Raw genomic sequence first — 57,671 nt, 5'->3', positions numbered from 1 at the left:
CCCGCAGGATCCGAACGGCCGGTCGCGACGACTGACGGTGTTGCCCTCGGACGGCTCGGGTCGGTGTCAGCGCAGAACGACGTCGCCACCGACCCGGAGTGAGGGGCACCCTCGGTCGATCCACCGGTGTCGGGGTGCCCCTGAGTCCGCTACGGGGCGGGCCTGTACTCCACCAACTCGAACGACTCGCGTACCACGGCCCGCATCTCTGCCAACCCGCCCGTGATCTCCCCGGCCGCCCGCGCCTGCACCAGGACGTTTCCCAGCGCGGACCCTTCGACCGGACCCGCGACGACGGGCAGACCGGTGGCATCGGCAGTCAGCTGACACAGCAGCGCGTTCTGCGACCCGCCTCCGACGATGTGCACCACCTCGACGTCGATGCCCGCCAACTCGCCTGCGGTGCGGACGGATCGGGCGTAGGCGGCGGCGAGGCTGTCCATGATGCACCGGATTGTCTCGGCGGGCGTCGACGGCACCGGCACCCCCGCCGATGCGCATTCGGCTGAGATGCGCGACGGCATGTCACCGGGCGGTAGGAACACCGGCAGGTCCGGATCGATCACCGAAGTCCCGGCCAACGACGACGCTTCGGTCAACAACTCGGTCAGCGACAGTGAGAGTCCTTCGCGTTCCCACTGCCGCAAGGACTCCTGCACCAACCACATCCCCATGACGTTGCGCAGAAGGCGGACCGTGCCGTCGACGCCCGCCTCGTTGGTGAACCCGCCGTCGCGGGCCTGCTCCGTGACGACGGGTTCCTGCGTCTCGACGCCCACCAACGACCATGTCCCCGAGGCGATGTAGGCGAATCGGGGTGTCGACGCCGGCACCGCGACGATCGCCGACGCCGTGTCGTGCGTGCCCACTGCCACGACGGACGACCTCGAGCCCACCAGCTCTGCAACGTCCGGTGTCAGCGCGCCGACAACTGTGCCGGGAGAGACCAGAGAGGGAAACACGTCGGAGGGTAGACCCAGTGACGAGATGGACTCACGGTCCCACGTCCTCGTCACTGGATCGAGCAGACCCGTCGTCGACGCGTTGGTCACCTCGCCCACCTGAACACCGGTCAGCCAGTACGCCAACAAGTCCGGGATCATCAGCAGGCGAGCCGCTACACCCAACACGTCGGGACGCTCGGTCTGCAGTTGAAACACCGTATTGAACGGTAAAGCAGCAATCCCGTTGCGCGGGAACAGGTCCTCGTGGTCACCGTCGGTACGCGAGTCGCGGTAGTGGAACGGCACCCCGAGCATCCGGCCATCCGCGTCGAGCAGCGCGTAGTCCACTGCCCACGTGTCGATCCCAACGGACGTCAGGGGCTCGTCCACAGAGTCGACCAGTGACCGCAACCCGTCCAGCACTCTCTGGTACAGGTCGAGGATGTTCCAATGCAGCGACCCGTTCAACCGCACAGGCCGGTTCTCGAACCGCGCCATCTCGATCAGCTCGATACGGCCGTCGACGATGCGGCCCAACATCACTCGCCCACTCGACGCCCCCAGATCGACCGCCGCGTACGCACTCACCTGAGGAACGCGGCCGCGACACCCGCATCCACCGGAATGTGCAGCCCGGTCGTGTGCGTCAGCTCGCCACCCGTCAAGGCGAACACGGCGTTGGCCACGTGCTCCGGAAGCACCTCGCGCTTGAGAAGCGTGCGCTGGGCGTAGTACTCACCCAACTTCTCCTCCTCGACGCCGTAAACGGCGGCGCGCTTGGCGCCCCAACCGCCGGCGAAGATGCCGGACCCGCGGACCACACCGTCGGGATTGATGCCGTTGACGCGGATGCCGTGGTCGCCGAGCTCGGCTGCCAGGAGCCGAACCTGATGCGCCTGATCCGCCTTCGTAGCCGAGTACGCAATGTTGTTGGGACCGGCGAACACCGAGTTCTTCGACGAGATGTAGACGATGTCGCCGCCCATGCCCTGCTCGATCATGATGCGCGCGGCCTCGCGCGAGACGAGGAACGAGCCGCGGGCCATGACATTGTGCTGGAGATCCCAGTCCTGAAGGGTGGTGTCCAGCAGCGGCTTCGAGATGGAGAGACCGGCGTTGTTGACCACGAGGTCGACGCCGCCGAACGCCAACACGGCCTCGGCGAAACCGGCGGCGATCTGACCTTCGTCGGTGACGTCGGCCGCGATGCCGACGGCGACGTCGGACCCACCGATCTCGGCAGCGGCCGCAGCCGCCTTCTCGACATCGAGATCGGCGATGACCACGCACGCCCCCTCGGCCGCGAGCCGTGTGACGATGGCCTTGCCGATGCCCGACGCCGCCCCGGTGACCAGCGCGACGCGGGTGGCGAGCGGCTTCGGTGCGGGCATCCGCGCGAGCTTGGCCTCCTCGAGTGCCCAGTACTCGATGCGGAACTTCTCCCGCTCGTCGATCGGGGCGTAGCTGGAGACCGACTCGGCGCCACGCATCACGTTGATCGCGTTGATGTAGAACTCTCCGGCCACGCGGGCGGTCTGCTTGTTCGCCCCGAAGGAGAACATGCCGACACCGGGGACGAGCACAATCGCGGGGTCGGCGCCGCGCATGGCGGGGCTGTCGGCGTCGGCGTGCTCGGTGTAGTAGCGGGCGTAGTCCTCTCTATACGCGGTGTGCAATTCGCGTAGCCTCGACACCACGTCGGAAAGAGGCGCAGAAGGAGGCAGATCCAGCACCATCGGGCGCACCTTGGTCCGCAGGAAGTGATCGGGGCACGACGTCCCCAACGCCGCCAGCCGGGGATGCTCCGACGACGCGAGGAAGTCGAGAACGACGTCGCTGTCGTCGAAGTGGCCCACCTGCGGCCGGTCCGTCGACGCCAGTCCGCGAATCAGGGGGAACAGGGCGGCGGCGCGGGTGCGGCGGTCCTCCACCGGGCCGAAGCCGTCGAGCGGGGGACCGAAGGGGTCCGAGCGGCCGTTGTCCGCCAGGAACTGTTCGGCGGTGCGGATGATCTCCAGTGAGCGCGCTTCGCTCTCCTCACTGGTGTCACCCCACGCGGTGATGCCGTGCCCACCGAGGATGCAGCCGATGGCCTGCGGGTTCTGCTCGGCTATCGACGCAATGTCCAGCCCCAGCTGAAATCCCGGTCGGCGCCAGGGGACCCAGACGACACGATCACCGAAGCACTTGCGTGTCAGTGCGTCCCCGTCCGCGGCGGTCGCGAGTGCGATGCCGGAGTCCGGGTGCAGATGGTCGACGTGGGGAGCCTCGACCAGCCCGTGCATGGCGGTGTCGATCGACGGTGCCGCGCCGCCTTTGCCGTGCAGGCAGTAGTCGAAGGCGGCGACCATCTCGTCTTCGCGGTCGACTCCGGGGTAAACGCCCTTCAGTGCGCGGACGCGGTCGAGACGCAGCGCAGCCAGACCGGCCGGCTTGAGGGTCCCGAGGTCACCGCCGGAACCCTTGACCCAGAGCAATTCCACGTCCTCACCGGTGACCGGATCGGTCTCGGTGCCCTTGGCGGAGGTGTTGCCCCCGGCGTAGTTGGTGTTGCGCGGATCGGCGCCGAGTCGGTTGGACCGGGCGATGAGATCGTCGATCGTGCTCACTGAGACAGCTCCTGATTAGACGTGTGTGTACGAAATGCCGAGCAACTCTGCTGCGGCCTTGATGTCCTTGGCGCGATGGCCGGTGCAGAGCGCCCAGTGGTGCCCGGTTCCGGTGGCGCTCCAGTCGTCCGTCCACTCGCCGGGATCGCGACCGAAGTCGACGCGGGAGGTGGTGTTGCCGATCTGCAGCAGCGGTCCCGGAACGACGGTCCCCTCGGAGGTGATGAAGCTGAACGAGCCGTCCCGGTTCTGGCCGACGGCGAACGTCGTCACCGGGCCGGGTTGGACGTCGAACTCGACGCTGATGCCGTTGCCACGTTTACCGTGGTAGACGCCCAGCCCGCGTAGAAGTGGTTCGGCAGAGGAGATTTGAAGATGGGCCGGTCCGTCGTGGCCCATCTCGACGACGCCGTCCCGGAAGTTCAGAGCCTGCAGCTCGGTGAACGATCCACCGGCACCGAGACGGTCGGCGATGAGCATCGCGACGGCGGTGCGAATGTCGTATTCGCCCGCCAGCGGAACGCCCCGAGCGGTCAGTAGCGAGGCGCCCAGAATCATTCCGGCGCCCAGGCGTTCGTGCAGTTCCCCGTCGAGTCCGCGGTGGTAGTAGGCCATGGCGTCGAGACCGAAGTCGTCGACCAACCGGTCGAGCCCGACGGAGACCTTGGCTCCCCAGGCGAAATCATCGTCCACCACCGAGTCGTCGATGTGAAAGACGCTGCGCGCCAACTCAACTCGTTCTCCCACCTGAGTATCGGTGACGTCCTGCACGCGAACACGGAGGTCATCGAACTCCAGCACTTCGACGTGTGCACCGAACTGCGACGAGAGCAGCGTCATGTCGGTGGAGATGTCGAGCATGCCGGGGTAGAGGTGGCCCATCAGGCCGAGTCGTGCGTGCCGGAGTGCTGCGCGGGCCGACGCGGCGCGGACCCACGCGTCGATCCGTGACCAGGCGTTCTCGTCGTGCAGATAGCCCGAGACGGAACGGAAGTCGATACCGCTGCGACGGAAGACGTTGGCCACCTCGGGGAGTGGGCACTGACCGCAGTAGGCGAGCCACTCCCCGGTCCCCGTGGTGGCGTGGTCCATCGCCTCGGTGGGTTGGAGGTCGATCAGCAGAACCGGGGCGTCGACGCGTTGGGCGATGGGTAGCACCATCGAGGAGGTGAGGTAGGTCGTGAGGAAGATGACCACGAGGTCGCAGTCGGCAACCCGCAGCGTCTCCGCGGCCGCGCCGGATTCCACCGCGTCGGAGACGAATCCGGCATCGATCACCGTTGCTTCTTGCTTCTCGAAGCGCTCGGTGACGTACTGCGCGGACTGCTGCAGCGTTTCGAGGAGTCCGGGGAACTGCGGCCAGTAGGCGCCCAGTCCGCCGGCGACCAACCCGATCCGAGTTCTGCGGGGCGCGATGCGTTCGAGCATCACGCTCCCCACCCGGCCTGCTGCCCGCCGACTCGGTCCGTCTCGACGCGTTCCATGTACCCGGATCGGGCGAACGCCGCGACCGGATCCCGATCCAGTCCCTGCGATTCGCGCAGATCGCCGAGGGGCCCACGGACGTCGGTGTTATACGCGTCCATGAGGACCGCGTGGGCGCCGAGGATGTCACCGTCGATCTGCGCCTTCTCCAACGCGGAGGCGTCGACGAGCAACGCCTTGGCGGTAGCCTCCTGCACGTTCATGATCGAGCGGATCTGGCCAGGGATCTTCGGTTCGATGTTGTGGCACTGGTCGAGCATGAAGTTGATGCCCGACTCGGGCAGATGCGCACGGACGGAGACGATCTCGTGCATGATGCGGAACAGCTGGAACGGGTCCGCAGCACCGACGATCAGATCGTCGTCCGCGTAGTTGCGCGAGTTGAAGTCGAACGCGCCCAGCTTGTTGTGTCGAATCAGCTGCGCCACGATGAACTCGATGTTGGTGCCCGGCGCGTGATGGCCGGTGTCGAGCACCACTTTCGCTTGGTCGCCGAGAGCGAGGCAGTGCAGCAGCGACGTGCCCCAGTCGGGGATGTCGGTGTGGTAGAAGAACGGCTCGAAGAACTTGTACTCGATCAGCAACGTGTGGTCCGCGTCGAGGCCGGCGTAGATCTGTTGCAGCGACTCCGCGAGACGGTCCTGCCGAGCCCGAATCGAGTCCTGCCCTGCGTAGTTGGTGCCGTCGGGCAGCCACAGCTTGAGGGTCTTCGATCCGGTGGCGCGCATGACGTCGATGCACTCGAGGTGGTGCGCCACGGCCTTCGCGCGAATACGTGTGTCGGCGTTGGTGAGTGAGCCGAGCTTGTAGTCGTCGTCCTGGAAGACGTTGGAGTTGACCGCACCGAGTGCGACGCCGTGGTCAGCGGCAAACGAGGCCAAAGAGGAGAAGTCGTCGACCTTGTCCCACGGAATGTGCAGGGAGACGCGAGGAGCGGCGCCGGTGACGCGGTGGACCTCGGCGGCGTCGGCGACCTTCTCGAACGGGGTGCGGGGGACGCCGGGGGTGGCGAAGACCTTGAATCGAGTGCCCGAGTTGCCGTAAGCCCAGCTCGGGACCTCGATGCCGAAATCGGCGAGCGCCGAGATGTCCTGTACAGCAGCGGTGGTCATGACACGTCACTTTCAAGTTGAGTCTCGAGGTGGAAGAGCTCGCGCAGCAACGTGAACCCCTCGTCGGGGGTGGCAGACCCGAGGCCCGTGAAGAACGGAGCCATCTGGGCCTGCCACCGTGCGTTGACGTCGGTACTGCTCATCGCTGCCTGCGCTGCGTCGAGGTTCTCGCTCTCGACGTATCCGACGATCAGGCCGTCGTCACGGATGTGCAGGGAATAGTTGTTCCAGCCGTTGGCTTTCAGCGCCTGGAGCATCTCCGGCCACACCGAGGCATGACGCATCGAGTACTCCGGAACCGATTCCGGTCTGAGCTGCAGCGTGAAGCAGTACCGGTTCATCTCTAGAAGTTGTACTGGTCGATGTTGGCGGCGTCGAAGACGGTGGGCGGCCCGAGGACCAGTTCGCCGTCGACGCCGATCGTGTACTCGCCGAGTTCACCGGCGGTGAACTTCTCACCTTCGGCGCCGGTGATCTGACCGGAGGCCAGGGCTGCGCCGGCGTAGGCCGCGAGGTAACCGATGTCGGTGGGATCCCAGAGCGCGAACTGCTTGACCGTGCCGTCCTTGACGTACTCCCGCATCTGATTCGGGGTGCCGAGGCCGGTCAGGACAATCTTGTCCTTGTACGACGATCCCGAGATGTAGCGTGCCGCCGCAGCAATGCCGACGGTGGTCGGGGAGACGATGGCCTTCAGATCGGGGTAGGTCTGCAGCAGACCCTGCGTTTCCTGGAACGACTTCTGGTCGTCGTCGTTGCCGTAGACGGTGGTGACGAGCTCGATGCCGGAGTAATCGGGGTTCGAGGCGAGTTCGTTCTTCAGCACCTCGATCCAGGCATTCTGGTTGGTGGCGTTGGGGGTTGCCGAGAGGATGGCGATCTTGCCGGAGCCACCTATCTGGTCGCTGGTCATCTTGGCGAGGGACTCGCCGACGCCTTCCGTGGTGGCCTGGTTGATGAACAGGTCGCGGCAGTCCTTCGACGCGTCGGAGTCGAAGGTGACCACCTTGATGCCGGCGTCGCGCGCCTGGTTCAGCGACGGGCACACCGCGTTCGGATCGTTGGCCGCGATCGCGATCACGTTCTGCTGCTGTTGAATCAGGGTGTTGATGTAGGAGACCTGCGAGGACGCGCTAGCGTCGTTGGGGCCGACGAGCTTGTACTCGCCACCGAACTCTCCGGTCGCCTTCTCGCCGCCGGCGACCTCGATGTCGGAGTACGGGTTGTTCAGCTGCTTGGGCAGGAAGCCGAACTTGAGGCCGCTCTGAATCTGTGCGTCCGGGTTGGCGGTCCCGGTGACGCGGCTGGCGCTGTCGGACGACTCCGTTGCCGAGTCCTGAGTGGTGCCGCCACAGGCGGTGAGGGCGAGTGACAGGACTGCGAGCCCTGCCATCGGAGCCAGGATCAGGCGCCGAGAAGTTCGGAACATGAGGAACCTTTCGTAGTGAATTCAGGGACGAGACAGTGACGTACGGACTTTGGTGATGATGTTGGGAAGCAGCACCGCGACGATGAGTAGAACTCCGGTGACGACCGTCAACGCCTCGTTCGAGATGTCCTCGAGGCGGAGCGCGTTCTGCAGTGCCGCGAGGAGCACCACGGCGGCCAGGACACCGACGAGTCGACCCTTGCCTCCGAAGATGGAGACGCCGCCGAGCAATACCGCTGCCACGACGGACAATTCGAGCCCAGACCCGTTGTCGGCGCGAGCGCTCGAGTACCGCAGGCTCCACAGCACTCCGGCGAGCGCCGCGACCGCACCGGCCACGACGTAGAGCCAGAACTTGATGCGGTTGCCGTTGATGCCGGCGAACTTCGCCGCCGTGGCGCTGGCGCCGGTGGCGTAGATGTTGCGGCCCAGCGACGTGAACTGCAGCACCGCACCGAACACGACGGCCAGGATCACCAGCGGGATGGCGAGGTTCGGTATCGGGGTGTCGCCGATCGTTCCGGTGACCCACGAGGTGTAGACGCGCGGAAAGTTCGACACGGCCGTGTCGCCCAACAGGACGAAGGCGAGTCCGCGGAAGAGTGCGAGCGTACCGATCGTGACTGCGAGAGAGGGTAATCCGAGCGTTGCCACCAGGAAACCGTTGAGGGCCCCGAGGAGTGCGCCGAGCAGGATGCACATCGGGATGATCGCTTCGATGGTGAAGCCGTTGTTCCACATCCATCCCATCGCAGCACCGCTGAGGCCCAGGGTGCTGGCGACGGACAGGTCGATCTCACCGGTGACGATGATGAGCGTCATCGGCAGGGCGATGAGGAAGATCGGGGCGAGGTCGAGCACCAGGAACGTGAAGTTGGTGGTGCTCCCGAAGTCCGGGTTCATCACCGACGCGCCGAGCACGACGACGATGGTCAGGAAGATGATCGCGGTGTCCCAGCTGCCCAACAATTCTCGGACACGGCTGGTCTTGACTACCGGAGCCTCGGGGCGGGTGGCGAGATCACTCGACATGAGCGCTCCTCTTCCGAAGTTGCTGAGCGGCACGCACTGCCGCGATACGGTCTGCCGCGATGGCGACGAGAATGAGTGCTCCCACGATGGCCTGCTGCCAGAACTGATCGATCTGCAGCACCGGGAGCGAGCTGTTGATGGTGGTGAGCAGCAGGGCGCCGAGCGCGGCTCCCCAGACGGTCCCCACCCCGCCGACCACGGCGACGCCGCCAACGACACACGCGGCGATGACGTTGAGTTCGTACCCGGTTCCGGCGGCTGCGTCGACGGTGCCGAAGCGCGCGGCGAACATGACGCCCGCGACACCGGCCATGGCGCCGGAGAACGCGAACGCGCCGAGAGTGCGCTTGCCGACGGAGATTCCGGCGAGCTCGGCGGCGTGACCGTTGGAGCCGATGGCGTAGAGGTCGCGTCCACTGCGGTAGCGGGCAAGGTAGATGCCGGCCGCGATCAGGGCCACGATGGCGACGAGCACCAGCACCGGTACACCCAGGATGTCGGCAGTACCGAGATCAAGGAACGAGCCGGGCATCTCGTCGGCGGTGATCTGTTCGCCGCCGGCCCAGAAGAACGCGATACCGCGGAAGATGTACATGGTGCCGAGCGTGACCACCAGTGCGGGAACCCCGCCGTAGCGGACGAGTAGCGCGTTGAAGACACCGCACACCGTTCCGACGACGATTCCGGCCAGGATGCCGAGAACGATGGGCGCCCCACCCTTCATCACCGAGCCGGCCGCGAAGGCGGAGAGCCCGAGTACGGATCCGACGGACAGGTCGATGTTCTTGGTGATCATGACGACGGTCTGTCCGACGGCCAGCACGCCGATGATCGAGGCGGCGAGCAGGAGGTCGCGCACACTCTGACCGGAGAGGAACGAGGTGTTCGTGGCCGCGGTGACGGCGATCAGGGCGACGAGGGCGGCGAGGATGCCGAGCGAACGCATCCGCAGGACCTTCTCCACCAGGGAGCCGCCGTCTCGGATGACGGGCTTGAGTGGTTCGGCGGCCGGTGCCGTCGGGGTGGTGGTGCTCATGCTGCGGACTCCGTTCCCATGGCCGCGAACATGACCGACTCTTCGGTGGCATGGGCCCGGTCGATCTCGGCGGCGATGCGGCCTTCACGCATGACGAGAACGCGGTCGGCCATGCCGAGAACTTCCGGCAGTTCGGAGGAGATCATCACGACGGCCACGCCTTCGCTGGCGAGCGTCGAAATAATCTTGTGGACTTCGGCTTTGGTGCCGACGTCGATACCGCGGGTCGGCTCGTCGACAATCAGGACGATCGGGTCGGTGGCCAACCACTTGGCCAGCACCACTTTCTGCTGGTTGCCACCGGAGAGGGTGCCGACGGGGTCGGTGATGCGGGCGAACTTGGTCTGGAGCTTGCGGGTCCAGTCGTACGCCGAGCGCCGTTCGGCGCCGCCGACGAGGAAACCGAAGCGCGCCAACGCAGCCGAGCGAGTCAGCGTCGCGTTGCGCTCGATCGACATCTCCGGAATCAAGCCCTGCTGACGACGGTCCTCCGGAACCAGGGCGATGCCGGCGCGCATGGCAGCCTTGGGGTTCGACGCTTTCAATTCTTTGCCGCGAACCTTCACGACACCGGAATCGCGGGGGTCGACGCCGAACACGGACTGCATCACTTCGGAGCGGCCGGCGCCGACGAGTCCGGCGAGCGCGACGATCTCGCCTGCCCGAACGTCGAAGCTGATGTTGGAGAACACCCCTGCGCGGGAGAGGTTCTGGACTTCGAGGATCACCGCGCCGGGTTCGACGTCGATTTTGGGGTACAGGGCGCCGAGTTCGCGGCCGACCATCTGCTTGATCAAGTCGTCGACGGTCATGCCGTCGAGCGGGGAGGTGGAGATGTGGCGGCCGTCGCGCATCACGGTGACGCGCTGGCACAGCTCGAAGATTTCCTCGAAGCGGTGCGAGATGAACAGGACTGCGGCGCCGTCGGCGCAGAGGGATCGGGCGACGCTGAACAGCCGCGCGACTTCGTTGCCGGAGAGGGCGGCGGTGGGCTCGTCCATCACGATCACCGACGCTTGGGTGGACAGGGCTTTGGCGATCTCGACCAGTTGCTGATCGGCGATGGAGAGGCCGCTGGCGAGACGATCGGGGTCCAGGGGGACACCGAGGCGGGTGAAGAGGGCGTCGGCGGCGGCGTTCATCGCGCTGCGGTCGATCATGCGTCCGTGGGTGGTGGGCTGCGCGCCGATGTAGATGTTCTCGGCGATCGTCAGGTCCGGGAAGAGCGTCGGTTCCTGGTAGATGACGGCGATGCCCTGCGCTTTCGCCTCGGCGGGGGAGCCGAGGGTGATCTCGGTGCTTCCCGAGAGGAGCGTGCCGGAGTCCGGCTTGTGGACACCGGCCAGCATTTTCACGATGGTCGACTTCCCGGCGCCGTTCTCGCCGACGAGTGCGTGGGCCTCCCCGCCGTAGAGGGGAAACGAGACACCGGAGACAGCGGCGACGCTTCCGAACGACTTGGTGACGTCACGGACTTCGAGCAGGGGAACAGCGGTGGGCGTCGTCGTGCTGGGGACGCTCATGCAAGCAACCTCCGTTGATCTGAACGCGTCTGATTGAAACGGTTCATTGAGTGGTTAGAAGCTAGAAGTGATGAGGGCCACGCGTCAACCCCGTGACCCCGATCACTCATCTCTGTGACTGAATAGTTATAACTGCTGATCGACGCGCATGACCGTCGGCGGAGGCCGACACGAACTCACGCAGGGTGTCCACGCTTGCGCAACTACCGGTAAACCGTTTCAATGACCCCAACGCAGGAGAAAGGGGGTGAGACGTGGCAGCCAGCATGCGCGAGGTCGCAGCCCTCGCTGGTGTCTCCATGGGAACCATCTCCAACGTGCTGAACAAGCCCGACATGGTCTCCGCCCCCACCCGCGAACGCGTCGAAGCGGCGATCGCTCAGCTCGGCTTCGTGCGCAACGACGCTGCCCGCCAACTCCGCGCCGGCCAGTCCCGCATGCTCGCCGTCGTCGTGCTCGACGCCCGAAACCCCTTCTTTCTCGACGTCGCGGCAGGCGCCGAATCCGTCGCCGATCGAAGCGATTTGCTGACGGTCATCGTCGGCAGCGGTGAGTCGGAGGAACGCGAGAATCGCCAGCTGCGTCTGCTCATGGAGCAACGCGTGCAAGGGATTCTGCTCAGCCCGGTCGGTGAGAACATTCCGATGCTCGACAAACTCGACCGCCAAGGCACCCCCGTCGTCCTGCTCGATCGCGGCTCTCGTGCACCGGGCAGGTCCTCGGTCGCTGTCGACGACGTCCATGGCGGGCGCCTCGCCGCGCGGCACCTGATGGACCTCGGACACCGCACCCTCGTCTACGTCGGCGGTCCGGAAAGCATTCGGCAAGTACGTGATCGACGATCCGGAGCCCTCGACGCCGTCGCCGAATCGGCCAGCACCCGCATGTCGACGCTGTGGGCGCCGTCGCTGTCCATCGAGGCGGGCGCCAAAGCTGCCGCCCAAATCCTCGACGCGACGGACCGGCCCACCGCGGTCGTGTGCGCCAACGACCTTCTCGCTCTCGGTGTGCTGCAGGAATGCGTGCAGCGCGGAGTGCGTGTCCCGGAGGAATTGGCCATCGTCGGGTACGACGACATCGACTACGCAGCCGGAGCGGCGGTTCCGTTGACTTCCATCGCGCAGCCTCGCGCCGAATTGGGCCGCGCTGCAGCCGAACTGCTGTTGCAGCAGGTCGCCGCGCCGGAGGGTCACGAGTTTCAACAGCTCACGTTCAGCCCGTCACTGGTGGTGCGCGGCAGCACCGATCCCGGCTGGCGCGCACTGTAAACGGGCGATGACGTCAGAGCGAACGGGTATGCCCGCGCCCATTGCGTGCTGACGCGCAGTGCGGAAGATTCGACCCCGGCCGCAGGCACAGAATCCGGGAAAGGCATCCGATGTCACGAGAGCACTTCGACGTCAGCGGTCAGGTCGCTGTCGTCACCGGATCGAGTCGTGGGATCGGCCTCGAGCTGGCCACCGGATTGTCCCGCGCTGGCGCGACAGTGGTGCTCAACGGCCGCGACGCCGACGCGCTCGAGCGTGCCCGCGCGCAGATCGCGTCGGAGACCGGCTCACCCGTGCATGCCTACCCGTTCGACGTGACCGACTCGTCCGCAGTCGCGCAGGCGGCGCGCGCCATCGAATCCGAGGTCGGTCGGGTGGAGATCGTTGTGAACAACACCGGCGTTCAACACCGCGCACCACTTCTCGACTTTTCCGACGACGACTTTCGACGCGTTCTCGACACCAACCTCACCAGTGCGTTCTTCGTCGGGCGAGAGTTCGCGCGGGCAATGGTGGACCGCGGGCACGGCAAGATCGTCAACATCTGCTCGGTGCAGAGTGAGCTCGGTCGAGCCGGAATCACCCCCTATGCGGCCAGCAAGGGCGGTCTGAAGATGCTGACCCGAGGCATGTGCGCCGACCTCGCACCTCACGGCATCCAGGTGAACGCGTTGGCGCCCGGCTACTTCGAGACCGAACTGACCCGAGCTCTCGTGGACGACGCAGATTTCAGTGCGTGGCTGAAGGCCCGCACACCCGCCGGACGCTGGGGTCGCACCGAGGAGCTGGTCGGCGCGCTCATCTTCTTGGCCTCTCCCGGAGCGGGTTTCGTCAACGGTCAGATCCTGTACGTCGACGGCGGCATGACAGCCGTCGTATGAGAAACGAGAACGCATGACTACCCGCATTCACCTCGCCGGCTCCGACGACGCAGTGGCGCATGCCATCACCGCGGAGGGCGCGGACCTCGTATCCGCCGACGACGCCGAGGCGTGGGTGTGGATGTCGGGGCCCGAGACGTTCCCGCGCACGGTTCCCGACTCGGTGCGGTGGGTGCAGCTTCCCTCGGCCGGGGTCGAGTCGTGGCTCGACGCGGGGATCATCGACGACCGACGCATGTGGACGTCGGCGGCCGGCGCCTACTCGCGCACCGTCGCACAGCACGCGATCATGCTGCTTCTGGCCGGAGTGCGGCACCTACCCGAACAGCTCGACGCGACGTCGTGGCGCAAGGACGAATTCGATTCGCGGGTAGGCACACTGGACGGTGCGACCGTGGCGATCGTCGGCTGCGGCGGCATCGGCCGGGCGCTGATCCCGTTCCTGCACGCGTCGGGGGCGTCGGTCCTGGCCGTGACTCGCTCCGGCACCCCCGTCGACGGAGCCGTCGACACTCTTCCCGCGGTTCGAGTCGCCGAGGTGTGGCCCCGCGCCGACCATGTGGTGCTGGCCGCACCGGCGACGGGTGCGACCGCGCACCTCGTCGATGCCGCAGTGTTAGAAACACTTCCGTCGCACGCGTGGGTGGTCAACGTCGCCCGCGGATCGCTGATCGACACCGACGCCGCCGTGCGGGCGCTGCAGGACGGCTCCATCGGAGGCGTGGCGCTCGACGTCACCGACCCCGAGCCGCTTCCCGACGGTCATGCCCTGTGGACGCTGCCCAATGCGATCGTCACCCCGCACGTCGCCAACCCGAATTCGGGTGCGGCAGCGGCACTGGCGGCGCATGTCGGCCGCAATGTACGGAAGTTCATGGCGGGCACCACGTTGAACGCTGTGATCGATCCGACCCGCGGCTACTGAGGGCTACTGGACGAAACGGCGTAGTCGGCCAACACTGTGCGCAGTACTTCCCGCACCGCCTCCGCGGGGGCCGAGAGCGGTTGACTCGCAGGCACTCCCAGGGACACCCGCACCTCGATCGACGGTTCTATTCGCCGTAGCTCCAAACCCTGCACGTTCATCATGCGGCGGGCGACAGACAGTGGAATCACCGTGGCGCCCAGCCCGCTTCGCACCGCCTGCGCCATGAGGGTGACCGACTCGACTTCGGCGACGATCTTCGGCGGCGTCATCGAGTTCTCGAACGCCGCTTCCACCACCTTGCGGATCGTGTGCATGCGTCCGGGAAGGAGCAGATCGACCTCTTCGAGATCGCCCAGGGTGACAGCGCTTCCCGTCTCACCCGGTAGGCCCGTGCCCGCCGGCGCGACCACCATCAATTCCTCGGTGAGCAGGCGTTCGAATGTGACGCCCTTGATCGGGCCGGCGTCGTAGAGCAGCGCCATGTCCATGCGGCCGGTCATCATGGCTTCGCTCAGTACACCGCCGAAGTTCTCGTTGATGTGCAGCAGGATGCTCGGGTATCGCGCGCGCACCGCTTCGAGCAACGGCAGCGCGATCGCCGCGACCGTGCTGTACGGGGCCAGCCCCACCGATACACCGCCGGCGAGTTCCCGCCCGACCACCTTGACCTCTGCCTGAGCGCTTTCCACCTGCCGCAGGATCACCTGCGCGTGGCGGTAGAGCGCCCGGCCGGCGTCGGTCGGCTCGACGCCCTGCTTGCTCCGCACCAACAACTGCTGTCCGAACTGAGTTTCGAGCGCGGCCATCTGCTGGCTGAGAGCGGGCTGGGCGACGTGCAGGATGTCAGCCGCACGGGTGATACTGCCGGCGTCGACGATCTTGACGAACGAATAGAGGCGTCGAGTGTCCATCTGCTGTTCGAACTCCTCTCGCCGTCTACACACCGATGTTTCCGCACCGTTTCACGCGGGATACGGCGTTGTCAGAGTTTAGGCGAACCGTGGTGACGGTCTACCTAAAACTGCTGGTCAGAGGCCATAGCGCTTTTGTATCACACCACCCACAACGCATATTAACGCTGCTGGATACATCGTGCGTAGCGTCCTTTTCACCAGCCGAGAACGCATCGACGTCACCTTCTCGACACGTCCGATTCACCTAACGAAGGAGCGAGAACCATGACCGTCTCAGTCGATCTCGTCGCCGATATGGGCGAAAGTTTCGGTGCGTGGACCATGGGCGACGACGACGCTCTGCTGGACCTGCTCACCTCCGCCAACATCGCGTGCGGCTTCCACGCCGGTGACCCCCGCACCATGGACCGGACGGTGCGCCTGTGCGCCGAACGCGGCATCGGCGTCGGCGCTCACCCCAGTTTTCCGGACTTGGTCGGATTCGGCCGTCGCGCACTCGATCTGACGGCCGACGAGGTGCGCACGGACGTGCTCTATCAGGTCGGCGCGCTGCAGGCCTTCGCCGCCGCTCATGGAACTCGCGTGGATCACGTTGCGCCGCACGGCCGCCTCGGCAACCTCGTCGCGACGCGGCAGGATTACGCCGACGCCGTGGTCGACGCCGTGCGCTCGGTGGACCCGACCCTGATCGTGCTCGCGCAGGACGGCTGCTTGGCCGACGCCGCACGCGCCGCAGGTCTGACCGTCGCTATCGTCGGTATCGCCGATCGGGCTTATCGGCCCGACGGCACGTTGGTCCCGCGCAGCGAACCGGGAGCGGTCATCGACGACGTCGACGAGCTCGTCGACCGCACGGTCCGCCTGGTCACCGAGCGCCGCCTTCTTGCCGTCGACGGCACGTCGCTGCCCATCGACGCCGACACGATCCTGCTGCACGGCGACAACGCCCACGCCGTCGAGAGCGCGCGTGCCGTGCGCCGAGGACTCGTCGACGCCGGCGTCACCATCGCCCCGCTGCGCGCCGTTCTCGGGGAGCGGTGTCCCGCATGAGCGCCCCGACCGTCACCGCATGCGGCGACTCCTGTGTGCGCATCGTCTCCACCGAGTCGTCCGCGCAGGACCGCTGGTTGCAGGTGCAGCGCGTCGCCGCCGAACTCGACCGCGCGAACATGCTCGGCATTCGTGACGTCATCACCACCTACGACGCAGCGCTGGTCGAATTCGATTGCGCGACGGTCACTCACGCCGACGTCTACGCCGTCGTCAACGGCCTCGACGCCAACTCGGTCGCCACCCTCCGTGAACCCCGCGAGTTCGAGATCCCCGTCGTCTACGGCGGCGAACACGGTCCGGATCTGGCGTTCGTCGCCTCGCACCTCGGCGTGAGCGAAGCCGATGTCGTTGCTCTGCACAGCGCGACGCCGTTGACCATGCGCTGCTTCGGATCTCCCGGCGGCGCCCCGATGCTCGACGGCCCGGCGTTCGGAATGCCGATCCCGCGTCTGGGCAGCCCGCGATCTCACGTTCCTGCCGGCGCCATCGCCGTCGCCGGCACGCAGGCCGTCATCTCTGCCCGGCCCGCCCCCGGTGGGTGGCAGGTACTCGGCCGCACCCCGGTGACCCTGGTCGACACCACGCGAGAGCCGTTGTCTCCCTTCGCTCCCGGCGACGTTTTCCGCTTCGTCCCGATCGACGTCGCCGACTGGGATCGCTACGTGGGTGATCTCCGTGGCTGACGCGATCACGATCGTCGGAGCGGGCCTGTCCGTTCTGCAGGACCTCGGCCGCCGCGGCGGCGGACGCGTCGGGCAGATGGTGGGCGGCGCGCTCGATCAGTACAGCGCGCAGGCCGCGAACACCCTCGTCTCGAGCAATTCCGATGCCCCGCTGCTGGAACTGACCGCACTGGACTTCGCCGCCGTCGCCGGTACGGACATGATCGTCGCCGTCACTGGAGCCCCGGCCGACGTCCACATCGACGGTCATCGAGTTCCCACCTGGGAACCCGTCGTGTGGCGGGCGCAGTCGACGCTGTCGGTCTCGCGTATCCGACACGGCATGCGCGTGTACATCGCGGTGCACGGCTCCATCGCGGCGCCGACCCTGCAGGGCAGCTGCGCCCCGGACACGGTGCTCGGCTTCGGACGGTTCCTGCGCCCCGGCGACGTTCTCGACGTCCACCTCGACGCCCCGTCGGTGCGCAACCCGCACTTCGACATTCCGTTCTTCGCGCTGGGCGCCGACCGTCCGGCCTTCGGTACTCGGTGGACCGTCCCGGTCACCGACGGTCCCGACGTCGACGACTTCGGCGACACCGCGGCTCGGTTGCTGGGCACCGACTTCACCGTCGCCGACGCGAGCAACCACATCGGCCTGCGCCTCCGACCGGCGGCCGGATCGCCGCTGCCACGCCGAATTGCGCAGTCCGAGATGCTTTCTCGCGGTGTTCCCATCGGCGCCGTCGAAGTACCGGCCGGTGACGAGCTCCTCGTGCTGCACCGAGGCCGCGGCGTCACCGCCGGCTATCCCGTTCTCGCCGTCGTCACCACCACGGGGCTCGACAGCCTCGGCCAAGCGCGCCCCGGCGACACCGTTCGTTTCACCCGGGTCGACATCGACAGTGCTGTCGATGCGCACCGTGCCCGCCAACGCAGTCTCGACCGACTGCGCGAGCGTGTCACCACCGTTTTCACTGCACTCGACATCCCCGATCACACCCGCGTACCCACCCCGAGATCTGCACTCACACTGGAGTCGGCATGACCACATCACTCAATCCGGACAGCACCACCCCTGCGCCGCCCGAGACGACCAAGATTCGCAAGGTCATCCTCGCCGGATGCGTCGGCATCTTCGTCGAGCTCTACGACAACGGCATCTTCGCCTTCATGGCGACGGCACTGGCGATCGTCTTCTTCGATGTCTCGAAGTCGTCCGATGCGCTGATGCTCGTCTTCGCCGGCTATGCGATCTCCTTCTTCGTGCGCCCCCTGGGAGCCGTCGTCTGCGGCATTCTCGGTGACCGCATCGGTCGACAGAAGATGCTCGTGTTCGTCATCCTGCTGATCTCGGTCGCCACGGCCGGCATCGGCGTGCTGCCGACGTACGCGGCCATCGGCGTCGCGGCACCGGCACTGCTGATCTTCCTGCGCATCCTGCAGGGATTCTCGGTCGGCGGTGAGGCAGCGGGCGCCATGACGTTCCTCGCCGAGCACGCACCGGCCCACAAGCGCGGCCAGATCACCAGCTACGCCCAGATCGCGTCCTTCCTCGCTCTGCTCACCGGCACCCTGGTGGCGTTCGCAATGTCGCCGTGGCTCAACGAAACCGCGATCGACGGCGGTGGCCTCGCCAGCTGGGCGTGGCGCGTGCCGTTCCTCGTCGCTATCCCGATGGGCATCATCGGCTGGTACATCCGCAAGGCGATCAGCGACACCCCCAACTTCGAGAAGCTCAAGGCCGAGGGCGGCCTCTCGCGTAACCCGCTCAAGGAAGCGTTCTCCTCGCCGGAGCACCGCAAGGCCATGCTGCTCGCTCTGTTCATCCCGCTGATGAACGGCTCCGGCTACTACGTCCTGTTCTCGTACATGCCCACGTTCCTCAAGGGCGACAAGATCGGATTCTCCACCGGCACAGCGTTGATGGTGACTGCGACGTCACTGGTGGCCATCTGTATTGCCATCCCGTTCATGGGTGCGCTGTCGGACCGCGTCGGCCGCAAGAAGGTCATCGCCGGCGCCGCCATCGCCATGGCCATCGCGGGCATCCCCTGCTACGCCCTCATCGCCACCGGCAGCGTTCCGCTCGCCATCCTGGGCGCCTGCATCATGGCCGTCATCTTCGCCGGCCACACCGCCGTGATCCACATCCTCATCGTCGAGCTGTTCCCGACCCGAGTTCGATACTCCGCCTACGGGTTGGGCTACAACATCTCCTCGGCACTCTTCGGTGGCACGGCCCCGCTGCTCATGACGTGGCTGATCCCGCAGTTCGGCATCTACGTCCCCGCGTTCTACGCCGTCATCACCGCGCTGGGCACCCTCGCCGCCGTCAGCACCATCACCGACCGTGCGCACCAACCCCTGCGCGACACTCTCTGAGAGACCACACCATGCCATTCACCGATTACCGAACAGCTCTCGTCACCGGTGCAAACACCGGAATGGGCGCTCACGCCACACAATTGCTTACCAAGCGCGGGCTCACCGTCTACGGCGTCGCTCGCAACGCGGACAAGCTGAAGGACGTCGCCGACCGCACCGGCATGATTCCGCTGGCCGTCGACGTGGCGGACACCGCCGCTCTCACCGCGGCCGTCGCCGGACTCAAGATCGACGTCCTGGTCAACAACGCCGGAGTGTCCGCGACCGGAAACATCCTCGATGCCACCGAAGAATCGGTCGACGCGATGGTCGACGTGAATCTGCGTGCGGTGCTGCACCTGTGCAGGTTGCTGGTGCCCGGCATGGTCGAGCGCGACCTCGGCCACGTCGTGAACATCAGCTCCATCGCTGGCCTGTACAACTTCTACGGCCACACCGCGTACCACGCGACCAAGGCTGCGGTGCACCAGCTCTCGCGTCAGCTGCGCAACGACACCAAGGGCAAGCGCATCCGCGTCACCGAAATCTGCCCCGGCCGCGTCGAGACCGAGATCTTCGGCCGGAACATGGGCGGCACACCCGAAGCGATGCAGGAAGCCTGGGACACCTACTACGAGGGCTTCGAATCGGTCACCACCACCGACATCGCCGACGCCATCGAGTTCGCCATCGAGGCGCCCCGCCACGTCAACATCGGCCTCCTCGAAATCATGCCGACCTTCCAGGTTCCGGGCGGGCTCGACTTCGTACGACGCAATGACTGACAGGACCACCCTCGGCGTCGTCGCCCACGCGGCGAACGATCTCCGCGTGGAGGAGGTACCCATCCCCGACGCCGAGCCCGACGAGGCGGAGATCGCCGTCGCCTTCGGCGGTGTGTGTGGATCGGACCTGCACTACTGGAAGCACGGCGCCGCAGGTGAATCCATCCTGAAAGCGCCGATGCTTCTGGGCCACGAGGTGGTGGGACGCGTCGTGCGTCAGGCCGCGGACGGCTCCGGTCCGGCCGTCGGCACCGCCATCGCGGTGCACCCGGCGACACCGAAGGCGGGGGAGGCGCGTCACCCGGCGGATCGCCCCAACCTGTCTTCGGCCTGCACCTACCTCGGCAGTGCGGCGCACGTCCCGCACACCGAGGGAGCCTTCGCCGCGGTGTCGGTGCTGCCGACCCGCATGCTGCGTCCTCTTCCCGACGAGCTCGATCTGCGCACAGCGGCTATCGCGGAACCCGCTGCCGTTGCCTGGCATGCGGTCTCGCGAGCCGGAGACGTGGCGGGTAGGCGGGCCCTGGTGATCGGTTGCGGTCCGATCGGAGCCTTGGTGGTGGCGGTACTGAAACGCGCCGGCGCCGAACACATCACGGCCGTCGACGTGCACCCGTTTCCACGCGAGATCGCGGCGAGCGTCGGCGCCGACACCACCCTGGACGCCACCGACATCGACGCGATTGCCGCCACCGACGCCGACGTGGTGATCGAGTGCTCCGGCAACCGCTTCGGGCTCGACTCGGCCATTCGCGGCGCGACCCGCGGCGGGCGAGTAGTCCTGCTGGGGCTGCTTCCCACCGGCCTGCAACCGGCGCCGCTGTCGTTGGTCATTACGCGCGAACTCGACCTGGTGGGCTCGTTCCGCTTCAACGACGAGATCGACGACGTGCTGCTCGCTCTCGCCGACGGGTCGCTGGACGCCGGCCCCGTGATCACCCATTCCTTTCCCGTCACCGATGCCCTCGACGCGTTCGCCGTAGCCGCGGACTCCGCGTCGTCGGGCAAGGTCCTGCTCGAATTCTGACAGCCAATTTCGGAGGAGACATCATGGCGACAGTTCCGCTCGCCTCCCGCGTCACCGCACTACGTGAGTCACCCAGTGTTGCTGCTGCACAACGTGTTCGTGAACTCAAGACCGAGGGTCGTGAGATCCTCGACCTGACCGTGGGGGAGCCCGATTTCGACACCCCCGACCACATCAAGGCCGCCGCCGTGGCAGCGATGAATGCCGGCGCCACCAAGTACACCCCGGTCAACGGCGTTCCCGAATTGCGGTCGGCCATCACCGCCTCGATGCTGTCGAAGACCGGGCTCGAGTACGATTCGTCTCGCATCACCATCGGCGGCGGCGCCAAGCAGGTCATCTTCCTCGCCCTCATGGCGACGGTCGAGGAGGGCGTGGAAGTGATTGTCCCCGCTCCCTACTGGGTCTCGTACCCGGACATGGTGGCGGCACACGGCGGCACCCCCGTGATCGTGCACTGCCCCGAGGCCGACGGATTCCTCCTCACCCCGGAGCGTCTGGAAGCCGCCATCACACCGGCAACCCGGTGGGTGGTGCTCAACACCCCGTCCAACCCGACCGGTGCGATCTACAGCGCTGCTCAGCTCGGGGCCCTCGCCGAGGTGCTCGATCGTCATCCGCACGTGCACGTGCTCTCAGACGAAATCTACGACGCCATCAGCTATCTCGACGAACCGGCACCCACCCTGGTGGCCGTCGCCCCGCATCTGCGCGATCGAGTGTTCGTCACCAACGGCGTCTCCAAGTCGTACGCGATGACCGGCTGGCGGTTGGGTTTCGGCGTGGGTGACCCAGTACTGGTGGCCGCGATCAACAAGCTGCAGTCGCAGTCGTCGTCGTGCCCGTCGTCGATCAGTCAGTACGCGGCCGCGGAGGCACTGACGGGGGACCAGTCGTTCGTCACCACGTCGGTTGCCTCGTACCGGCAGCGCCGCGACATCGCGTTCGAGCTGCTGACCGACATCGACGGCCTCACTCCCGTACTGCCGCAGGGTGCGTTCTACCTGTTCGTGGGCTGCTCCGACCTGATCGGCTCGCACACCCCCGAGGGCACCCAACTCGAGACCGACCAGGACGTGGTGCTGTACCTGCTGGACCACGCTTCCGTCGCCACCATTCAGGGCTCGGCGTACGGGGCCGACGGGTACTTCCGCATCTCCTTCGCCACCTCCGAGAACGTTCTCCGCTCCGCCGCGGAGAACATCGCCAAAGCCGTTGCCGCACTGACCCGATAGGACTTCGACATGCATCACGTCACCACCAAGATCGACCGCGCGGACTCCGAGCTGATCGCCGAACTCGGAGCCTTCTCCGCCGCCACCATCCACGAGGCGCAGGGACGCTCCGGCGCCTTCGACGACGCCATCAAGCCGCTGGACCGCGACATGTCCTTCTGCGGCTCCGCTTTCACCGTCGTGTGCCACCCGCGCGACAACATCATGCTGCAGGTCGCCATCAGCTACGCCCAGCCCGGCGACGTCCTGATCGTCTCGTCCGGTGATCAGCCGGCCGGGCAGTTCGGCGACGTTCTCGCCAATGCCTGTGTGGCACGTGGTATCGCCGCGCTCGTCACCGACGGCGGCGTGCGCGACTCACGGGAGATTCGCGAGCTGGGATTCCCGGTGTTCAGCAAGTACCTCTGCATTCAGGGAACGGTGAAGGAATCGCTGGGACCGATCAACCAACCGCTCGTGTTCGGTGGGCAGCTGGTGCGGCCGGGCGACGTCATCAAGGGCGACTGCGACGGCGTGGTCCTCACCCGCCGGGAAGAGGTGCGCAGCGCCATCGACGCATGCCGCGCACGCGACGCCGCCGAGGCCGACTTCATCGAGCGGTACAAGCGAGGCGAGACACCCATCCAGGTCAGCGGACTCGGGCCCGTGCTCGAGGCGAAGGGCTTGACCGTCGACTCCTGAGCTTCAGTCGAGTCGCATCAACGCGTAGAAACCTTCGATGTGCTCGCGCGCCAGAGTGGCGGCCTTCGCGCCGTGACCGCGGCGCAGCGCATCGACGATGCCACGGTGTTCGCAGCGGAGAGTCACCGCCACGGCGGACCAATCGTCCAGCATCGGAACGGCATCCATGACGTACCCGTGAATGGAGTCGCGGAGCGAGGTCATCATGGCCTCGATCAGCACGTTGCCCGCCAGCCCGGCGAACCGCACGTGCAGCTCGGCGTCGAGTCGGTGGAACTGATCGGGTTCGAGGCTCTGATCGTCCATCCGGTCGAGCAGCGCGTCGATGGCAGTGAGGTCGGGCGTGCGGTCCGCGGCTTCGCGGAGCGCCCACGACTCGAGCAGTACCCGAGTCTGCACCACGTCGGCGATCGGCAGGAACTGCGTCGCCATGTGCAGGCGCAGCGCCGAGCCGATGGAGGTGGCCGGGTCCGCGACCACGATCGCTCCCGCGTCGGGCCCGGACCCGACCGAGGTCTTGACGACGCCCATAGCCTCCAGCACCCGGATGGCTTCCCGAACGGAACTGCGGCCGACGCCCAGTTCTTCCGCCAGCGCGCGTTCGGCCGGCAACCGGTCACCGACGCGGAGCCGGGCCGCCGCCAGGTCCTGCTCGATGCGGTGGAGAACCACCTCGTGTGCGCGCATGTTCGCAGAATAGCTGGTGTGGTCAGACCACAGGGGTTACTGTGGTCAGACCACACGTTCTGGAGGCTCCATGCGCATCGCTCTGTTCGCCACGTGTCTGGCGGACGCCCTGTTCCCCGAATCGGCCAAAGCGACGGTCTCGCTGCTCGAACGGCTCGGCCACAACGTCGTCTTCCCGGCCGATCAGACGTGCTGCGGGCAGATGCACGTCAACACCGGATACCTCAAAGAGGCTGCGCCACTGGTCCGTCACCACGTCGAGGTCTTCGAGCATGCGACGTGGGATGTGGCGGTGGCCCCGTCGGGTTCGTGCGTCGGTTCCGTTCGACACCAACACGCGATGGTCGCGAGGCGGGCCGGTGACGAGGACCTGGCCGTCCGAGCGGAAGCCGTCGCTGCCAAGACATACGAGCTGTCCGAGCTGCTGGTCGACGTCCTCGGTGTCACCGACGTGGGCGCCTACTTTCCCCACCGCGTCACCTACCACCCCACCTGCCATTCGCTGCGCATGCTGCGGGTCGGCGACAAGCCCCTCGAACTGCTGCGCAACGTGCGAGGGATGACGCTCGTCGAACTGCCCGAAGCCGAATCCTGTTGCGGCTTCGGCGGAACGTTCGCGCTGAAGAACTCCGAGACATCGACGGCCATGCTCTCGGACAAGATGTCGAACGTGCTCTCCACCGGCGCCGAAGTGTGCAGCGCGGGCGACTCCTCGTGCCTCATGCACATCGGAGGCGGACTGTCGCGCATGCGGACCGGAGTCAAGACCGTGCACCTTGCCGAAATTCTCGCGTCGACGGAGGCAGTGTGACCACCTTCTTGGGATCCCCCGGTATCGGAAACATTCGGGGCGACGAAAGCTTTCCGAAAGCGGCGAAACGCGCCCTGCAGGACACCCAGATGCGCCACAACGTCGGCGCCGCCACCAAGACCATCCGCGAGAAGCGACTCAATGCTGTTGCTGAATGCGACGACTGGGAGGAGCTGCGACTCGCCGGCAGCGCCATCAAGACCGACGTGATGTCGCGCCTGCCAGAGTTGCTCGAACAACTCGAAGCGAACGTGACCGCCCGCGGGGGAGTGGTGCACTGGGCGCGCGACGCCGACGAGGCCAACCACATCATCACCGACCTGGTGAAGGCCACGGGCAGCGACGAGGTGGTCAAGGTCAAGTCCATGGCCACCCAGGAGACCGGGCTGAACGAGTACCTCGAAGCGGAGGGCATCGCCGCGATCGAGACCGACCTCGCCGAGCTCATCGTCCAACTGGGCGACGACAAGCCGAGCCACATCCTCGTCCCCGCTATTCACCGCAACCGCGCGGAGATTCGCGAGATCTTCCTGCGCCGCATGCCCGGCGTCTACTCCTCGATCACCGACGAACCGCGCGAGCTGGCAATGGCAGCGCGTGAGCACCTGCGTCGTAAGTTCCTCTCCGCGAAAGTGGCGATCAGCGGCGCGAACTTCGGTGTCGCCGAGACCGGAACCCTCGCCGTGGTCGAGTCCGAAGGCAACGGCCGCATGTGCCTGACGCTGCCCGATACCCTCATCACGCTGATGGGCATCGAGAAGCTGGTGCCGACGTTCGCCGACCTCGAAGTGTTCATGCAGCTGCTGCCGCGCTCGTCCACCGCCGAGCGCATGAATCCGTACACCTCGATGTGGACTGGGGTGCACGAGGGCGACGGGCCGCAGAACTTCCACCTGGTGCTGATGGACAACGGGCGGACGAACGTGCTGGCCGACGAGGTGGGTCGTGCTGCGCTGCATTGCATTCGGTGCAGTGCGTGCCTCAACGTGTGCCCAGTGTACGAGCGGACGGGTGGGCACGCCTACGGCTCGGTGTATCCGGGTCCGATCGGCGCCATCCTCTCACCGCAGCTGACGGGGACCACCGGTCACGACGACCCGAATGCGTCGCTGCCGTACGCGTCGTCGCTGTGTGGGGCGTGTTTCGACGCGTGCCCGGTGCGCATCAACATCCCCGATATTCTGGTGCATCTGCGGGCCGAGCAGGTCGACTCCGAGCGCGGCGGCATCCCCGGTGGCCAGGAGATCGCTATGCGCGCCGCGGGGTGGGCGATGAACTCGCCCAAGCGCTTCGGGATGGCGGAAAAGGCGGCCGGTGTCGGGCGGCTGTTGGCGGGGAAGAAGGGGCATATCGAGTCCCTTCCGTTCCCGGGGTCGTTGTGGACGACGAGCCGGGACATGCCCGCGCCCCCGAAGGAGACGTTCCGTGAGTGGTGGGCGCGTACCCATGAGCAGTAAAGATGTGATCTTCGAGCGGATCCGATCGGCGACGGCGGGAGGTGTTGTCGGCGCCGAGGTTCCGCGGGACTACGACCGTGCACCGCTGGTAGGACCGGGCGACGTGGACCGCTTCGCCGAGACTGTCGACGACTACCGCGCGCAGGTGTTTCGGGTGTCGGAGTCGGAGATCGGGTCGACGGTTCGGAGCTTGCTGGGCGAGGGTGCGCGGGTGGTGGTGCCGGTCGACCTACCTTCTGCGTGGGTCGAGGGTGTATCGACGGTGCCGGACACCGGACTGTTGGTCGACGAACTCGACAGTGTCGACGCGGTGGTCACAGGTTGCCGAATAGGGATTGCTGCGACGGGGACGATCGTTCTCGACGCCGGCGTCGCGCAGGGCCGGCGGGCGTTGACGCTGGTGCCCGATCACCACATCTGCATCGTGAGGGCGGAGCAGGTGGTCGACACCGTTCCGCAGGCGTTTGCTGTGTTGGATGCGACCCGGCCGTTGACGTTCGTGAGTGGGCCGAGTGCGACGAGTGACATCGAGTTGAACCGGGTTGAGGGTGTCCATGGGCCGAGGCGGTTGGATGTGGTGATTGTGGAAGCCACTACTAGGAGTTGAAAATGCAAGCCGTTCCGAACGGCGTCGGAAGCGTGGGTCCACGACGCCGTCGAAGCGAACCAGGCCGGCGACGTCGACCTAATCACCCCGCTATCCTCCACGTCGTACGAGGCAATGCGATCACGTCGGCGACCGTCCGTGAGTTTCTACGGGTCGTAGTAAACTACGAATACCTGCAGGAGATCGCCAAAGGCCGCCGCTAGGATTATCAAAATGACTTCGAGACCTAATGCGTCGCCGTAGTCTTCGACGACGGTGGACGTATCGAGACGTTTATGGCCAGGGTGAGGGCGCTTTCGGGCCGGTTGCTTCGGCCAAAACGATTGGTGGGGAGTTTGCGTAGCTTGAGGCGGATGCGCGCTTGGCGCTAATACGGAAAATTTTGTCGACTCGGGTTGCGGCCTAGAGTCGATGATCAGCACGGCCAAGTCTGCCCGCGAATTATTCATCTCACTCGCGGCCGCCGACTAGCAAGGACGTGAGTGGGGTCTCACCCAGCCCCGCAATTGTTTCGGGGATTTCCCTGCCCATGACCATCCACGGACGGGTAGCAGGCTGATCGTGCCTCGGGCATCAGTGCTTTCATAACAAGGTGGTGCCACCTCGCTAGGATGTAGCATAGGAAATCGGCTCGACCATGCGAACAACACTGTAAGGACTCCTCGTGCGTCTCAAACTGGGTGAGAAGATAGTCGTCAAGAACCGTGTAGTCACGGTTACGAACACTGCCCTGAGTTTTCTCCCGGCGGTACGCAAGTACCTGATCGAAACTGCGCGACGTGGGGGCACGACCACGTATGGTGATCTCAGGGCCGCGGCAAACCTTCCCTATGCCGTCAACGGATTAGGCAGGCTGCTAGATCTCCTGTCTGAGGACTGTTTTCGCCGCTCAGAACCGTCGCTAGCCGCTCTTGTCATTCTCTCCAGTTCGGGCGAGGTCGGTAGTGACTTCTCCGGCGACCCAGTGACCGAACGTTCCGCTCTATACAAGTATTGGGCGCTTTGAGTTGCGTTTGTCGGCATCGTTGAGAGTCGATTACCCTCCCACCAACAACGCGGGTGCCTCGAACGAACCTGTGGGGGTCGACGGGGCGCCCTAGAACTTTATATTTGTTTGGCCTTTCCGGAACTGCAACATTCGGTCTCGGGCAACAAGGCAGTCCCTCTCGTCAAACAGTTCCCGGAGTTCGATGCTGTTGACCACGTGTTCGACAGTCGAATCAAGTCTTCCGTGCTCGCTGGGGGCTATTAGAAACCATCCGAGATTGTCCGGTCTTGCAGGAGTCGCTTCGCGGTGCCTATCCCATCGGCTTCAGCAATTGTGGTTCTCAATTTGATTGGGTTGTAGCCGAATTCAGACTAGGCTGTCTCGGAGACTTGCATCTCGCGGTGTAAAATCCAAGATAAACCCATGAAAAGATCCTCGCGTAGATTGTCTGAGCATTAACTGGAAAGTCGTCTGACGACTGTACTTTGTACAAAGTGGTCTCCGACCGTGTGTCGATTGACGAGATAGTCGTGTTGACGTCGGACGGACGCCTTCGCCCGGTTGGAAAACGCATACATCCCCGAAACGCTGCCGGTGCGGGGCACGATTCAGATTGTTCCTGAGGGACAGTGATATCGAGTCTTACCGGGAACTCGACGCAGGAGTTCGACCTCGTCATCGTCCGACTCCGTCGAGTGCACGTCGCTTGGCCTCGGCGACGAGGTCGTTCATCGCCGGTGCATCGGGGCCACCATCGGTAGTCGTGGCCAGCACGATCACGAGAACCCGTTTCCGTCCGGAACGAGAAGAAGGCCGGCATCATGGGAGACTCCGTGTCTGCCGGGGCCGGTTGTCGGTTTCGCGGCGGACCCTCGACGACGACCCTGGTGGTTCAAACGTCTCCGGGTAGGCGGAGGACGGGCGTCCGGGATCGATCACGGTTCAGCCCATGACGAACGTGACAACGTTTACAGGGGAATGGACGGGTTCCGCGTTAAAGTCGCTCACGAACGCAGATCGTCACAGTTCAACTGGGACGTAGAGTCCTTGGCGCCAACTTGGATGCAGACGAGACGAGATGGGGCGAAGGGTGCGGTTCAGAGAAGGAGAGTAGAGAGCGTACGCGACCACATCGGCCGGCGTGTCGGCCGTTGTCCATTCGGTCGCGGACTACCAGGGGCGAAAGCGGGTCTCGCCTACCCCGCGACGGTCGGGTTCTCTCGATGATCGTCAATGGCGTGGGGGGTCTTTGCTATCAGCAGCAATGGTTCCCCGCCCGGCCCACGTCTGCCGACGGCCGGATCGAAGGTGTATGAACGAACATCGGCGCACTTGCACGTGCACGCGGAGACAAATCGGGCCACTGATGGTAGACAGCCATGAGGAAACACGGAGGGAGATGTATGGCACTGGAACACGACTTGCGGATTTAGGCTTGCGACTTTTCGGCCAGTAGGAGTTTTGCTGCCTTTCGGCAAACCATTCGTCGATTGCACACTGGGCGTTACCCAGCAGTGTCGAAATATAACCTACTTCGAAACATTGAGTTATCTTGCTGCACTAACAACTGGGTTTTGGGTTGCTGTCGGCCTGGGGTCTACGCTGCCGAAAGATCCAACGCGCGGTTGCAGGTGTATCAATTCACAATTATTGTCCGCGATCATCAATTTAGTCTGGAGTGCACATGACCGACACCTTTCCCGTAATTGAGTTTCACCAGTACAGCGAAAACGATCCCGATGATCGCTTGTTGTTGTTCGCAGCACCTGCGTCGGCATTGTGGGGCTGGGCAGGTGTGCCTCGAAAGGGTTGGAAGATCCGCATGCTGTACCAGCGATGGATCACGGAGAGTCGCCAGCAGGAGGTGGTCGCATTCTGGGATCAGGCCTCGACGCCTAGAATAGGGCAAGCAAAAAAATATTCGGTGGGGCCTACTGCGATAACGCTTGCTATCCTAGACGATCTCCAGATTGTCGACGGGAGAATTTCACTAGACTACTCCCCACCGTTCGAGATGTCAGATTCATCCTCGGTAAAGTTAGGAAAAGCCGCGAAAGTTGTGATCTCAAGAATGACGGATCGGTTGACCGAAGACGAGATGGATGTTCTTGGAAAACCGGATCGCTGGAATGACAGCGTGGTGGAGCACAACTATGTCCTCGAATCGCTAATTCAGATCCAACAGGCAAGCGCCGACCCAGACAAGTTCATTGCACACAATGATATGGAGGAAGGTGAGGTTCTATCACTTGTTTCATCTCTTGAGTCGCTGTGTCGACCGGCACTCATCGTCGATGGGCAGCACCGCTTGTATGGCGCAGCACATTCAAATACTGAGAATATCTACTTACCCGTCGTCGCAATACCGAACAGTCCATGGATGGAGCAGATCTACCAGTTTGTTGTGATCAACGAGAAGGCCAAGAAAGTTGAAAGCTCCTTACTGACGGACATTTTCGGCAGTTCTCTGACTCCCAGTGAGCAAGTTGCGATCCGGTCACAGCTCGCAAATAGCGGAGCCCAAGTGGATCCGCGGATTGCGGCAGTCATAGCAGGCCGCGACCTTAGTTCGCCCTTCTACGGTATGGTGCGTATTAGGCTTGAGGGTGATTCGACCTCTGGCGCAGGCGGATTTATTCCCGAAGCCACTATTAGGCAACTAATTGAAGGTGGCCGCGGGGGCCTTGGTTGGAGAAGCGACTCCAGTTTCTTTGACGCGTTTGTTGCGCCTACATTTCCAAATCGCGCCGACTGGGACTCGTGGTCTGATGGCTTGTGGCGAAATTATTGGTTCGCGTTCTGGGATGAGGTTAGAAACTGGTACAACGATCAAGGCACATCCAAGCTTTGGTCCGATGTTCAGTCGAACTTAACTAAAGCAGTGGCCCTTCGTTTATACCAAAGGCTCTTTATGGAAATGGCGGTAAGCAGAATCGAAGGCGCAGAAGCCTCACGGGAGACACTCGTCGACATCCTGGGTGAGGAGTTAGCTCAGGAGAGGCTGAGCGCAAATTTGAGAAAGTTGGCCATACCCGACGATGTGGACCAATTCAGAGTCCTCGTGCGGGAGTGGTTCCTAAAGGACGGGGTTCCGGTGCGGTTTTTTGAATATAATTGGGTTTCGAGTCTTGATGACCAAGAAGGTCAAGACGCACTTTACGACGAGATGGTGGATGCTTGGAAAATCTCCCAGGATCCGAGTCGCTCGGCATATCGTGCAAGGAATATCAAGGTGTTCGCAACGGAAGATAGATGACCAATGCCCGACGATGATCCCGTTAATTCGATCGAAGTCCGGTTGCAGGCACTGAAAGAGTTATTGACCGGGCGCGAGTTCTCGGCCATAGAGTCTGCTATCGAAGCGGTTCTTGATCGGCTTTTGCTAGGCCGCATCCTGACGGATCCTGTCTTCACTTCAATTGTTGAACTACCGGATGTGTACTTATCTCAGACGTCTCAAATCATCGACAGTTTCATGACAATGAACGGATTGGAAGCTCTGATTGGCATCCAGCAGCGACGGAATATACGCGGAATGATATTACGTGGACAGGCTTACCAGTCGCGCAATGCCTTGATTGCCGATTCGACATTTCTGGGTTTACTTCGGTCCGTACTTCAGCGTGGGCATAGTGAATTGAGATGCGAGTCGTGTGGATATCACTTCAGATACGAAGACATCGAGGGTAGAAGGAGCGAGTTAGTCAGTTCGGTGGAGATTTCTTTGTCATCATCGCTGCACGCATCACGTGTTCTTGACAGAGTCAAGCGCCCAATTATGACAAGGCTAGAGGTGGACCACATTGTTCCCAGGATAGGTTGGGGTGGTACGGATGTTACGAACCTGCAAATTCTCTGTCAACTGTGCAACCAGGGTAAAGCAATTTATGTAGTTGGTCTTGAGGCGGTTTCGGTGATTGCGGCTGGATCGTATGGAATGAACCACAGTATTGAGATGTATCCAAACCGGACCATATTTTACGGATCGATGAGCCACGCCGGTTCTCGCTGCAGCGTGTGCGAGCGAACATCCTCGTCGGTCGAACTTACTGCGATTCCGGAATCGCCTTGGTTCACCCCGTGGTCTGTCAACGTGGTTTGCTACGAGTGCTCGGCCCTCTAGTCAATGCCCCTTGAAGAGTTATGTTTGGAGTTCATTGATCCTCAGATTGACTGACGCTAATGACCGCGGTAGACGCATGTAGAGGTACATGTTTCTTTCACAACAACAGCACTTAACATCGGAAGCGGCGTTACGAGAGCTGCCCATAGCCATTTTGCCAAATTCTCGCTTGTCGGATTTGAAAGTCCTTCAAGATCGTTCAAGTAATAGTGGTCAAGCCTGGCAAGAATAGGCTGAACCGCTTGCTTGAGATCGCCGAAGTCGATCACCCAGCCCATCTGCTCGTCAACAGGCCCCTCGACATGGACCTCGAACCGGTACGAGTGACCGTGAAGTCGCGCGCACTTGTGCCCCTCCGGAACATTGGGCAGACGGTGTGCGGCCTCGAAATTGAATTCACGGAAAATTTCAGTTGTGTGCGTCACGGTATTCCTAAGAACTTGTGAGTCTGCAGACTCAATTGCCAATTGGGATGTTCAAGGCAGTATTGCACTGCTGCGGCGGTGTTTTCGGCAGTGGTTTCGCTATCCATGGGTTGCAGGCGAAAGTTCTTGAAGTCAAGATTCTCGTATTGCCGAGGGTTGTCGTTCGCCTGCGGAAAGACAAGTTTGAGTTCGTCGCCACCGCTAACCTTTAGCGGAGCGCCACTCTTCGGGCTTACACAAAGCCAGTCGATTCCTGGAGGCGGTTGCTGGGTTCCGTTCGTCTCAACGGCGATGTAAAAGCCGAGCGCATGCAGGGCGGTAGTGAGCGCCACGTCCATCTGCAGCAGAGGTTCGCCTCCAGTGCAAACCACCATCTGATTGCTGGAGTCCCCATCCGGCCAATGGGTTGCTATAGACGACGCAAGTTCTTCGGCCGTCGCAAACTTTCCTCCACCAGGCCCATCAGTGCCGACGAAGTCGGTATCGCAAAACTGGCAGATCGCTCGAGCGCGATCCTTCTCGTGACCGGTCCATAGATTGCAAGACGCGAATCGGCAGAACACTGCTGGTCGACCGGCGTGTGTGCCCTCGCCTTGCAGGGTGTAGAAGATCTCCTTGACCTTGTAGGTCACGCTATGCCACCTGGTAGATGAGAGGGTCCGTTGTGCCTGCCTCGTCGAAACCACGAAGTCGCAGCAAGCACGAGTCGCAATGACCGCAAGGTTTGCCGTGCGAGTCTGGGTCGTAGCACGAGGAGGTCATCCCGTAGTCGACACCTAGTGACAGGCCGGTGCGGACGATGTCCGCCTTAGTCATACTGATTAAGGGCGTATGGATGCGTAGTTTGTTGCCTTCCACTCCTGCTCGCGTGGCAAGGTTCGCCATGTTTTCGTAGGCCTCGATGTACTCAGGTCGGCAGTCCGGGTATCCCGAGTAGTCGAGGGCGTTGACGCCCAGGAAGATGTCTTTTGCTCCGACCGTTTCTGCGTACGCCAAGGCGAACGACAGAAAGATGGTGTTTCGGGCGGGAACGTACGTAGAGGGGATGTCCGCGGCCAACTCGCTGACGTTGTCATGCTTAGGGACCGCGGCGTCGGAAGTCAGCGCCGAACCACCGAAGATCCTGAGGTCGATGGTCGCTACAACGTGTCTCGCTGCTCCGAACGCTGCCGCTACCCGCGCCGAGGCTTCGAGTTCGACACTGTGGCGTTGCCCGTAGCTGAAAGACAACGCGTAGTTTTCGTAACCGTCGTTCTTGGCCATGGCCAGGACGGTCGTCGAGTCTAAGCCGCCGCTCAAGAGCACCACTGCGGGTGTAGGCATGTCTCCTCCAATGTCTGTGTCGGACTGCTGGTGAATACTAACCTGAAACTACGACAACAGCACGTCGCACCATGCTGTAGTTTCTAGCTGAGTTCACGTGGAGGGTCGATGAAGAAACTGACGATCGTCGTCAACTGCACTGACCGTAAGTCAGTGCAGGCGGCGCCAAATCTACGGGCACGGTCGCTCTCCTCCGTGACTCTCGCCGACAGGTTCGAGGAGTGGAACGAGCGACTCACTGCGTCCCCGACAGACGGAACGCTCCTGGCCCTCTACCAAGGCGAAGCCTGGACTCAGGTCAAACTGTTGAAATTGGACGCAGAAATCGCTGGATACGACGTGCGCTTGAAGGTTGCCTCGGCAGGGCTTGGACTCAGGGAGGTCGAGACCAAGGCGCCGGCGTACGCGGCAACCTTCACCGGCGGGCATCTCGACACAATTGCTTCCGGCGCCCAGGACTCGCAAACGTGGTGGTCGTTGCTCAACGGACTAGACGGTGCGGGGGATCTCAAGGCTCAGGAGGGGGACAAAATCCTATTGGTGTTGTCGGAGAATTACGCCCGCGCTATGGATCGCGACCTGGTGGCCCTCGCAGCATCTATGGAGGAAGTTCTTCTAGTCGGCGGATCTCGACACATCGATGGCATTCCCCGACTGCCAGCAGATCGGGCCATGAGAAGTGAACTCGGCGGAACCGTCAGCAGTGTGACCATCCGGATGGCCCGTGCCTGGTTGCGCAGAAGGTCAACAGATCGTCTTTACGATCCTGCAGACCACCGCAGCTGGGACCGTTGGTCGACCCGTGTACGAATCGTCGATAACTACGATCGGCAAACTGCCTCCGACGAGCGCATTCGTGGGATTGCGGCCGAACTGAAAGCCTCCAGGCCCGGAATCTCTGCCTCAGGCGCGCTCCGAATTGTTCGCGACTCTGGAATCGCTTGCGAGCAGAAGCGGTTTGGAGCAATTTTCAAGAGTGCGGAAGGTGGCGAGAGATGACTGGAGACGACGAACAATCGCTGGAACGTCGTGCTCTGCGGATCGAGCAGAGCGCGAAGATGCCCGTATACCTGTTTGCCCTGGCTGCCGAGGAGATCGATCTCGTCGCAGATGTTGCCAGGATTTCCAGAGATGATGCCGGGAAATTGATCGGTTATCAGAGGCCTGAGCGAAGAAATCACGTCAAGCAGATCCTGGATTATCTGAACTCGGGCGAGGTGTTGTTTCCTAACGGCATCATCATGGCCCTTCCAGAATCGGTGAAATTCAAGTCGAGTCGCGGACCCGGCACGTCTGACGGTCTCGCTACTTCGGGCACTCTGGAGATACCACTCCCGGCGAAGAGGAGTGACCCACGCCCCGCGTGGATCGTGGACGGCCAGCAGCGGAGTCTCGCTCTCTCGCGCACGACAAACACGCGCATGCCCGTGCCCATTGCTGGCTTTGTCGCGCCGTCGCTCGCTTTGCAGCGTGAGCAATTCTTAAGGGTCAACACGGTGGCGCCACTCCCGTCCAACCTGGTAACCGAACTGCTGCCTGAAGTCTTCGCTGCGCCCTCATCCAAGCTTTCTGCCAAGCGCCTTCCTTCGGCGCTGGTTGACATGCTGAACCAGGATCCTGACTCGCCCTTCCAAAAGCTAATCAAGCGAGCATCAACAGATGCGGATGATCGACGCTCGAGCGCGATAACCGACACCAGCCTGGTTGAGGCACTGAAGGAATCGTTGGAGAGCCCGTCTGGAGTCCTCTTTCCATACCGAAACATCGCAACGGGTTCGACGGATACCGAGGGGATCAGAACGCTGCTGCTCACGTACTGGAGCGCGGTTCGGGACACCTTCCCCGAAGCCTGGGGTAAACAACCGACGAAGTCTCGTCTCATGGGTGGTGTCGGCATTCGTGCCATGTCGCGACTGATGGATCGGGTTATGGCCCAGGTCGACCTCAGTCTTCCCGCCGCGAGTGACAGCACCAGGTACGAGTTGGCCCGGATTGCGGATCGCTGTCACTGGACCAGCGGAGTCTGGGAGGAACTCGGTTTGCCCTGGAACGAACTTCAGAACACACCGCGACACATCTCCGCGTTGTCGAACTTCCTTGCGCGAGCTTATGTGGACGCAAGGACTGGGAACGTATGAAGTTCTACTTTCCCGACAGCCAAGATTTGGTCAGTCCCACATACGATTTTGAGCACGACGAATACTCGCCAATGCGGGTGCGGCAACGGGACGATAAGTACGCCCATGAGGTGCTGTCTCGGCCCGCCTACGACGGACTCCTTGTCTCCAAGGCAATAGTGGACGGCAGCATCAACGGCGTAGGAAAATACACGGGCGCTCAACGGCAACGGTTGTACCGACTAGGGGTGGCGGGTTTCTTCCGATTGCCAGACGGCGTTGCCACACTGGGGGACTGCGGTGCGTTCAACTACATTAACGAATTGGAACCCCCATACTCCGTGGACGAAGTGCTCGACTTCTACGAAGGGTGCGGGTTCGATTCTGGCGTCAGCATCGATCACATCATTCTGGGCTACCAGCGTCCTGGTCTGGTTCCAATAGATCCTCAGCCTGAATGGGTCGAGCGCAAAGCGATTTCGTTGAGATTCGCCGAGCGGTTTATCGAACGGACGCGTGATCGTGGCACCAAATTCGAAGCTTTGGGCGCTGCCCAGGGTTGGGATCCAGCAAGCTATGCGGACAGTGTGGTGCAATTGCAAGCCATGGGGTACACCCGAATCGCGCTGGGAGGGATGGTCCCTCTCAAGACTCCAGACATCATGGACTGCCTGTTCGAGATCGATAAGGTTCGCCAACCCGGTACCGAACTGCATCTACTCGGAATTACTCGGTTCGAGTCGATCGAAGCCTTCGCAGCACTCGGTGTCACCAGTTTCGACAGTACGTCGGCGTTTCGGCAGTCCTTTATGGATGATCGCGACAACTACCACACAAGCGGTGACCACTACACGGCCATTCGCGTTCCCCAGGTCGACGGAAACCTGTCCCTGAAGAGGGCGATCTTGTCCGGACGCGTGGCACAGGGCGACGCCATCCGTACCGAGCGCGCAGCACTTACTGCCCTGCGCGACTTCGACCGGGGGCTCTGCTCACTAGATCGCGCCCTAGCAGCACTTGACGACTACGAGAAGGTGGTCGGAGTCAAGAAGAGCTACATTGAGCACTACCGCCGAACGCTGACCGACTCGCCCTGGCGGACATGCTCTTGCGGACTGTGCGCCAAGCACGGCATCGACATCGCTATTTTCCGCGGAACCGAGCGCAACAAGCGCCGGGGCTTCCACAACCTGTCGGTGCTTGCTGACAAGATGGCGACGCTGCCGGTAAAGGCGTCAAGACGAAAGGTTCTCCGTGGCTGACGTATATACGATTCGAGTGCCCGCCATCGAAGTGCGGCAGGGCGATCGAAACATCTACTGCTTCGCAGTCGACGGCAAGAAGTTGCTCGATTTCACTGCGGTGTCCCGCGTCAGTCGCAAGCAGGGCGCACTAGAGGGCTATCAGCGTCCCGAAGTCTTGAGTCACATACGCGCCATCCGTCGGTACCTCGAATCGCCGAATGCCATGCTGCCAAACGCAATTGTACTCGCGTTCGACGACCGGGTGTCATTCCAACCGTACAAACGGCGAAGCACGGTCACCTACTCGACCGCCGGAGATCTAGTCATACCAGTTGACGAAAGCCTCGACGACTCAGAGAAGCCCGCCCTTCTGGTAGACGGCCAACAGCGAACCGCCGCTATCCGAGACGCAGATGTCGCCGAGTTTCCAATCGCCGCCGTAGGTTTCATTGCCGAGGGTGCAGATGAGCAACGGTCCCAGTTTATTCTTGTCAACAACACCAAGCCGTTGCCCAAGGGCTTGATTCACGAACTCTTGCCTGGAGCTGTCGGGCACCTGCCGCCCCGACTCGCGCGACGCCAGTTGCCGGCGCAGATAATGAGTCGACTGAACATTGACGCGGATTCGCCGTTCGAGAACATAATATCGACGCCTACGTCGCCCGACGGGTATATAAAAGACAACAGTGTACTCAAAATGATCGAAAACAGCTTGTACGATGGAGCGTTGTACCAATACCGCAACCCAGAAGATGGGACAGGCGACGTAGAACAAATTCTGTTGCACCTCAAATTGTTCTGGACGGTTGTCGAGAATAGCTGGCCGATAGAGTGGAGATTGCCACCTCGCAAGTCCCGACTGACTCACGGCGTCGGGATTCAATCGCTGGGTTACGTAATGGACGCGTTAACCGAGGGCTACTCGGTGGAGGCGCTTCCAAAACTGGGCCTGGACAAAAAAATACTCGACCTTAACGACGTAGTTGCTTGGTCCAGTGGGACATGGGTTCTAGCGCCGGACGACCACCGTCGGTGGAATGCCCTACAGAACACCCCGAACGATATCAAACTTGTCACCAATGTCCTGCTTTCATCACTGAGGCCGGTCTAGGCTTGCACCTTCGCTGACCGCCGGCAAGACTCCTTGCATGCTCTTGTTCAGGGAGCGGACTGTAAAAAAATCCCGTCAATTCCCTGAATTTGATGCATCGATTCGGATTAACCCAAAACCGTAAAGATGACCGGTACTGCTCGACTAAACGGGCCACTGCCCCAACTATTGAGAGGCAAGTCCACCTCCTGGCCCCGAGTCTAGCGGAGCGCCGGCGCCTCTGAACGGGTCCGCGTCGACACAAGAACCCGCGCTCGCACTTTCCGCGTGTTATCGGTCTACCCCCAGTATGCTGAGTCGAAGTAAGAAGGGAAGAGTGAGTTCCAGGCAATCTCGGGGGAGGCTCGACTGGACCTAGAGGCAATGGTTGCCGCTGGTTCGCTCGGGGTTTCGGATCGGTTGTGGGAGTTTCTGATAGATGAAGCAGGCAGTCAGTAGCGGCGATCTCGTTGTAACTCCGGCATTTGGGGTCGGACGGTTGTTGGGCGTGAAGAGCGGCGTGGCGACGGTCCGTTACTTCACTGGTCCCAGTAAGGCGCCCTATGTCCAACGGCAACACGAGTCGGACGCGATTCGTCGCGCGGAACTGCGGCCACCGACGAGGGTCTACGTACACGACGGTCAACGTTGGCGCATCGGCCGTCTGGACGGAACCCCCGACAACCGTCGGCTGTATGCGGTTGCGTTTCCGAACCTCGAGGGTGCTCGGTTGCAGGAGGAAGACTTCGAGGTTCGTTGGAACCAACCTATCGACGATCCCTTCGCGCTTCTTGAGAGTCTTGGGGGCGATAGCCCCTTCGTCAGTGAGGTCCGTCTTGGCTTCCTTCGAAAATGGACTCGCCAACGAGCATCTGCGGCTGGAGTGGATGGACTTCTTCAGGCATCGGTGGAACTTCACCGGCACCAACTTGCTGTGGTTCGGAGGGTGGCGAGTGACCCGATCAAGAGGTACCTCCTAGCCGACGAAGTCGGTCTCGGGAAGACTATCGAGGCCGCCTCGCTAATCTGGCACCTTCTGGCTCGAAAAGGCAACAGTCGTGTTTTGGTGTTGGTTCCACAACATCTTCGTCATCAGTGGGCGCACGAACTATTAGACAGATTCCGCACCGACCGATTTCGACATGCGTCACTTCTAATTCGGCCACTTGAGGACGATTCAAACTGGCCGATCGGGACGATGGACATGGTGGTTATCGACGAAGCTCATCGTGCAACCCGCAACGGGTCCCTATCAGCTAGCAGCAGGCTGCGCCTCGCAGAGATCGCGCACTCGGCGGAGGAACTGCTACTCCTTTCCGCAACACCGGTAAGATCGAACGAGGCGGGTTTTCTGGACCTTTTGTATTTGTTGGATCCGGCACATTACCAACCCGATCAGGTTGAAGCCTTCACTCGGCGTGTAGAGGACCGCGATGCACTTGCGCTTATCTCCCAAGGTCTGGGTTCGGATGTCGACGAAGTTGATTTGTCGTTTTACGCCGAGCAACTGGTGAATGCCTATCCGGATGATGCATTGCTCGGCAGTCTTCTGGCCGCAGCGACTGCTGCGAACGATCGGGGAAGGCCCGCCGCTGTAGCACGTGTGCGTCAACATCTTTCGGAAGCGTATCGATTGCACCGACGTGTTTTGCGAACCCGTCGATCTCCTGAGGTAATGGCGGATTTTTCAGTGCGCGGACGAAAGCGGGCACGTCCATTTTTGCTCCCTGTGGGTACTTCGAGTGATAGTTTACGGACCCACCTTCTCGACAAGTTGCGCTTTGAAATCGCCGCGGTAGCAGAAGAGGGCGACCTAGACCCGGACAACGCTCTCGGGCTCTTTCGGGAAGTTGCGCAGCGGTGCGGGTCTTTACCACACGCGGTGCTTCCCCTCAGGTCGACACAGACGGGCGACGATGGACCCTATGTCGAGACGCTTCGGCGTCTGGCAAAGGCCGGAGTCTTGTCGAACTTCGACTCCGACATTGATGCGCTTTCGGCCGAAAAGGACAACGAGGTCATGGCCGTCGTCGACGCTCTCGCGCCCCACACCGGATCGCGCACCCAGACGCGGGTGGTGGTGGCCTCTGGATTTACCGAAACTGCGGTCGCGGTGTGGGCAGAGATGACCGCGCGATGGGGTCGCGAGAGAGTCGCGCACCACTTGCATACCAATTCGGAGGACCAGAATCGCGAAGGCATCGAACGGTGGTCTAAGGGTGGCAGTTGCTCGATTCTGGTAGTCGATGCAAGCGCAGAAGAAGGGGCGAATTTGCAAATCGCTGATCTTCTGATACACGTGGATCTTCCCTGGGAGTCATTCCGTATTGAGCAACGTGTGGGGCGGTGCGATCGCCATACGTCGCCGCCCAAGGGCCCAATCGACTCGAAGGTCGTTGTGCTAGGTGACGAACCATACGCAATGGGATGGCTTGAATTCGTTGCCGACGGTTGCGACGCATTCTCAAGATCGCTCTCAACACTTCAGTATGTACTCAGAGATACGGAAAGCGATGCGCAAGCGAATGCGTTGCGCCTCGGCCCTGAGGCACTCAGTGACGCGGCTATCGAGCAAGTAAATCGCCTTGCGATCGAACATTCGCGGATAATTGCACACGACTCTCTCGACGAGGTGGAGGAGAACACCTTCGGGCTTGGCGATGAGTCCGCCGACATTAGGCTAATTAAAAGTGATCAGAATCCTGCGCTCACAGCGAGTTTGCTGAAATGGTTTGAAGGAGTAGGGAGCAAATTCGATATAGACGACAGCGAACATATCCGGATTCGCGCGCGCCCCCGACCGCAGGTACCGGCGGACCTAGAGAACAGAATGAGCGCCTACTTCAACGCGTCCTTGGCAATTGATCGATCGGCTTGCGTCGAGAGACGTCTGCCCATCCTCCGCGCAGGGCACCCGATGGTCGACGCAATTGGTGAGCACCTGCTTCTGGACGACCGAGGCGTCGCATCGGCGATGTTCCGCCCACGGTTGGATCAGCCTAATACCGCTGTAGCGTTTCGGGCGGATTTCGTGGTGTCTGCACTCCTAGGTAACGAACTCCGCGACGCTGCAGACAGCCTAGGACTAGGGGAATGGGTTAATCAGTTACTGCAACATGTGTCACCTCCGCTTGTCGAGCGCATAGTTTTAGGCCCTGACGGCGCTCAGGTCACAGAAGGATTTCTTCTTCATCCGTACGACCCACGACGAGACCGCAACCTGATGGCAAATCCTGAACTTTTCAAGGTTCTTACTTCTTCGCTGGACTGGTCGAGGCTATGTAGCGAGGCGTCCTCGCAGACGCGGGCGCAACTAGAACAAGTCCCATCGGTAGCCGACGGTCCACGGTTGTCTGCTCTGCGTGTTAAAGAGGCGATTGTAAGACGTCTTGATCGCAATCGAGCAAGGAAGAACGCAGGTTTCGTGGACGCCGAGGCTGAGTTTGGCCAGCTAGAAGTTCTTGTTCCAGAGCGCTTGGAACTCGACATCACAATCCTTGGTTGCAGCGCGATCGTCTTTGCTGATCCGCGCAGGATTGACTCAGCGTGATCGGCTTGGATTCCGCGCAGGAATCAGTGAACGCGTGGGCGGCAGGTGCGCCTATCGAGATGACAAGTCGATTTGCGGCCGCGCTCTCCGCGGTCGCACCATCAATGTCAACCGGCGCTGCCGACATCGCTGTTCTCCTTCGACAAATCCTTAGGGCGAGCGATGAGCACCGACGAGGAGTTGTCGCTGCGTATGACGATGCAGCCCACGCATACCTCGAAGTACCGATCTGCGCACTATTTCCCGAGTCCTACGAGTGGGGAGCATACGGTCTAACCGCGTTTGTCCGGTCCCCAGGTATCGTGCGCGTCATGGCAATCGCCTGGCGCCCGGAGTGGTTAGACGTCTCGGAGCAAACCGGTGTTGACTCCGCTTCGGCCGCTGGTTTCCAGTGCCGTACCGACGAAAGCGTTGCCGGCGATCCCTTCTTGGGTTCGATCGATCCTGAGTTCGCGAGGTATAAGTCACCTGGGCAACGTGCGGCAGTGCGCAGCGCAATGATTCTGCAAGCAGGCGGAACCCTCGTCGTGAACTTGCCGACGGGCGCCGGTAAGACCCTAGCGATGCTCGCGGCCGTTCAAACCACGCCACCGGGCATGACGTCTGTCATTGTCGTGCCTACGGTGGCTCTCGCGCTCGACCAGGAGCGCAGATATGCGTCTTCCGATTTGAGTTCGCCCAATACTGCATATCACGGTGGATTGAGCGCCGAGGCCAAGAAGGGTTTCAGGGAGAGGATTTGGGCGGGATCCCAACGAGTGATATTTACCAATCCGGAAGCGGTCGTGTCCTCACTGGCCCGCCCCTTAATCGATGCTGCAACGGGTGGACGTCTCGCGGTGCTCGGCATCGACGAGGTCCACGTGGTCGGATCATGGGGAGATGCATTCAGACCCCACTTTCACTCGCTTGCCGGGCTGCGGCGCCATATGTTGCGCGAGATGGAAGGGGCAGGACACGCCCCCTTCAAAACTATTCTGGCAAGCGCGACGTTGACAGAGGACGTACTCATTCTCCTGCGAACGCTGTTCGGCAAGCCAGGTCCCTTCCACCATGTTGCTGCACCGGTCCTCAGACCGGAGCCGGGTTTCTGGCAGGCCACCAACCTTCCGACCGCGTTGAGGGATGAGTACCTCGTCGAGACAATGCGACACGTGCCACGACCCGCGATCATCTACACGACGCTTCGTGAGAAGCAACTACCTGGAACCTTGACCCCTCGATCCGTAGTAAAACTGCTTAAGGATAGGGGGTTTCGGCGTGTGGATGTTGTGGACGGGAGTTCTTCCACAGCGCATCGAGAGATGGTGTTGAAGTCGTTGCGCTCGGGTACCGGCACGCAACCCACTCTTGATGTAGTGGTCGCAACCTCGGCATTCGGCCTTGGTATCGACGTGCCTGACATCCGCTCGGTTGTGCACGCGTGTGTTCCCGAGAACGTGGACCGGTTCTACCAAGAGGTGGGCCGTGGTGGTCGCGATGGACTGCCGTCTACCTCGGTTCTTCTAGCAACGAAGGCGGACGAAGAGATCGCAGACAGCCTCGCATCACCGACCTACTTGACCGCAGAACGCGCGCGCGAGCGATGGACGGCAATGTTGCATTCCTCGCGCCGTGTGACCGCAGATTTGCAGCGTCTTCCTTTGACGGCAACGTCCGGTCGGGTGGCTGAGCACAGTGACTACAACGAACGTTGGAATCTATTCACGGTCATACTTCTTGCAAGGGCAGGAGCGATCGAGTGGGACTTCTCGCTCTCTACGCGCGAAGAAAATGATCGAATGGAATCGGATTCAGGATGGTTGACTATTCGCGTTCTTCGCGGAGACCACCAGTCAGACCGATTCTGGAGTGACGTTGTCGAACCGACGCGCAGAGCTATGGTCGAGAATGCGCGCAGAGGTCTCTTAAAACTGCGCAGCGCGATCAACGGGCAAGGCTGCGCTGGCGTCTTGATTGCCGACAGTTACTCCATCGATGAACCGCCCGAGTTTCGAACCACCTGCCTTGCATCCTGCGGAGGCTGCCGATGGTGCCGGGCCCGCGGGAGACCTCGATGGACATCTCCATCACCGTTGCCGTCGGCGATTACGGTGCGCCCGCAAAAAATGTCCCCGCTGGACCGGTTCGCTGTAGACGGTGCATATGGGCGACTGCTGGCAGTACACCTTGACACTTCGATTTACGACAGTTCAAGAAGAATGCGCGGATTGGTGTCGGGGTTGGTGTCTGCAACCGGTGCAAGACTGCTTGTCGCGGAGGGTGCCCTAGTAGGCAAATTGCGACAGATCGTCTCTAGTTCTCCGGCACTGGTCCACCTTCTGATGATCGATTCGCAAGATGTCTTCGACCCCACCACCGCGCCGGGAGTGCCAACCGTGGTGTTCCTATCAAAGGGACAGGCTGTCGGCGACTGGGCCGAAGGCAGTGGGAGGGCCCCGCTTACCGTTGTCTGCGGACCACCAGAGGCGCCGGTCGGGCGCGGAGGGTTGACGCTCGCTGACCTAGACGGTGCGTACGCGCTGACCGATCTCGAAGCTTTGCGTTAGGAGAATTACTGCGATGGCGTTATTGAACCCACCCGAATTGAGGCCCAGCGTCGTACTGGGTGTTGTGAAATATGTCGGTGCTCAGCGTGCTCAGCAAGATAGTCGCGAACGTCTTCTGGCGACCCTGGCGCCACAGACTTTGGGCGGCGCCGATCCACAACGAGACGTTAAGGTAAACCTTTCCAGTGCAATTGAGATGGGATTACTCGTCCAGGATGGAGAAAAAGTTCAGTTGGCGGAGGGTGTTCTTCCGGCGGTTAAAGGTGGACATGCAGCGTTGGTGCGACTCCTTCGGAGGCAGGTTCTATCCGACACGATGAACTCCGCACCGTGGCGTAGCCAAAAGGGAGCGCGTGATTTGACCAATGCGCTCAGTTGGTTTCTGACTCTTCCTCCCGATAAATCGCCGATTCAAATGGAGGGCGGCGGTCCCCGATCAGCGCAGACGCTGCAGACTAGCGACTTCGGCCCACGGCAGGGTGACGAGGATTCTTCGAACTGGCCAATCAACAACTCGACCAGGTTCAACTCCTTTCGGCGCTGGGCTTGCGCACTAGGATTTGCATGGGTCGATTCGAATAATCGATTGGTACCCGACCCAACAGTGGCCATACGCGACGCCCTGCCGGACGTCTTCAAAGGTGGAAACGAATCGACCGCGGCCGAATTTATTGCAAGTGTCGGGGCGTGTGTACCTGTCGTTGAGAACGGCCGGTACAGGGAATTCGTCACGAGCAATTGGGTGCGTCCGATAGCGGAAGGCAACGACTTGACTATGCCAATGACCGATGCGTTAGAACGCCTCGCGAGTGAAGGCAGCATCCTGGTCGATGACCGTGCGGATGCTGCGCGCGTTACCCGATCAGGTGGAGCGACGTTCTCCCACATCAGGAAAGGGCCAAGACTGTGACCAGTACGTTCAAGGAATTCGTGTGCTGGCGAGATGAGAGCGTTGTCGCAGCGTCTCCTCGTGACGCAGCCAGTCTCACCGATGGTCACTTTCAAGCGATACATCATCCGCTGCGACTTCGTCGGCGTCGACTGGACCAACGTGAGGGCGGTGTCTGGGCTTCCGAGGCTGACGTGCTTACGGCTTTGAAAGGTCGACTGCGGCCTGACGGGTACCTGTTTATTCCCGTGGTAGGTGGATCCGGCACTGGAAAGTCCCACCTCGTAAGGTGGGTGAAGGACCGGACCGAAGGCGAGCCAAACTGGGAGCGCCGATATCTCCCGAAGAACCGGACCGGACTTCGACGCGCAATCGAGATCATTATTCGCGACCTTGACGGACCTAGCATCGACGAGGCGCGCCAGGCCCTGTTAGAGGCGCCCGCGTACAACGAATCCGACAGCATCCTTGCGGAACGTCTGCTCGACGAACTTGCTTTGATTATCGCCCATTTGGACGATTTTCAGACAAACTCGCAACAGGATCAACGGACGGCGCAACTCAGGAGCAAACTTGCGCGCAGTCTGCCAGATCTCCTTCGAGATCCTGTGGTGCGCCGAAGACTCGTCGCAGACGGTGCCGTGATCCAACGTCTAGTGGGGTTGGCGCTTCGTGGGCGCCAGGACGGCGACGGACTCGACGACGACGCCACGCGCTTTTCGGGCAGTGACTTTCCGTTGATCTTCGAGGAAATCGCCGACGCTACGAGGGGTGCGCGGGATCTACTGGGGAAGATTGCTGCAATCCCGCAATATAGAACCGAGAGTGTCGCGATGATCAATGAGGCGTTGCCAGCTGCAGAGAAGCGGGTCGCCGTCTCGAACCAGGTCGATCTCGTCGAGGTCTTTCGCGAAGTGCGGCGTGTTCTGCACCGACAGCACAAGCAGTTAGCCCTGTTCGTTGAGGACTTCACCGTCCTGCACGGAGTTGAACGAGAATTTCTAGATGCGATCGTAGAACCGACCCAGTCGGTCGACGGTGAGATGTGTGGCCTGCGTATGATTTTTGCTGTAACCGAGGGTCATTTTGATGATCTAGACACTGTCCGAACTCGTTGTGATGATGCCTACTGGTTTGACGCGAACTACGGTGAGGACGGCGTCGACCAGGATGAAGCAATCTCCTTCGTGGCCCGGTACTTAAACGCGGCGCGCATCAAACCCGACGAGATCGACTCTCGCTGGGGACAGAGAAAGCCGGGAGACGTCAACTGGCTTGACAATGCATGCGACTCCTGTATCTATCAGGAGACATGCCATGACGTTTTTGGAGTTAGTCGCGAGGGATACGGGCTATATCCGCTGAACGCGAACGCGATCGGTCGTTTCGTGCACTCGCTTTCAACCGAACGATTCGACCCACGTGACGTTGTTCGCGAAATTATCAACCGGTTCTTGATTCAGGCGTCGAACGACTTCGGCTCAGCAGTCTTTCCGGAGTCGTCCACAGTCGACAAGTTCGACAACAATAACGATCCTCTGCAACCATTGGTCGCTGCGCGAATCAGATCCCTCCGCCCGGCGGACCATGATCGAGTAAATAATGTTGTTCGCTTCTGGTCGGGAGTCGACGGGGAAGATTGGGTCAGCGAGGCCGTCCTTGACGCATTCGGTCTAGATGACTTTTCGCAACAGTTGCAGTTGATGCTACAGGAACTCGGCGGTCGGAAGGGGGGCGTTACTACCACCCGACGACGACGTCCGGAAGGGGCAGATAAGGCGGAACCAAGAGAGTCCGACGACGCTGGATCGCGCGGGGTTGAGGATTATCTGAAGCCGCCATTCCTGAAGCATTTTCGCGAGTTGACTGAATGGTCTAGAGGGACTCGTGAATTATCGGCCGCCACGACGAACTATGTTCGTAAAGAGGTGAACGCGGTAGTTCAGCAAAACCTGGAGTATGGCGCTTTGCCGGTCAATCTGGGTGCAGGGTTTGACGATCACCGCTTACGAATTGGCGACATTACAGTCTCAGGCACAGTCACTCAGCAAACTTCTGCAAATTCCGTGCTTCACCTTGGACGCAGTGCCGACACGGCAGCAGCGCTACAAGCACTTATCCTGTTCAAGGAAATAGCGAGGGACGACTGGCCCCTTAGGGAGTTCTATCGGAGGATACTGGCTTCGGCGGTCGAATCTTGGACAACGAGCGTGGTTACCTATTTGTTGAAGCCGCCGACGTCGGACGTAGTGACTTCAGTCCACGCCGCCGTAGTGGCATCTGCGGTCCTTGGAAATCTGGGTCGACATGCGGAAGTGCCTGATTACATCTCGGCAATCTTCGCCCCGGCGACCACTTCGCAGCCTACGGTGAGGTCCGCTAAGTGGACATCGTTAGTCAGCCGGGCGTCTCAGGCCCGACCGCAGTTGCAAGCGCGGATCGAGGCGACCTTTGGAGAGTCCCGAGGAAAGTCGGGTGGGGTCCGTATGGTCACATCGGACTTACTTCTACCGATTGTGAAAGATTTCGCAGCGACTTGGACGTTGACTTCTGAAGATACGTCAACCGCCGCGCTCTTTAGACAGGTTCTTCCGGCAGTGGATGAAGAATGGTCGACGTTAGAGTCCAAGGTTCGGGAGGCCTCCCGCCACATTGATCCAAATCGATCATGGGCGGAACAAACGTCAAAGGTACTGGCCTCACTTCGAACTGCCCATCAAGTAGGCCGGTTGGATGACGGCGACGCACTGCAAATGATGACGAGACTGGCTGCTTCCGAACCGGATCGCGTTCTCGTCTCATTCTTGGACGCGGCGGCAACGGTCAAGAAAACGTTGGGCCTGCACGACAAACTGGCAGTGTTGGCGAGCAACATTCCAGAACATGTTGCGGTGGTCTACGACTTCAGCAATCTTGCAGACTCGACAATCAAACGTGTCGAGCGCAGCCTCGTAGCACGCCTATCGGACGCGGAGGGCGTCGGTGACCTCGAACTCGCTACGCAGCGTGTCCTAGAATCGACACGGCAGTTCGATGAAGCTGTAGGAAGGTTGAGACCATGACCTTGTACGACCACGCCGTCGAACTGCAACTAAAACTCGAGTCAATGCAGGCGGTTGACTCTGCTCAGGAACTTGTGAACAAGGCCGGCAACATCGCCGACGGTATTGAGGACGCAACAGGTTTTCTTGATGGTGTAGAAAGGTTCAAGACACGATTGTTGCTCGCCGAGTCGCCTCCCATTGACAGGAACGCGGTCGCTACGGCATTGAAGGGCTTTCGGACAGGCCTTTCAACCTATGGCTCAAGAGCATTTCAACAGCAATCTGCTGCCAAGTTCGTCCAGGTGGCTAAAGAACAACGCGCACAAACGAGTCGCTGGGCGACAGCGCGCTGGAAGGCACTGTTTCAGCCGAGCATTGCACAGATCGACGCCGTCGAAGCGGGCCGTCTGGTCGGCGGATCGTCGCATCGTCGCACCGCTGAACGGGTAGGCCGGAAGATGTCAATGCTCATGCGTCAAAACCCCGTCAGCGACGAGAGTAAAATTGTCACAGAACTCTGTGGTGGCGACCCAGACTTATCCTGGCCAGACCAGATTGCCATGTTGGCGGACGAATTGACCCGCGCATTCGAGGCGATGGAAGGCGAACGCGATGCTTTGACGCCCGATGTCCAGAGTGCACTCAAAGCCGCTGCTTCGCCGGACGGCTTGTCCCTGGAGGATATGACCAGCGACGTTCTCGAAAAGCTGAGGGCGGCCGGCATGGCCGGTGACCTTGTGGTGCGTCGACGTTGAGCGACGACGTTGTTGGACGCGTGCTCAACAGCATCGAGAACTACGAGATGCCCCTGTTGGCGTGGGGTGTCAGCGACGGGTCTCTTACAGAGCAAGAAATCGAACGCCTCATCGAAGAATCCGCGCCCGGGTCGGACGTCGAGGAAATTTTGGATGATCTTCTCGACCGCGGTTTGGTCTTTGCCTTTGGTATTTCCGAACAGAAGTTTCGCAGTCGGATGGCAGAGACAGTCCGACTCGCAGCACGGTTGCGTCAGTGGTTCCATGGTCAATCCTGGACCGCAGCGGCAAACCTCGTCTCTGATATGAGGTTCCTGAGCGCTGAACGCTCAGTTCCTCGGCGTGACGTTGATAGTCACGAGTTGGACACGTTGATTCGGTCTACCAACGCGACATGGACGGACCGCCACCAGATTGCTATGAACTCTTTACTGGGGGGTCGTTCCGTGTCCGCTTTTCAGGCTCGCGCCCACGTCCGCCTATCTCAGCGATCGACCGGCCATCGCGGAACAGTGATTTCGGCCGGTACTGGGTCCGGTAAGACTCTCGCTTTCTACCTACCAATCCTGACTCGAATCGCCGGTGATCCTCGACCCGGCGGGGTACCACGAGTCATTGCGATCTATCCTCGTATTGAACTTCTACGAGATCAACTGCGCAGCATCCTGAGAACATGTCGATCCCTAGGTAACCCCGTTCCTCGCGTCGGTGTGTTTTACGGTGCGGTTCCGCGCAATCGAGACGACGCTGAGCACTCACCTTATTCTTCTTGGAAGAAAGTACCTGGTGGGTTGCTGTGCCCGATCATCGATTGCCTTGAGGATGATTGCGAAGGGAAGTTGATCTGGCCGACGTCTGCAGGATCCGCGGAAGTCCTACGTTGCGAAACATGCGGATCCCTCATTAATACCGAGGCCCTAAGCTTCACGCGTGACGCGTTGAAAGCCTCCGCGCCCACGATCCTGTTCACCACGACCGAGATGGTCAACCGCGAACTGGGGTCGAAGGATTACAGACGGTTGCTCGTCGGTGACGACGTTCGATCGCCCGAGTTCGTGCTGTTGGATGAAGTTCATACATACTCAGGCACTCATGGTGCCCAGGTAGCAAACCTGCTCCGGAGGTGGCGCGCGGAGGTCTCGAATCCGCCGCATGTGGTGGGACTGTCCGCAACCCTGGCAGACCCGATCGGATTCTTTTCCGACCTTACCGGCCTCCCGACATCCAATATTTCAGCCATCAAGACCGAGGCGAGTGAAATGAAGGAGGTGGGCAGAGAATATTTTTTGGCGTTGCGTGGCGATCCGGCATCACGGAAGTCGCTGCTGTCTACGACAATTCAGACCACAATGCTGATACGAAGAATGCTGGACCCGAGTCCAGAGGGGCCAAGTCTCGGATCTTTCGGGTCGAAGCTCTTCGTTTTCATGGATGACCTAGATGTAACTAACAGGCTTTACTCGCAATTGCTCGATGCCGAGGGTTGGCGCTCGGGTGGAGTGAACCGTAAGCCAGACGGGAGCCTCGCCGTACTGCGGACATCTTCAGGGTCTGAGGTCCGCGCCCGTGAGGAGGCAGGGCAGGTCTGGCGTGCAGCGGAGGATCTCGGAACTCTGAATCGTACTGTCCGAATTGCACGTACCACCTCGCGTGACGGCGGCGTCGATACCCAGGCTGACGTGGTTGTTGCCACCGCGTCACTGGAAGTGGGGTTCGATGACCCCGCGGTCGGCGCGGTGGTTCAGCACAAGGCACCCCGTGATGCTGCACAGTTCATCCAACGCCGCGGTCGAGCTGGTCGCGACCCGCTCATGCGGCCCTGGACGGTGGTCGTTCTCTCCGACTTCGGCCGGGATCGACTCGCATTCCAGTCCTACGAAACACTGTTCGCGCCAATTGTTCCGCGATTGTCGTTACCGCTGCAAAATCGAAGTATTCTGAAAATGCAGGCCACGTGGTGGCTATTGGATCGCCTGTCGCGCTCGGGGCAGGGTACATCAATCGCAAGCGTCATTGCGAGGCCCTGGAGCAAAAATCGAGACAGTCAACGGCAGCACGCCGAGCGGTTGCTGGCACTCGTCCGAGATCAACTGAACCCGAAGGCAATCGAGCGCATGGGAAGGCAACTCCAACGTGCACTGTCCCTGGCGGACGAGGACCTTCGAGCGGTGTTGTGGGACCACCCGCGGGGCCTCGTCCCCGCAGTGTTTCCTACACTTATTCGTGGTTTGGAGGTGGCTGCCGCAGGCCCGAGTCTCGGAGTCAGCGACTGGCCCAACCCGCTCGCACCTTTCCTACCTCCCACTCTATTTTCACCTTTGCAGACTCCAGAGATTGAGGTCCTTACGCCTTGGTCAGGGGGCGACGTTGAGGCGGAACCCGTATCCCAAGGCATGCGACAGTTCGCTCCTGGCCGGGTGAGTTACAGGTACGCGAAAAACGGCAAACGCGATCGCCTGTGGGTGGCACCGCCGCCGTATGAAAGTCCAGCAATTCAGTTGTCTTCGTTCTGTTCTGACTACACGGACTTGGAACCTCCGCCAACTGGCGACGGTTCGCGGTTGATTCAACTTCGACGATTAGACCTCACCAAACCGGAGAACGAAATCCCGGACTCGTCGTACGGTGAGTGGAATTGGCGTGTCGCCTTCCGGCATGATGGTGAGCCTCTTGAGTTGGACTTGCCGTCGGGTGCTTCTCTATGCAGTGTGGTCGCCGGCGTGGAGGTCTTTACTCACAGGCATCGCTGTCCGCAGACGGTCTGGCGGTACGCGAGCGAATTCGCCGTCAGGCGCAACCTTGACAGCGCACCGCCTCTCACTGAACATTCGATCCAGATAGGCGAAGACGCGGTCAATGTGGGGTTTGTGATAGATGTAGACGGTCTTGGGATATCTGTTCGTCTGCCATCTTCACTCCCGAACGATCGCGCATTATTGCAATCGCTACGAGTCGCGCGGATGGAATTCCTCGTTCGCACGAACGGCCAGATTGTCGAGTCCGTTCCCTCACCGTTCACACGGGACTGGCTTCACCAGATTCTTCTATCGGTGCTTGTCGTCGACAGTCAAACCAGATCCCTCCACGATGCAGTGCTTACACTAACGGACGCGGATTTGCGTTCCCGGATGATTGCCGCTGCTCGCGAAGTTTTCGGAGTGTTAGACATTGGAGACTCACCTAGCGATTTCCAGCCACCGGACGCCAATTTGATCGCTGATATCACCGCCGCACTGGAAGCAGTTGGAGTCGTAAACGAACTACGTATTGCCGCGTCTGCGCTGTGGGCAAGCCCTGGTGCTGAGTGGAAGAATTGGCTCGATGAACGGTATATGAACACTTTGGGGTCAGCGTTCGTGGAGGCCGTTCAGAACTTATGCCCGGAAGTCGATGCTAGCAGTCTACGTATCGACATGTCTCCCAGTTCAGAGACTGATAGACAAACGGCAGTTATCAATATCAGTGAGGATGAACCCGGAGGGCTCGGTGTTATCGAGGCGCTGATAGACAAGTACGTCGAGGATCCGCGTAGATTCTGGTCTCTTGTCGAGACAGCACTTGGTGCCAGCGACGGGGAAAGGGTAGACGAGAACATACGACGCTACCTATCGGTTGCGAAGTCGGCTCCTGTCGCCGGCCATGTCGCGTCTATTCGTGGCGCGAATAATCTGGCCGGTCTCACCGCCGGTTGGCAGTCCCTGCGCACGTCACTCTTCGAGGTCGGCTTGGCGTGCGACCATGCAATAATTTCTGCGTTATCGACCCGGCTTCTCAGGCCAGGAAGTAACGACTCTGTCGACGGACTCGTTGCTGACCTCATCGTCAAATGGGACGACATCGAACGTAGGCTTGGAATTGACGTGGAACTCAGAGTTTTTGCCTATGTCGCGCTAGCCGATGCGGACCTAAGGCAGCGACTTCTTGCAGTCTCGCACGGACATGAGAGTCAACCAGGCTGGGAGATCGGCCAAGTCGTGGGCCTTTTATGGTCGCGTGGATATCGCCTGAGATCGTCTGCTCTACAGACTTACTCACCTTATAGAAAGTACGAACCTACGGAGCGCCTCCTCTTTCGTAGACTTATCGAGGAGAATAATTCAACCATAGATGCCCAAGAACCAAATTGGCGCGACGCGGTGGACGAACTTCTCCGTCAGAAAGCGACCGCAACACTCCGGGTACGAGATGACCTGCATGCGACAAGCGTAATACGTGAATTCATGACAATACCGACCAATGTTGACGTATTACAGTTTCACCCAAGAGTGGTCGGAGTTTCGCGATCGCTTCAGGGCGTCGATATTCGCGTAGAACTGCGCGAGGCACGCCAATGACCTCGCGAACTCTTCGTACCTCTGCTGTGTCGTCTCGCGAAGAACTCGCAGACGCTCTTCAGGCACTTTTTGTCGCTGAACTGTTGACTCCGAGTAGGCCACTCTGGATTGTGACTCCGTGGATTTCGGACGTAGCTTTGCTTGACAATAGAAGTGGACTTTTCTCAGGGCTACTTCCGGGCTTGCCCCAACGTCCAATTCGGCTATCAGAACTGTTGACTAACCAGATTCAGCGTGGCGGTTCGGTCGTGATTGCATCCAGACCCGATGATCACAATAAAGCATTCGTCGACCAGCTGGAGTCAAAGGTCAACACCAGTCGGGAATCGTTCGGCAGTCTGACGTGCAGGTATGCCGTCGAACTACACGAGAAGGGCATTCTCTCCGGCGCGATTCTTCTGAGCGGATCGATGAATCTGACGTTCAATGGTCTCCGACGACTGGAGGAATCAATAGTAATCTCTGACGACCCTGATTCGGTCGCCCGTGCGCGCTATGCGTACGAGGACCGGTGGGGTACGCCGTGAGCGCGACTGTAGAGATGTTCTACACGTCACCTAACGAGATTTTGCCTTCGGAGTTGGGCGAGGATTTGGCAGAGTTGCTGGGCGAGTTGCGAGCGAGATTGGAGCACCTAAGAAAGCGGACGCTACTTCCCGCTAGGGTGTCTGGTATCACGCGCTGGTACGCCTTAGCGCCGTCACAACGTGATGGTCGACTCATTCGCGACGAGGTTCAAGGCTGGATTGGCCGGCCTTTGACTACTGGCCTGGTGTCGGTCTTGCCGCATTCGTTAGATCCAGTCGATCAGGCTGCCCTCAGCCTTGTACCCGGTGGATCAGTGCTGCGACTCGATGTCGCACCTGGTTGGCAAAACCAGGTGCGCGAAAACGTGTCGTCATTGAATGACGTTTGGACCCTCGAACCAGAACGGCAGTCCGATCAACTGAGGCCAGTCGGGCGAATTCTCCGACAGTTCTACGAAGGCATAGTCGGTGGTGATTCAAGTCGAGCAGAAGCCGCGTTGGACGAACTTCGTGGACGGGCGCTTCTAAGCTCTACGAATCTACGATTTCTGCGGGTTGAACTGCTGAGTGCGCTTGGCACGGCCGAGCAATTGCGAGATGATCCGGCGCTTCGAGATATATCATTACTGGCCCGTCCGCCTGCTGTTACCGAAAATATCGCGGAGGCGGCAGACGCTCTTCTTGTGATTCCGCAGTTAGCGGGCAATTCGACCGGCGACTGGCGGGGGGCTGCCGAAAAACTCGACATCGTGTGGCCCTCTCTCGTAACATACAGCCACCAGGTAACTTCTCTCTCGACTGCGCGTTGCTTTGCGCTCGGACAACTGCTGGTCGACGAACCCAAAACCGATGAGATCGGCAAGCTTACATCGCGGTTTCCAGGTGACCCTGTAATTGACAGTGTGATCGCGGCGATGCCATCGCCGGCGGCGCGAGCAGTCTCGACTGGACCCGTAGACCTATATCTCGACGGCAGGTTTGAGGAAGCGTTGACCCTTGCCGAGTCTTCGACTCCACCTGGTCGATCGACGGCGTACATCGCCCTAGCCGCAGCAGTTAGTCTCCAGGACTCAGCATCCGCGACTCGTGCATTGGGCGTCGTCGACGCCATGGGTGAAGCAGTTCGCGCGGATATGCTTAAGGGTGTCGTCGAACGAAGTTTTGTCGAACGTCTCCGGGCCTTAACGGCCGCGGACCGTATACCAAGGGACTGGCTCGATTGGTTGCAGGGTGATTGGCCGGATCGACCTGACTTGCTGTCCGAGTGGTCACGTCAGTGGGCGCGCAATGCTGAAGATCTTTCGCTTGCTTCTAGTGCGATCGCTGAAGAATTCATCGACGCGCTGACCGATTCGCGTCGTGCGCGAGTTCGCAATGGAGTCCCCGTCTTTGTTGACTGGTTGACTGCTGACGGTGTGCCTGCTTCAGGTGTCGGTTTAGCTGCAACAGTGTTTGATATCATGCTCTCTAGCGAACCAGGAAGAACGGAGCGCCAGGCGGCGCTCACGCTGTTAGACGGAGTCCTTGGTGCGGGTTGCACCCTTTCTGAATACAATGAGGTCCTTGCCGCTGTCGCTAGGGAACTTGATGTGATTGGTCCACGAGACAGTCAGTGGCTCGCCCAGGTGGTCGACATTCTTTTAATGAGTGCGTGTCCAGACCAGGCGCAGCGGTCAGTCCTTCTGGCACGGGCGGCCTCAATTGCAACGTCGTGGGCTGAGTTGCTTGATCGAACTGATGCGATTCTTCTGGATCTTCTATTTCGTAGTGCCGGCATCGAATTTTCGAACTCGGATAAGGATGTATCTCCCAAACCGGCCGCGCGCCAATTTAGGGCGGTTGGTGTTTACTCATTAATGGAGAGTGCTATCCGAGCGGTAACGCCTTGGATTGAATCGCGCTGGCCGGGAGTACGAGTCAGGGCATCGTCGGGCGCAGTCAACAGCAAATCGCTGGTCGCACTCGTGCAAGGCGTGGACGTCATGCTCGTTCAAACCAGTCATGCGAAGCACGCGGCAACGGGTGCAATCACGGTGGCTGCTCCCGATCCATCTCGAGTCGTTCTAGTCAGTGGTAGAGGTGCTTCGTCGCTGATGAAGGCGCTGCTCGACTGGGCGGATGAGGGGTGACGAGGGACCCTACGTCCTCAGTTCAGTTCTACTTGTAATTTTGTATCCGTGGCATCATTACGGGTATGAAACGACGACTCGTACTTGACCTCGATATCGCGGGGAACCTTGGAGACGCTGATCATGATAGAGCGTATTCGGCTATCGCCCATACGGCCTGGATGCTTCTTCGTGCCATTTCTGACGGCAGTGGAAACCCAGCCCTGGTCGATTTTGAAGTCCATCACGACAACGCATCGGTTGCGCTCTCGGGTAAACTAAATGGCGATTGGGACCGCTACCAGAATGAGGCAAAATGGGGATAAGAACCATGTTGTCGCGCAGGGCTCTTCACCTGCCTCGAATCAATTCTGAGTTGTAGTAAGTAGGCGGATCCGGACGGGTTCACGTCGGCGTGGTCTGACCTCGCCGATTGCCTGAACAGCTTTCAACAACGAGTTCCAGCGTTGGCGTCGATGAGCGGACGGAGATCCGTGGATGGGCTTCACGATATCCTGGAAGCGGTCCGCAACCTCACTCTTAGCTTATCGAGAAGTTCGCCGTACCTAGTGTCCGGGGAGTTTGGCCAGTGTTTGTCGGCTTGCATCGCCAAGGTGTCATGCAGCATCTGCAGGTCAGTTGCAGCGTTCTCCTGATCAGACGACGAAGACGCTGCGCTCAAGAGCGAAACTGCGTCTTGCAATGGCGGTCGCATAGTGTCCTCGTGCTGGGTGACGACTGTGCCAAGAGCGAGTCGCTTGTAATTGGCAGCGATTATTCCCAGTACGTCGTGTGCGAGGCGCAGTAGGTTGTTATCGGTCATCGGCGCCGCGATGATGACGAGATGACCGGTCGCATTAACGATTGAGCTTTCTGACGCGGAAGGTTGAAGTACGAAGTCGTATCGGACGCAATTTCGACTCATAGTTGTAGGCGGGAGTACCGACACTTTCGATCGGATGCAGGCGTCAGGATTCAGGCGTCAGGAAGTCAGGGTCGGTAGAGGTCAGCCACGGGACATCGACACGACGTACTGAGTCGCTCGCAACATGTGTGACCGACATGCTGGCTGGCTTCAGGCGGCGCGAAGGTGCGCACACGGTCGAACTGGCTGTGCCACTCTATGCGCGCGGCGAGATCGTCGAGCAGGGGACGCGCGCGGCCCTGGCGCTCAGTCGACGTGTGCGGGCAGGATGCCCATCACGAAAGGGGGCTCGGCCACAAACATGTCAAGGCTTAACTCCCTCGCCCATCGCTTCGAGCGTCTCCTGTAAAGGAAGCCAACGGTGTCGTCGGTCAGCAGACCCGAATCTGCGGATTCGCTCCGCGACCCTTCGGAGTTCCTCGGCCACTTCGTTTTCTTCTTCGTCGAGAAGCTCGCCATACCTTGCGTCGAGCAGGTACGGCAGTCGGTCGCTGGCGTGCATGGCGACGCCGTCGAGGAGGATTTCCAGATCGCGTGCAGCAACTTTCATGCTCGACGACTGGGACGCGGCGACGTATTCGAAGTCGCCATCCCACAGCGCTGCCCGCAGGGAGTCCGGCTGCAAGGTGACGACCGTTCCTAGCAGTCGGCGCTGGTTATTGGATGCATTCATTGCCAGAACTTCGTGCGCAAGCCTCAGCACGTTGTCGTCCGTCATAGATGCACCGATGACGATCAGGTGGCCTGTTGCCATGAGTGATTGGACAATAGATGCAAGAGGGCGCCGCTCGGAATCATACTGAACGAAGTCACGACGACTGAGAATGATGCTGTCCGGATCAGCAACGTCGCCGTGCATCTTTAGCAACCACGACCGTTTGTTGGTTACTTCTTCGCGAGGGAGTACCGAGATCGACTTGGGCCCGTTGGCCGACTTGCACGCGTCCTCGTAGAGCGTGTCGTAGTTCGTAGTCACTGCCTTCTCGACACCCAGTGACGCGAGCAGGCAGTGCGCGAGGGTGGGCATGTGGGATGCGCCGGATCCTGTAGCTTCGGCCGCCCTGGCACCCAGTGAACCGTCCTGGTCCTGATGGAGACTTCGTTCAGGCCACCTCGCGGTCGGAGGCGGCGTTCGTGCGGTTCTGAC

General features: G+C 61.2%; 45 protein-coding genes (1 of these 45 running past the window's edge). 30 read left to right on the top strand and 15 right to left on the bottom strand.

Going from position 1 to position 57,671, the window contains the following annotated elements:
* Window positions 1-35 carry the end of a LysR family transcriptional regulator gene (locus AC59JP_RS14730; protein WP_497326552.1) on the top strand. 883 nt of this gene lie to the left of the window's left edge, so 35 of the gene's 918 nt are visible here — the last part of the coding sequence; its start codon lies off the left edge, out of view; it ends in the stop codon at window positions 33-35.
* A gap of 114 nt (window positions 36-149) precedes the next feature.
* Here AC59JP_RS14730 and AC59JP_RS14725 read toward each other — a convergent pair whose 3' ends face one another.
* Genes AC59JP_RS14725 through AC59JP_RS14685 form a run of 9 tightly spaced genes read right to left on the bottom strand, consistent with a single transcriptional unit; the run spans window position 150 to window position 11,170 of the window.
* Entirely contained in the window at window positions 150-1,532 is a 1,383-nt protein-coding gene (locus tag AC59JP_RS14725) for a rhamnulokinase (RefSeq protein WP_497326551.1), read from the bottom strand.
* On the bottom strand, window positions 1,529-3,553 hold the full coding sequence (locus AC59JP_RS14720) for a bifunctional aldolase/short-chain dehydrogenase (RefSeq protein WP_497326550.1): 2,025 nt from the start codon (window positions 3,551-3,553) through the stop codon (window positions 1,529-1,531). The genes AC59JP_RS14725 and AC59JP_RS14720 overlap by 4 nt, the downstream gene beginning before the upstream one ends.
* Window positions 3,554-3,568: 15 nt before the next feature.
* Window positions 3,569-4,981 carry an arabinose isomerase gene (locus tag AC59JP_RS14715; protein WP_497326549.1) on the bottom strand — a complete coding sequence of 471 codons (1,413 nt, stop codon included), beginning with the start codon at window positions 4,979-4,981 and terminating at the stop codon, window positions 3,569-3,571.
* Window positions 4,981-6,150 (bottom strand): L-rhamnose isomerase, encoded by a 1,170-nt coding sequence (gene rhaI / locus AC59JP_RS14710; RefSeq protein ID WP_497326548.1) that lies wholly within the window; start codon window positions 6,148-6,150, stop codon window positions 4,981-4,983. Before rhaI ends, AC59JP_RS14715 begins: the two co-directional genes overlap by 1 nt.
* On the bottom strand, window positions 6,147-6,491 hold the full coding sequence (locus AC59JP_RS14705; protein WP_497326547.1) for an L-rhamnose mutarotase: 345 nt from the start codon (window positions 6,489-6,491) through the stop codon (window positions 6,147-6,149). The genes rhaI and AC59JP_RS14705 overlap by 4 nt, the downstream gene beginning before the upstream one ends.
* Before the next feature lie 2 nt (window positions 6,492-6,493).
* The gene (gene rhaS, locus AC59JP_RS14700) at window positions 6,494-7,543 is read right to left on the bottom strand and encodes a rhamnose ABC transporter substrate-binding protein (RefSeq protein WP_497326546.1); all 1,050 of its coding nucleotides are present in this window, start codon (window positions 7,541-7,543) and stop codon (window positions 6,494-6,496) included.
* Between the two features lie 57 nt (window positions 7,544-7,600).
* Window positions 7,601-8,611 (bottom strand): ABC transporter permease, encoded by a 1,011-nt coding sequence (locus AC59JP_RS14695; protein ID WP_497326545.1) that lies wholly within the window; start codon window positions 8,609-8,611, stop codon window positions 7,601-7,603.
* Entirely contained in the window at window positions 8,601-9,647 is a 1,047-nt protein-coding gene (locus AC59JP_RS14690) for an ABC transporter permease (protein WP_497326544.1), read from the bottom strand. The genes AC59JP_RS14695 and AC59JP_RS14690 overlap by 11 nt, the downstream gene beginning before the upstream one ends.
* Entirely contained in the window at window positions 9,644-11,170 is a 1,527-nt protein-coding gene (locus AC59JP_RS14685) for a sugar ABC transporter ATP-binding protein (protein WP_188543669.1), read from the bottom strand. Before AC59JP_RS14685 ends, AC59JP_RS14690 begins: the two co-directional genes overlap by 4 nt.
* Window positions 11,171-11,424: 254 nt before the next feature.
* Between AC59JP_RS14685 and AC59JP_RS14680 the strand changes: the two genes are divergently transcribed.
* The 3 genes from AC59JP_RS14680 (at window position 11,425) to AC59JP_RS14670 (ending at window position 14,244) form a co-directional block, all read left to right on the top strand.
* Window positions 11,425-12,438, top strand: coding sequence for a LacI family DNA-binding transcriptional regulator (locus AC59JP_RS14680; protein WP_497326543.1), 1,014 nt, complete (start codon window positions 11,425-11,427; stop codon window positions 12,436-12,438).
* A gap of 110 nt (window positions 12,439-12,548) precedes the next feature.
* Window positions 12,549-13,319: a glucose 1-dehydrogenase gene (locus AC59JP_RS14675; protein ID WP_497326542.1), complete on the top strand. Its 771-nt coding sequence runs from the start codon at window positions 12,549-12,551 to the stop codon at window positions 13,317-13,319.
* Window positions 13,320-13,332: 13 nt separating this feature from the next.
* Complete coding sequence (locus tag AC59JP_RS14670) at window positions 13,333-14,244, top strand: D-isomer specific 2-hydroxyacid dehydrogenase family protein (RefSeq protein WP_497326541.1); 912 nt, start codon at window positions 13,333-13,335, stop codon at window positions 14,242-14,244.
* On the opposite strand, the gene nac is transcribed toward AC59JP_RS14670, so the two are convergent.
* Window positions 14,238-15,158, bottom strand: coding sequence for a nitrogen assimilation transcriptional regulator NAC (gene nac / locus AC59JP_RS14665; protein WP_497326540.1), 921 nt, complete (start codon window positions 15,156-15,158; stop codon window positions 14,238-14,240). The genes AC59JP_RS14670 and nac overlap by 7 nt on opposite strands.
* A gap of 267 nt (window positions 15,159-15,425) precedes the next feature.
* On the opposite strand from nac, the gene AC59JP_RS14660 reads away from it, so the two are divergent.
* Genes AC59JP_RS14660 through AC59JP_RS14625 form a run of 8 tightly spaced genes read left to right on the top strand, consistent with a single transcriptional unit; the run spans window position 15,426 to window position 22,971 of the window.
* A complete protein-coding gene (locus AC59JP_RS14660; RefSeq protein ID WP_497326539.1) occupies window positions 15,426-16,211 on the top strand; it encodes a LamB/YcsF family protein in 786 nt (261 codons plus the stop codon).
* Window positions 16,208-16,897 (top strand): 5-oxoprolinase subunit B family protein, encoded by a 690-nt coding sequence (locus AC59JP_RS14655; protein WP_497326538.1) that lies wholly within the window; start codon window positions 16,208-16,210, stop codon window positions 16,895-16,897. The genes AC59JP_RS14660 and AC59JP_RS14655 overlap by 4 nt, the downstream gene beginning before the upstream one ends.
* The gene (locus AC59JP_RS14650; RefSeq protein WP_497326537.1) at window positions 16,890-17,924 is read left to right on the top strand and encodes a 5-oxoprolinase subunit C family protein; all 1,035 of its coding nucleotides are present in this window, start codon (window positions 16,890-16,892) and stop codon (window positions 17,922-17,924) included. Before AC59JP_RS14655 ends, AC59JP_RS14650 begins: the two co-directional genes overlap by 8 nt.
* Window positions 17,921-19,261: an MFS transporter gene (locus AC59JP_RS14645; RefSeq protein WP_497326536.1), complete on the top strand. Its 1,341-nt coding sequence runs from the start codon at window positions 17,921-17,923 to the stop codon at window positions 19,259-19,261. Before AC59JP_RS14650 ends, AC59JP_RS14645 begins: the two co-directional genes overlap by 4 nt.
* Before the next feature lie 11 nt (window positions 19,262-19,272).
* Window positions 19,273-20,028 (top strand): SDR family oxidoreductase, encoded by a 756-nt coding sequence (locus AC59JP_RS14640; RefSeq protein ID WP_497326535.1) that lies wholly within the window; start codon window positions 19,273-19,275, stop codon window positions 20,026-20,028.
* Complete coding sequence (locus tag AC59JP_RS14635) at window positions 20,021-21,055, top strand: L-idonate 5-dehydrogenase (RefSeq protein WP_497326534.1); 1,035 nt, start codon at window positions 20,021-20,023, stop codon at window positions 21,053-21,055. Before AC59JP_RS14640 ends, AC59JP_RS14635 begins: the two co-directional genes overlap by 8 nt.
* A gap of 23 nt (window positions 21,056-21,078) precedes the next feature.
* Window positions 21,079-22,290 (top strand): aspartate transaminase, encoded by a 1,212-nt coding sequence (locus AC59JP_RS14630; RefSeq protein ID WP_497326533.1) that lies wholly within the window; start codon window positions 21,079-21,081, stop codon window positions 22,288-22,290.
* A gap of 9 nt (window positions 22,291-22,299) precedes the next feature.
* Entirely contained in the window at window positions 22,300-22,971 is a 672-nt protein-coding gene (locus tag AC59JP_RS14625; protein WP_497326532.1) for a 4-carboxy-4-hydroxy-2-oxoadipate aldolase/oxaloacetate decarboxylase, read from the top strand.
* Window positions 22,972-22,974: 3 nt separating this feature from the next.
* Here AC59JP_RS14625 and AC59JP_RS14620 read toward each other — a convergent pair whose 3' ends face one another.
* The gene (locus AC59JP_RS14620; protein WP_497326531.1) at window positions 22,975-23,658 is read right to left on the bottom strand and encodes a FadR/GntR family transcriptional regulator; all 684 of its coding nucleotides are present in this window, start codon (window positions 23,656-23,658) and stop codon (window positions 22,975-22,977) included.
* Between the two features lie 70 nt (window positions 23,659-23,728).
* Here AC59JP_RS14620 and AC59JP_RS14615 point away from each other — a divergent pair, with 70 nt between their 5' ends.
* From AC59JP_RS14615 to AC59JP_RS14595, 5 genes are all read left to right on the top strand, one after another.
* Entirely contained in the window at window positions 23,729-24,469 is a 741-nt protein-coding gene (locus AC59JP_RS14615; protein WP_497326530.1) for a (Fe-S)-binding protein, read from the top strand.
* Complete coding sequence (locus AC59JP_RS14610; protein WP_497326529.1) at window positions 24,466-25,926, top strand: LutB/LldF family L-lactate oxidation iron-sulfur protein; 1,461 nt, start codon at window positions 24,466-24,468, stop codon at window positions 25,924-25,926. Before AC59JP_RS14615 ends, AC59JP_RS14610 begins: the two co-directional genes overlap by 4 nt.
* A complete protein-coding gene (locus AC59JP_RS14605; protein ID WP_497326528.1) occupies window positions 25,916-26,533 on the top strand; it encodes a LutC/YkgG family protein in 618 nt (205 codons plus the stop codon). The genes AC59JP_RS14610 and AC59JP_RS14605 overlap by 11 nt, the downstream gene beginning before the upstream one ends.
* Before the next feature lie 2,672 nt (window positions 26,534-29,205).
* Complete coding sequence (locus AC59JP_RS14600; RefSeq protein WP_497326527.1) at window positions 29,206-30,777, top strand: ParB N-terminal domain-containing protein; 1,572 nt, start codon at window positions 29,206-29,208, stop codon at window positions 30,775-30,777.
* Between the two features lie 3 nt (window positions 30,778-30,780).
* On the top strand, window positions 30,781-31,644 hold the full coding sequence (locus tag AC59JP_RS14595; protein WP_497326526.1) for an HNH endonuclease: 864 nt from the start codon (window positions 30,781-30,783) through the stop codon (window positions 31,642-31,644).
* Between the two features lie 56 nt (window positions 31,645-31,700).
* On the opposite strand, the gene queD is transcribed toward AC59JP_RS14595, so the two are convergent.
* The 3 genes from queD to queC are packed head-to-tail and all read right to left on the bottom strand — an operon-like array spanning window position 31,701 to window position 33,392.
* A complete protein-coding gene (queD, locus tag AC59JP_RS14590; protein WP_497326525.1) occupies window positions 31,701-32,069 on the bottom strand; it encodes a 6-carboxytetrahydropterin synthase QueD in 369 nt (122 codons plus the stop codon).
* Window positions 32,066-32,701: a 7-carboxy-7-deazaguanine synthase gene (queE, locus tag AC59JP_RS14585; protein ID WP_497326524.1), complete on the bottom strand. Its 636-nt coding sequence runs from the start codon at window positions 32,699-32,701 to the stop codon at window positions 32,066-32,068. The genes queD and queE overlap by 4 nt, the downstream gene beginning before the upstream one ends.
* A 1-nt stretch (window position 32,702) precedes the next feature.
* Window positions 32,703-33,392: a 7-cyano-7-deazaguanine synthase QueC gene (gene queC, locus AC59JP_RS14580; RefSeq protein ID WP_497326523.1), complete on the bottom strand. Its 690-nt coding sequence runs from the start codon at window positions 33,390-33,392 to the stop codon at window positions 32,703-32,705.
* A gap of 108 nt (window positions 33,393-33,500) precedes the next feature.
* On the opposite strand from queC, the gene AC59JP_RS14575 reads away from it, so the two are divergent.
* The 13 genes from AC59JP_RS14575 (at window position 33,501) to AC59JP_RS14515 (ending at window position 55,925) form a co-directional block, all read left to right on the top strand.
* Window positions 33,501-34,391: a hypothetical protein gene (locus AC59JP_RS14575; protein ID WP_497326522.1), complete on the top strand. Its 891-nt coding sequence runs from the start codon at window positions 33,501-33,503 to the stop codon at window positions 34,389-34,391.
* Window positions 34,388-35,530, top strand: coding sequence for a DGQHR domain-containing protein DpdB (gene dbpB / locus AC59JP_RS14570; protein WP_497326521.1), 1,143 nt, complete (start codon window positions 34,388-34,390; stop codon window positions 35,528-35,530). The genes AC59JP_RS14575 and dbpB (AC59JP_RS14570) overlap by 4 nt, the downstream gene beginning before the upstream one ends.
* Window positions 35,527-36,771, top strand: a complete 1,245-nt coding sequence (dpdA, locus tag AC59JP_RS14565) for a tRNA-guanine transglycosylase DpdA (protein WP_497326520.1) — start codon at window positions 35,527-35,529, stop codon at window positions 36,769-36,771. The genes dbpB (AC59JP_RS14570) and dpdA overlap by 4 nt, the downstream gene beginning before the upstream one ends.
* A complete protein-coding gene (dbpB, locus tag AC59JP_RS14560; RefSeq protein ID WP_497326519.1) occupies window positions 36,764-37,864 on the top strand; it encodes a DGQHR domain-containing protein DpdB in 1,101 nt (366 codons plus the stop codon). Before dpdA ends, dbpB (AC59JP_RS14560) begins: the two co-directional genes overlap by 8 nt.
* Before the next feature lie 418 nt (window positions 37,865-38,282).
* Window positions 38,283-41,393, top strand: a complete 3,111-nt coding sequence (gene dpdE, locus AC59JP_RS14555) for a protein DpdE (RefSeq protein ID WP_497326518.1) — start codon at window positions 38,283-38,285, stop codon at window positions 41,391-41,393.
* Between the two features lie 59 nt (window positions 41,394-41,452).
* Window positions 41,453-43,942, top strand: coding sequence for a protein DpdF (gene dpdF, locus AC59JP_RS14550; protein ID WP_497327076.1), 2,490 nt, complete (start codon window positions 41,453-41,455; stop codon window positions 43,940-43,942).
* A 13-nt stretch (window positions 43,943-43,955) separates the two neighbouring features.
* The gene (gene dpdG, locus AC59JP_RS14545) at window positions 43,956-44,852 is read left to right on the top strand and encodes a protein DpdG (RefSeq protein ID WP_497326517.1); all 897 of its coding nucleotides are present in this window, start codon (window positions 43,956-43,958) and stop codon (window positions 44,850-44,852) included.
* The gene (dpdH, locus tag AC59JP_RS14540; RefSeq protein ID WP_497326516.1) at window positions 44,849-47,893 is read left to right on the top strand and encodes a protein DpdH; all 3,045 of its coding nucleotides are present in this window, start codon (window positions 44,849-44,851) and stop codon (window positions 47,891-47,893) included. Before dpdG ends, dpdH begins: the two co-directional genes overlap by 4 nt.
* Window positions 47,890-48,630 (top strand): hypothetical protein, encoded by a 741-nt coding sequence (locus AC59JP_RS14535; RefSeq protein WP_497326515.1) that lies wholly within the window; start codon window positions 47,890-47,892, stop codon window positions 48,628-48,630. Before dpdH ends, AC59JP_RS14535 begins: the two co-directional genes overlap by 4 nt.
* Entirely contained in the window at window positions 48,627-52,964 is a 4,338-nt protein-coding gene (gene dpdJ / locus AC59JP_RS14530; RefSeq protein ID WP_497326514.1) for a protein DpdJ, read from the top strand. The genes AC59JP_RS14535 and dpdJ overlap by 4 nt, the downstream gene beginning before the upstream one ends.
* On the top strand, window positions 52,961-53,491 hold the full coding sequence (gene dpdK / locus AC59JP_RS14525; RefSeq protein WP_497326513.1) for a phospholipase D-like domain-containing protein DpdK: 531 nt from the start codon (window positions 52,961-52,963) through the stop codon (window positions 53,489-53,491). Before dpdJ ends, dpdK begins: the two co-directional genes overlap by 4 nt.
* Window positions 53,488-55,620 (top strand): protein DpdD, encoded by a 2,133-nt coding sequence (gene dpdD / locus AC59JP_RS14520; protein ID WP_497326512.1) that lies wholly within the window; start codon window positions 53,488-53,490, stop codon window positions 55,618-55,620. Before dpdK ends, dpdD begins: the two co-directional genes overlap by 4 nt.
* 65 nt (window positions 55,621-55,685) lie before the next feature.
* Window positions 55,686-55,925: a hypothetical protein gene (locus tag AC59JP_RS14515; protein ID WP_497326511.1), complete on the top strand. Its 240-nt coding sequence runs from the start codon at window positions 55,686-55,688 to the stop codon at window positions 55,923-55,925.
* A gap of 903 nt (window positions 55,926-56,828) precedes the next feature.
* Here the strand turns inward: AC59JP_RS14515 and AC59JP_RS14510 are convergent.
* Window positions 56,829-57,551, bottom strand: coding sequence for an SIR2 family NAD-dependent protein deacylase (locus AC59JP_RS14510; RefSeq protein ID WP_497326510.1), 723 nt, complete (start codon window positions 57,549-57,551; stop codon window positions 56,829-56,831).
* Window positions 57,552-57,671 lie beyond the last annotated feature (120 nt).

The organism is Rhodococcus sp. 320_ES (assembly GCF_059691855.1).
The sequence above is the reverse complement of the archived record's forward strand: the minus strand, read 5'-3'. Positions and strand labels throughout refer to the sequence as shown.

Coding starts and splice junctions, on each gene's coding strand:
- AC59JP_RS14670 (WP_497326541.1), top strand. CDS start 13,333: ATGACTACCCGCATTCACCTCGCCGGCTCCGACGACGCAGTGGCGCAT.
- AC59JP_RS14620 (WP_497326531.1), bottom strand. CDS start 23,658: ATGCGCGCACACGAGGTGGTTCTCCACCGCATCGAGCAGGACCTGGCG.
- AC59JP_RS14675 (WP_497326542.1), top strand. CDS start 12,549: ATGTCACGAGAGCACTTCGACGTCAGCGGTCAGGTCGCTGTCGTCACC.
- AC59JP_RS14535 (WP_497326515.1), top strand. CDS start 47,890: ATGACCTTGTACGACCACGCCGTCGAACTGCAACTAAAACTCGAGTCA.
- AC59JP_RS14635 (WP_497326534.1), top strand. CDS start 20,021: ATGACTGACAGGACCACCCTCGGCGTCGTCGCCCACGCGGCGAACGAT.
- AC59JP_RS14625 (WP_497326532.1), top strand. CDS start 22,300: ATGCATCACGTCACCACCAAGATCGACCGCGCGGACTCCGAGCTGATC.
- AC59JP_RS14630 (WP_497326533.1), top strand. CDS start 21,079: ATGGCGACAGTTCCGCTCGCCTCCCGCGTCACCGCACTACGTGAGTCA.
- dpdE (WP_497326518.1), top strand. CDS start 38,283: ATGAAGCAGGCAGTCAGTAGCGGCGATCTCGTTGTAACTCCGGCATTT.
- AC59JP_RS14605 (WP_497326528.1), top strand. CDS start 25,916: ATGAGCAGTAAAGATGTGATCTTCGAGCGGATCCGATCGGCGACGGCG.
- AC59JP_RS14705 (WP_497326547.1), bottom strand. CDS start 6,491: ATGAACCGGTACTGCTTCACGCTGCAGCTCAGACCGGAATCGGTTCCG.
- dbpB (WP_497326521.1), top strand. CDS start 34,388: ATGACTGGAGACGACGAACAATCGCTGGAACGTCGTGCTCTGCGGATC.
- rhaI (WP_497326548.1), bottom strand. CDS start 6,150: ATGACCACCGCTGCTGTACAGGACATCTCGGCGCTCGCCGATTTCGGC.
- AC59JP_RS14695 (WP_497326545.1), bottom strand. CDS start 8,611: ATGTCGAGTGATCTCGCCACCCGCCCCGAGGCTCCGGTAGTCAAGACC.
- AC59JP_RS14685 (WP_188543669.1), bottom strand. CDS start 11,170: ATGAGCGTCCCCAGCACGACGACGCCCACCGCTGTTCCCCTGCTCGAA.
- AC59JP_RS14645 (WP_497326536.1), top strand. CDS start 17,921: ATGACCACATCACTCAATCCGGACAGCACCACCCCTGCGCCGCCCGAG.
- dpdA (WP_497326520.1), top strand. CDS start 35,527: ATGAAGTTCTACTTTCCCGACAGCCAAGATTTGGTCAGTCCCACATAC.
- dpdF (WP_497327076.1), top strand. CDS start 41,453: ATGACAAGTCGATTTGCGGCCGCGCTCTCCGCGGTCGCACCATCAATG.
- AC59JP_RS14660 (WP_497326539.1), top strand. CDS start 15,426: ATGACCGTCTCAGTCGATCTCGTCGCCGATATGGGCGAAAGTTTCGGT.
- AC59JP_RS14595 (WP_497326526.1), top strand. CDS start 30,781: ATGCCCGACGATGATCCCGTTAATTCGATCGAAGTCCGGTTGCAGGCA.
- AC59JP_RS14715 (WP_497326549.1), bottom strand. CDS start 4,981: ATGCTCGAACGCATCGCGCCCCGCAGAACTCGGATCGGGTTGGTCGCC.
- dpdK (WP_497326513.1), top strand. CDS start 52,961: ATGACCTCGCGAACTCTTCGTACCTCTGCTGTGTCGTCTCGCGAAGAA.
- AC59JP_RS14600 (WP_497326527.1), top strand. CDS start 29,206: ATGACCGACACCTTTCCCGTAATTGAGTTTCACCAGTACAGCGAAAAC.
- AC59JP_RS14575 (WP_497326522.1), top strand. CDS start 33,501: ATGAAGAAACTGACGATCGTCGTCAACTGCACTGACCGTAAGTCAGTG.
- AC59JP_RS14690 (WP_497326544.1), bottom strand. CDS start 9,647: ATGAGCACCACCACCCCGACGGCACCGGCCGCCGAACCACTCAAGCCC.
- AC59JP_RS14655 (WP_497326538.1), top strand. CDS start 16,208: ATGAGCGCCCCGACCGTCACCGCATGCGGCGACTCCTGTGTGCGCATC.
- rhaS (WP_497326546.1), bottom strand. CDS start 7,543: ATGGCAGGGCTCGCAGTCCTGTCACTCGCCCTCACCGCCTGTGGCGGC.
- AC59JP_RS14640 (WP_497326535.1), top strand. CDS start 19,273: ATGCCATTCACCGATTACCGAACAGCTCTCGTCACCGGTGCAAACACC.
- queC (WP_497326523.1), bottom strand. CDS start 33,392: ATGCCTACACCCGCAGTGGTGCTCTTGAGCGGCGGCTTAGACTCGACG.
- AC59JP_RS14515 (WP_497326511.1), top strand. CDS start 55,686: ATGAAACGACGACTCGTACTTGACCTCGATATCGCGGGGAACCTTGGA.
- dpdG (WP_497326517.1), top strand. CDS start 43,956: ATGGCGTTATTGAACCCACCCGAATTGAGGCCCAGCGTCGTACTGGGT.
- AC59JP_RS14510 (WP_497326510.1), bottom strand. CDS start 57,551: ATGCCCACCCTCGCGCACTGCCTGCTCGCGTCACTGGGTGTCGAGAAG.
- nac (WP_497326540.1), bottom strand. CDS start 15,158: ATGGACACTCGACGCCTCTATTCGTTCGTCAAGATCGTCGACGCCGGC.
- AC59JP_RS14615 (WP_497326530.1), top strand. CDS start 23,729: ATGCGCATCGCTCTGTTCGCCACGTGTCTGGCGGACGCCCTGTTCCCC.